Annotated in this window: 42 protein-coding genes and 1 pseudogene (1 of these 43 running past the window's edge); 19 read left to right on the forward strand and 24 right to left on the reverse strand. The window is 71.6% G+C overall.

What is annotated here, in order from left to right:
- Nucleotides 1–72 precede the first annotated feature (72 nt).
- From ACFU97_RS24725 to fdhD, 4 genes are read left to right on the forward strand one after another with little or no spacing between them, the layout of a single operon-like run.
- Nucleotides 73–1992: a molybdopterin oxidoreductase family protein gene (locus tag ACFU97_RS24725; protein WP_384260235.1), complete on the forward strand. Its 1920-nt coding sequence runs from the start codon at nucleotides 73–75 to the stop codon at nucleotides 1990–1992.
- Nucleotides 1993–1996: 4 nt separating this feature from the next.
- On the forward strand, nucleotides 1997–3820 hold the full coding sequence (locus tag ACFU97_RS24730) for an NADH-ubiquinone oxidoreductase-F iron-sulfur binding region domain-containing protein (RefSeq protein ID WP_384260237.1): 1824 nt from the start codon (nucleotides 1997–1999) through the stop codon (nucleotides 3818–3820).
- On the forward strand, nucleotides 3817–4677 hold the full coding sequence (locus ACFU97_RS24735) for a 2Fe-2S iron-sulfur cluster-binding protein (RefSeq protein WP_384260240.1): 861 nt from the start codon (nucleotides 3817–3819) through the stop codon (nucleotides 4675–4677). The genes ACFU97_RS24730 and ACFU97_RS24735 overlap by 4 nt, the downstream gene beginning before the upstream one ends.
- Before the next feature lie 8 nt (nucleotides 4678–4685).
- Entirely contained in the window at nucleotides 4686–5534 is an 849-nt protein-coding gene (gene fdhD, locus ACFU97_RS24740) for a formate dehydrogenase accessory sulfurtransferase FdhD (RefSeq protein ID WP_384260242.1), read from the forward strand.
- Between the two features lie 71 nt (nucleotides 5535–5605).
- On the opposite strand, the gene ACFU97_RS24745 is transcribed toward fdhD, so the two are convergent.
- Entirely contained in the window at nucleotides 5606–6421 is an 816-nt protein-coding gene (locus ACFU97_RS24745) for a LysR family transcriptional regulator (RefSeq protein ID WP_384260245.1), read from the reverse strand.
- Between the two features lie 118 nt (nucleotides 6422–6539).
- Between ACFU97_RS24745 and ACFU97_RS24750 the strand changes: the two genes are divergently transcribed.
- Complete coding sequence (locus tag ACFU97_RS24750) at nucleotides 6540–7259, forward strand: SDR family oxidoreductase (protein WP_384260247.1); 720 nt, start codon at nucleotides 6540–6542, stop codon at nucleotides 7257–7259.
- A 375-nt stretch (nucleotides 7260–7634) separates the two neighbouring features.
- Here ACFU97_RS24750 and ACFU97_RS24755 read toward each other — a convergent pair whose 3' ends face one another.
- Both ACFU97_RS24755 and ACFU97_RS24760 read right to left on the reverse strand, forming a co-directional pair.
- On the reverse strand, nucleotides 7635–8159 hold the full coding sequence (locus ACFU97_RS24755) for an isochorismatase family protein (protein WP_384260249.1): 525 nt from the start codon (nucleotides 8157–8159) through the stop codon (nucleotides 7635–7637).
- A 19-nt stretch (nucleotides 8160–8178) separates the two neighbouring features.
- Nucleotides 8179–8646 carry a MarR family winged helix-turn-helix transcriptional regulator gene (locus tag ACFU97_RS24760; protein ID WP_384260252.1) on the reverse strand — a complete coding sequence of 156 codons (468 nt, stop codon included), beginning with the start codon at nucleotides 8644–8646 and terminating at the stop codon, nucleotides 8179–8181.
- A gap of 113 nt (nucleotides 8647–8759) precedes the next feature.
- Here ACFU97_RS24760 and ACFU97_RS24765 point away from each other — a divergent pair, with 113 nt between their 5' ends.
- From ACFU97_RS24765 to ACFU97_RS24785, 5 genes are all read left to right on the forward strand, one after another.
- The gene (locus ACFU97_RS24765; RefSeq protein ID WP_384260253.1) at nucleotides 8760–9677 is read left to right on the forward strand and encodes a zinc-binding alcohol dehydrogenase family protein; all 918 of its coding nucleotides are present in this window, start codon (nucleotides 8760–8762) and stop codon (nucleotides 9675–9677) included.
- A gap of 176 nt (nucleotides 9678–9853) precedes the next feature.
- Nucleotides 9854–10126, forward strand: a complete 273-nt coding sequence (locus ACFU97_RS24770) for a hypothetical protein (protein WP_384260255.1) — start codon at nucleotides 9854–9856, stop codon at nucleotides 10124–10126.
- On the forward strand, nucleotides 10123–10899 hold the full coding sequence (locus tag ACFU97_RS24775) for a collagen-like protein (RefSeq protein ID WP_384260257.1): 777 nt from the start codon (nucleotides 10123–10125) through the stop codon (nucleotides 10897–10899). The genes ACFU97_RS24770 and ACFU97_RS24775 overlap by 4 nt, the downstream gene beginning before the upstream one ends.
- Before the next feature lie 106 nt (nucleotides 10900–11005).
- Complete coding sequence (locus ACFU97_RS24780) at nucleotides 11006–12871, forward strand: exo-alpha-sialidase (protein WP_384260259.1); 1866 nt, start codon at nucleotides 11006–11008, stop codon at nucleotides 12869–12871.
- A gap of 10 nt (nucleotides 12872–12881) precedes the next feature.
- Nucleotides 12882–14114 (forward strand): DUF4185 domain-containing protein, encoded by a 1233-nt coding sequence (locus ACFU97_RS24785; protein ID WP_384260261.1) that lies wholly within the window; start codon nucleotides 12882–12884, stop codon nucleotides 14112–14114.
- On the opposite strand, the gene ACFU97_RS24790 is transcribed toward ACFU97_RS24785, so the two are convergent.
- A complete protein-coding gene (locus tag ACFU97_RS24790; RefSeq protein WP_384260613.1) occupies nucleotides 14050–15090 on the reverse strand; it encodes a bile acid:sodium symporter family protein in 1041 nt (346 codons plus the stop codon). The two genes, ACFU97_RS24785 and ACFU97_RS24790, sit on opposite strands and share 65 nt — an antisense overlap.
- A 169-nt stretch (nucleotides 15091–15259) precedes the next feature.
- Between ACFU97_RS24790 and ACFU97_RS24795 the strand changes: the two genes are divergently transcribed.
- On the forward strand, nucleotides 15260–16132 hold the full coding sequence (locus ACFU97_RS24795; RefSeq protein ID WP_384260264.1) for a LysR substrate-binding domain-containing protein: 873 nt from the start codon (nucleotides 15260–15262) through the stop codon (nucleotides 16130–16132).
- Here ACFU97_RS24795 and ACFU97_RS24800 read toward each other — a convergent pair.
- Nucleotides 16129–17109 carry an Lrp/AsnC family transcriptional regulator gene (locus ACFU97_RS24800; protein WP_384260266.1) on the reverse strand — a complete coding sequence of 327 codons (981 nt, stop codon included), beginning with the start codon at nucleotides 17107–17109 and terminating at the stop codon, nucleotides 16129–16131. The two genes, ACFU97_RS24795 and ACFU97_RS24800, sit on opposite strands and share 4 nt — an antisense overlap.
- A 133-nt stretch (nucleotides 17110–17242) precedes the next feature.
- Between ACFU97_RS24800 and ACFU97_RS24805 the strand changes: the two genes are divergently transcribed.
- Complete coding sequence (locus tag ACFU97_RS24805; protein ID WP_384260268.1) at nucleotides 17243–18742, forward strand: MFS transporter; 1500 nt, start codon at nucleotides 17243–17245, stop codon at nucleotides 18740–18742.
- A gap of 250 nt (nucleotides 18743–18992) precedes the next feature.
- Complete coding sequence (locus tag ACFU97_RS24810) at nucleotides 18993–20819, forward strand: AMP-dependent synthetase/ligase (RefSeq protein WP_384260616.1); 1827 nt, start codon at nucleotides 18993–18995, stop codon at nucleotides 20817–20819.
- A 7-nt stretch (nucleotides 20820–20826) separates the two neighbouring features.
- Here ACFU97_RS24810 and ACFU97_RS24815 read toward each other — a convergent pair whose 3' ends face one another.
- From ACFU97_RS24815 to ACFU97_RS24850, 8 genes are read right to left on the reverse strand one after another with little or no spacing between them, the layout of a single operon-like run.
- Nucleotides 20827–22860, reverse strand: coding sequence for a PQQ-dependent sugar dehydrogenase (locus ACFU97_RS24815; RefSeq protein ID WP_384260271.1), 2034 nt, complete (start codon nucleotides 22858–22860; stop codon nucleotides 20827–20829).
- 11 nt (nucleotides 22861–22871) lie between these two features.
- Complete coding sequence (locus tag ACFU97_RS24820) at nucleotides 22872–27395, reverse strand: glycosyl hydrolase family 28 protein (protein WP_384260274.1); 4524 nt, start codon at nucleotides 27393–27395, stop codon at nucleotides 22872–22874.
- 11 nt (nucleotides 27396–27406) lie between these two features.
- Nucleotides 27407–28195 carry a Tat pathway signal sequence domain protein gene (locus tag ACFU97_RS24825; RefSeq protein WP_384260276.1) on the reverse strand — a complete coding sequence of 263 codons (789 nt, stop codon included), beginning with the start codon at nucleotides 28193–28195 and terminating at the stop codon, nucleotides 27407–27409.
- A gap of 4 nt (nucleotides 28196–28199) precedes the next feature.
- Nucleotides 28200–29402 (reverse strand): glycoside hydrolase family 105 protein, encoded by a 1203-nt coding sequence (locus tag ACFU97_RS24830; protein ID WP_384260279.1) that lies wholly within the window; start codon nucleotides 29400–29402, stop codon nucleotides 28200–28202.
- Nucleotides 29399–30478 (reverse strand): pyrroloquinoline quinone biosynthesis protein PqqE, encoded by a 1080-nt coding sequence (gene pqqE / locus ACFU97_RS24835; RefSeq protein WP_384260281.1) that lies wholly within the window; start codon nucleotides 30476–30478, stop codon nucleotides 29399–29401. Before pqqE ends, ACFU97_RS24830 begins: the two co-directional genes overlap by 4 nt.
- Complete coding sequence (pqqD, locus tag ACFU97_RS24840; RefSeq protein ID WP_384260283.1) at nucleotides 30475–30729, reverse strand: pyrroloquinoline quinone biosynthesis peptide chaperone PqqD; 255 nt, start codon at nucleotides 30727–30729, stop codon at nucleotides 30475–30477. The genes pqqE and pqqD overlap by 4 nt, the downstream gene beginning before the upstream one ends.
- On the reverse strand, nucleotides 30726–31454 hold the full coding sequence (pqqC, locus tag ACFU97_RS24845) for a pyrroloquinoline-quinone synthase PqqC (protein WP_384260618.1): 729 nt from the start codon (nucleotides 31452–31454) through the stop codon (nucleotides 30726–30728). Before pqqC ends, pqqD begins: the two co-directional genes overlap by 4 nt.
- Before the next feature lie 29 nt (nucleotides 31455–31483).
- On the reverse strand, nucleotides 31484–31633 hold the full coding sequence (locus tag ACFU97_RS24850; protein ID WP_384260286.1) for a pyrroloquinoline quinone precursor peptide PqqA: 150 nt from the start codon (nucleotides 31631–31633) through the stop codon (nucleotides 31484–31486).
- A gap of 301 nt (nucleotides 31634–31934) precedes the next feature.
- Here ACFU97_RS24850 and ACFU97_RS24855 point away from each other — a divergent pair, with 301 nt between their 5' ends.
- On the forward strand, nucleotides 31935–32771 hold the full coding sequence (locus tag ACFU97_RS24855; protein ID WP_384260288.1) for an aldo/keto reductase: 837 nt from the start codon (nucleotides 31935–31937) through the stop codon (nucleotides 32769–32771).
- 81 nt (nucleotides 32772–32852) lie between these two features.
- Here the strand turns inward: ACFU97_RS24855 and ACFU97_RS24860 are convergent, their stop codons facing one another.
- Nucleotides 32853–33464, reverse strand: a complete 612-nt coding sequence (locus ACFU97_RS24860; protein WP_384260290.1) for a hypothetical protein — start codon at nucleotides 33462–33464, stop codon at nucleotides 32853–32855.
- A 251-nt stretch (nucleotides 33465–33715) separates the two neighbouring features.
- On the opposite strand from ACFU97_RS24860, the gene ACFU97_RS24865 reads away from it, so the two are divergent.
- On the forward strand, nucleotides 33716–34411 hold the full coding sequence (locus ACFU97_RS24865) for a glycoside hydrolase family 75 protein (protein WP_384260293.1): 696 nt from the start codon (nucleotides 33716–33718) through the stop codon (nucleotides 34409–34411).
- 48 nt (nucleotides 34412–34459) lie between these two features.
- Here the strand turns inward: ACFU97_RS24865 and ACFU97_RS24870 are convergent, their stop codons facing one another.
- Nucleotides 34460–35191 (reverse strand): SDR family oxidoreductase, encoded by a 732-nt coding sequence (locus tag ACFU97_RS24870; RefSeq protein WP_384260295.1) that lies wholly within the window; start codon nucleotides 35189–35191, stop codon nucleotides 34460–34462.
- Nucleotides 35192–35279: 88 nt separating this feature from the next.
- Nucleotides 35280–38684, reverse strand: coding sequence for a hypothetical protein (locus ACFU97_RS24875; RefSeq protein ID WP_384260297.1), 3405 nt, complete (start codon nucleotides 38682–38684; stop codon nucleotides 35280–35282).
- 112 nt (nucleotides 38685–38796) lie between these two features.
- Between ACFU97_RS24875 and ACFU97_RS24880 the strand changes: the two genes are divergently transcribed.
- Nucleotides 38797–40290 (forward strand): hypothetical protein, encoded by a 1494-nt coding sequence (locus tag ACFU97_RS24880; RefSeq protein WP_384260299.1) that lies wholly within the window; start codon nucleotides 38797–38799, stop codon nucleotides 40288–40290.
- A 15-nt stretch (nucleotides 40291–40305) separates the two neighbouring features.
- On the opposite strand, the gene ACFU97_RS24885 is transcribed toward ACFU97_RS24880, so the two are convergent.
- The gene (locus tag ACFU97_RS24885; RefSeq protein ID WP_384260301.1) at nucleotides 40306–41226 is read right to left on the reverse strand and encodes a class I SAM-dependent methyltransferase; all 921 of its coding nucleotides are present in this window, start codon (nucleotides 41224–41226) and stop codon (nucleotides 40306–40308) included.
- Between the two features lie 137 nt (nucleotides 41227–41363).
- On the opposite strand from ACFU97_RS24885, the gene ACFU97_RS24890 reads away from it, so the two are divergent.
- The gene (locus ACFU97_RS24890; protein WP_384260303.1) at nucleotides 41364–42140 is read left to right on the forward strand and encodes a phytanoyl-CoA dioxygenase family protein; all 777 of its coding nucleotides are present in this window, start codon (nucleotides 41364–41366) and stop codon (nucleotides 42138–42140) included.
- Nucleotides 42141–42222: 82 nt separating this feature from the next.
- Here ACFU97_RS24890 and ACFU97_RS24895 read toward each other — a convergent pair whose 3' ends face one another.
- A complete protein-coding gene (locus ACFU97_RS24895) occupies nucleotides 42223–43941 on the reverse strand; it encodes a glycoside hydrolase family 6 protein (protein WP_384260305.1) in 1719 nt (572 codons plus the stop codon).
- A 28-nt stretch (nucleotides 43942–43969) separates the two neighbouring features.
- A complete protein-coding gene (locus ACFU97_RS24900; protein ID WP_384260307.1) occupies nucleotides 43970–45445 on the reverse strand; it encodes a cellulase family glycosylhydrolase in 1476 nt (491 codons plus the stop codon).
- Between the two features lie 275 nt (nucleotides 45446–45720).
- Between ACFU97_RS24900 and ACFU97_RS24905 the strand changes: the two genes are divergently transcribed.
- On the forward strand, nucleotides 45721–48639 hold the full coding sequence (locus ACFU97_RS24905) for a glycoside hydrolase family 48 protein (protein WP_384260309.1): 2919 nt from the start codon (nucleotides 45721–45723) through the stop codon (nucleotides 48637–48639).
- A 150-nt stretch (nucleotides 48640–48789) separates the two neighbouring features.
- Entirely contained in the window at nucleotides 48790–49422 is a 633-nt protein-coding gene (locus ACFU97_RS24910; RefSeq protein WP_384260312.1) for a GNAT family N-acetyltransferase, read from the forward strand.
- Nucleotides 49423–49446: 24 nt separating this feature from the next.
- On the opposite strand, the gene ACFU97_RS24915 is transcribed toward ACFU97_RS24910, so the two are convergent.
- From ACFU97_RS24915 to ACFU97_RS24935, 5 genes and pseudogenes are all read right to left on the reverse strand, one after another.
- On the reverse strand, nucleotides 49447–51177 hold the full coding sequence (locus ACFU97_RS24915; protein ID WP_384260314.1) for a dolichyl-phosphate-mannose--protein mannosyltransferase: 1731 nt from the start codon (nucleotides 51175–51177) through the stop codon (nucleotides 49447–49449).
- A gap of 72 nt (nucleotides 51178–51249) precedes the next feature.
- Entirely contained in the window at nucleotides 51250–53664 is a 2415-nt protein-coding gene (locus ACFU97_RS24920) for a GH92 family glycosyl hydrolase (protein ID WP_384260316.1), read from the reverse strand.
- 160 nt (nucleotides 53665–53824) lie between these two features.
- Entirely contained in the window at nucleotides 53825–55099 is a 1275-nt protein-coding gene (locus ACFU97_RS24925; RefSeq protein WP_384260320.1) for a ThuA domain-containing protein, read from the reverse strand.
- Nucleotides 55100–55165: 66 nt separating this feature from the next.
- Nucleotides 55166–56935, reverse strand: a complete 1770-nt coding sequence (locus tag ACFU97_RS24930) for a coagulation factor 5/8 type domain-containing protein (protein ID WP_384260322.1) — start codon at nucleotides 56933–56935, stop codon at nucleotides 55166–55168.
- 78 nt (nucleotides 56936–57013) lie between these two features.
- Nucleotides 57014–57671: pseudogene (locus ACFU97_RS24935) on the reverse strand (chitinase); its annotated part runs 218 nt beyond the window's last position; the annotation flags it as partial.

Raw genomic sequence — 57671 nt, forward strand, 5'->3', positions numbered from 1 at the left:
TGCCCACCCTGCGCACCGTGCACGCCATCTCGGACCTGCTCGCGCTGAGGAGCGCCGCATGAGGAGTCCCGTATGAGCAAGCGGCAACCGAAGACCTACGCCCGACTGACCCATCCCCTCGTCCGGGACTCCCGCGACGAGCCGCTGCGGCGGGCCACCTGGGACGAGGCCCTGGACCGGGTCGCGCGGGGCCTGCAGCGCAACCGAGGCGCGTTCGGCATGTTCGCCTGCGCCCGCGCGACCAACGAGATGAACTACGTGGCGCAGAAGTTCGCGCGGGTCGTCATGGGCACCAACAACGTCGACTCCTGCAACCGCACCTGCCACGCACCGAGCGTCGCCGGCCTCTCGGCGGCGTTCGGCTCGGGCGGCGGAACCTCCTCCTACGAGGAGATCGAGCACACGGACGTCATCGTGATGTGGGGCTCCAACGCCCGCTTCGCGCACCCGATCTTCTTCCAGCACGTGCTCAAGGGGATCAGGAACGGCGCCCGGATGTACGCCGTCGACCCGCGCCGCACCTCCACCGCCGAGTGGGCGGAGAGCTGGCTCGGCCTCAACGTCGGCACCGACATCCCGATGGCGCACGCCATCGCCCGCGAGATCATCCACGCGGGCCTGGCCAACGAGGCGTTCATCGAGCGGGCCACCACCGGCTACGAGGAGTACAGGAAGCTCGTCGAACCGTGGACGCTGTCCCTCGCCGAGAAGGTGACGGGCGTACCGGCCAAGGCCATCAAGGAGCTGGCGCACGCCTACGCCCGCGCCGAGCGCGCCCAGTTGTGCTGGACCCTCGGCATCACCGAGCACCACAACGGCACGGACAACGTCCGCGCGCTGATCAACCTCTCCCTGCTGACCGGTCAAGTGGGGCGCTACGGCGCCGGGTTGCAGCCCCTGCGCGGCCAGAACAACGTGCAGGGCGGCGGCGACATGGGCGCGATCCCCAACCGCCTGCCCGGCTTCCAGGACATCCTCGACCCCGACACCCGGCTGAAGTTCGAGTCGGCCTGGGACACCGTCATCCCGCCCCACTACGGGCTGAACCTGACGGAGATGTTCGAGGCCATGGAGGACGGCTCGGTGCGGGGGGTCTACTGCATCGGCGAGAACCCGGCGCAGTCGGAGGCCGACAGCGAGCAGGCGGTACGCCGGATGCGGCAGCTCGACTTCCTCGTCGTCCAGGACATCTTCCTCACGAAGACGGCCGAGCTCGCCGACGTCGTGCTGCCCGCGACCGCGGGCTGGGCGGAGACCGACGGCACCACCACCAGCAGCGAGCGGCGGGTGCAGCGGGTGCGCAAGGCGGTCGACCCGCCCGGCGAGGCCCGCGAGGACGTCGACATCATGTGCGAGATCGCCGCACGTCTTGGCCACGACTGGAAGTACGCCGACTCCGAGGCCGTCTGGAACGAGCTCAGGTCCGTCTCCCCCGACCACTACGGCATGACGTACGACCGGCTGGAGGAACATCAGGGCATCCAGTGGCCCTGCCCGAGCACCGACGCGCTCGAACCGACCTATCTGCACGGCAGGTTGTGGGAGAAGGACCCGCAACGGCGGGGAGCGGCGGCGCCGTTCGGGCTCGTCCAGCACGATCCGCCCGTCGACCTCACGGACGAGGAGTACCCGCTCCGGCTGACCACCGGCCGGCGTCTGGACTCCTACAACACCGGTGTGCAGAGCGGCGGTTTCGCCTCCCCGCTGCGGCGCGGCGAGTACGTCGAGCTGAGCCCCGAGGACGCCGAGCGGTACGGGGTCGTGGTGGGCGAGGAGGTCCAGGTCTCCTCCCGGCGGGGCGCGGTCGTGGCCCCGGTGTGGGTCGATCCGGCGCTGCGGCCCGGACTGGCCTTCATGACCATGCACTTCCCCGACGAGGTGGACACCAACAGCCTGACGATCGAGGCGAACTGCCCGATCGCCGGCACGGCGGAGTTCAAGGCGTCGGCCATCCGGATCGAGAAGCTTCCCGTCGCGACCATCGTGAGGTGACCTGGTGGATCTGCACTTCGGCGACAGCAAGCCGACGGACGAGGAGCGGGCGGCGGTGGACGCACTGCTCGGCCCTCCGGAGTCCTCCTGGGAGGGCGCCGACCGGTCCGACGCCGACCTCAGGTGGGCGCGTGGCGGCCGCGAGGCCCGGGACCGGCGCGACCTGCTGCTGCCGGGGCTGCACGCGATCAACGACCGGGTCGGCTGGATCAGCGAGGGCGCCCTCGACTACCTGTGCCGGCGGCTGACCGTGCCGCCGGCGGAGGCGTACGGCGTGGCCACCTTCTACGCCATGTTCGCGGTGCGGCCGCGCCCGGCCACCGTCCTGCACGTGTGCACCGACCTCGCGTGCGCGGCGGCCGGCGCGTCCGAGCTGTGCGAGGGCGTGCAGGCCCGGCTGGGCCCCGGCAGCGGCGTCCACGTCGAGCGCAGCCCCTGCCTCGGCCTGTGCGAGCGGGCTCCGGCGGCGCTCGCGATCAAGGCCGGGGACCCGGTGCGTACGGCGGTGGCGGCGCCCGCGACGGTCCACGCGGCCGTGCTGGCCGCGAGCTCCCCGGACTCGGCGCCCGAGGAACCCCCGGCGGCGATGGCGGTGCCCCAGGCCAAAAGCCCCGGGCTGACCCTGCTCGGCCGCGTCGGCGTCGTGGACCCGTCGTCGCTGGACGACTACCGCTCCCACGGCGGCTACACCGCCCTGCGCCGGGCCTTCGAGCTCGGTCCCGCCGGAGTCATCCGCGAGGTCACCGACTCCGGCCTGGTCGGGCGCGGCGGCGCCGCCTTCCCCACCGGCCGCAAGTGGCAGGCCACGGCGTCGCAGCCCGACCACCCCCACTACCTGGTGTGCAACGCCGACGAGTCGGAGCCGGGCACCTTCAAGGACCGCGTGATCATGGAGGGTGACCCGTACGCGCTGGTCGAGGCGATGACGATCGCCGCGTACGCGACCGGCGCGCACCAGGGCCACCTGTACCTGCGCGGCGAGTACCCGCGCGCCCTGCGCCGTCTGGAGCACGCGATCGCGCAGGCACGCGCACGGGGCTTCCTCGGCGACGACGTCCTCGGCCAGGGCTACGCCTTCGACATCGAGATCCGGCGCGGCGCGGGCGCCTACATCTGCGGCGAGGAGACGGCCCTGTTCAACTCCATCGAGGGCTACCGGGGCGAACCGCGCTCCAAGCCGCCCTTCCCGGTGGAGAAGGGCCTGTTCGGCAAGCCCACGGTCGAGAACAACGTCGAGACGCTGGTCAACGTCCTGCCGATCCTGACCATGGGCGCGCCGGCCTACGCGGCGATCGGCACGGAGAAGTCAACCGGCCCGAAGCTGTACTGCGTCTCGGGCAGCGTGGACCGGCCCGGCATCTACGAGCTGCCGTTCGGCGCCACGCTGGGTGAGCTGCTGGACCTCGCCGGGGTGCGCCCAGGGCTGCGGGCGGTGCTCCTGGGCGGGGCCGCCGGCGGCTTCGTACGCGCCGACGAACGGGACATCCCGCTCACCTTCGAAGGCACCCGCGAGGCGGGCACCACGCTCGGCTCGGGCGTGGTGCTGGCCTTCGACGACACCGTCCCGCTGCCCCGGCTGCTGCTGCGCATCGCGGAGTTCTTCCGCGACGAGTCCTGCGGGCAGTGCGTGCCCTGCCGGGTCGGGACCGTGCGCCAGGAGGAGGCGCTGCACCGGATCGTGGAGCGCACGGGCGCGGCCGCGGCCGGCGACATCGCCCTGCTCCGGGAGGTCGGCCGCGCGATGCGCGACGCCTCGATCTGCGGTCTGGGGCAGACCGCGTGGAACGCCGTGGAATCCGCCATCGACCGTCTGGGGGCGTACGAATGACCGTGACACCGCTGGGGATCCCGCGCCGGCTGCTGGAGTTCACCATCGACGGGGAGCCGGTCCGCGCTCCCGAGGGCTCGACGATCCTGGACGCCTGCCGGGCCTCCGGGAAGGACATCCCGACCCTGTGCGAGGGCGACACGCTGCGGCCCAAGAACGCCTGCCGCGTCTGCGTGGTCGAGGTGGAGGGCTCCCGGACCCTGGTGCCGGCCTGCTCCCGGCGGGCCGAGCCCGGCATGGAGGTGCGGACCGGCACCGAGCGGGCCCGCCACAGCCGCAAGATCGTCCTCGAACTCCTCGCCTCCTCGGTCGACTTGTCGACGACTCCACAAGTCGCCGAATGGATCAAGGAGTACGAGGCGAAGCCGGACCGCTTCGGCCCGGACGCGGCCCGCCTGAACGAGGAGCCGAAGATCGACAACGATCTGTACGTACGCGACTACGACAAGTGCATCCTCTGCTACAAGTGCGTGGACGCCTGCGGCGACCAGTGGCAGAACACCTTCGCGATCTCCGTCGCCGGCCGCGGCTTCGACGCCCGGATCGCGGTCGAGCAGGACGCCCCGCTGACCGACTCGGCGTGCGTGTACTGCGGCAACTGCATCGAGGTCTGCCCCACGGGGGCGCTGTCGTTCAAGTCGGAGTTCGACATGCGCGCGGCGGGTACGTGGGACGAGTCGGCGCAGACGGAGACGACGACGATCTGCGCGTACTGCGGAGTGGGCTGCAACCTCACCCTGCACGTGCAGGACAATGAGATCGTGAAGGTCACCTCGCCGCACGACAACCCGGTGACCCACGGCAACCTCTGCATCAAGGGCCGCTTCGGCTACCAGCACGTACAGAACCGGGACTGAGACACGACATGGGACGAGTCACGGAACGACGCAAGGTGATCCGCATCCGGGACGGGGCGATCTCCACCCGCCCGGACACGCTCGTCGCCGAGGAACCGCTGGAGATCAGACTGAACGGCAAGCCGCTCGCGATCACCATGCGCACCCCGGGCGACGACTTCGCCCTGGCCGCGGGCTTCCTGGTGAGCGAGGGCGTGCTGGCCGAGCAGGAGGACCTGCAGAACATCGTGTACTGCGCGGGCGCCACGGTGGACGGCTCGAACACGTACAACGTGGTCGACGTGAAGACGACCCCGGGCGTGGCGATCCCCGACATCACGCTCGAGCGGAACGTCTACACGACCTCGTCCTGCGGCCTGTGCGGCAAGGCGAGCCTGGACGCGGTCCGTACGACGGCCCGCTGGCCGATCGAGGACACTCCCCCGGTCCGCGTCGAGCCCGAGCTGCTCGCGAGCCTCCCCGACCGGCTGCGGGCGGCCCAGCGGGTCTTCGACCGGACCGGGGGCCTGCATGCGGCGGCCCTGTTCTCCGAGGACGGCGAGCTGCTGGACGTACGGGAGGACGTGGGCCGGCACAACGCGGTCGACAAGCTGGTGGGCCGCGCCCTGCAGAGCGGGGACCTGCCGCTGTCCCGGGCGATCCTGCTGGTCTCCGGCCGGGCCTCCTTCGAACTGGCCCAGAAGGCCGTGATGGCCGGGATCCCGGTCCTGGCGGCCGTCTCGGCACCGTCCTCGCTGGCCGTCGACCTGGCCGCGGAGACCGGGCTGACCCTGGTGGGATTCCTGCGGGGCAGCTCCATGAACGTGTACGCGGGCGAGGACCGCATCGCCCTGCGGACCGCGGCCGCCCAGGCGTGACCGCCTCTCCGCGACACGGCGGCGGGGCCCCGACCGGCGGGGAGCGCCCCCTGCGCCGCAGGGGCCCCGCCTCAGACCAGGGAGCGCGCCGCCTGCGCGAACGCCGCGACCAGCGGTGAGCGGCGGCTCGTCTCCCAGGCCAGGAAGACCTGGTCGGGCTCGGCGTCCGGCACGGGCACGTAGGTGATGTCGGGGCGGGAGTACTGCTCGGCGATCGACACCGGTACGAGCGTGATGCCCGTGCCCGCCGCCACACGCTCGAACTTCTCCTCGACGGTGCGGATCGGCACGTCGTCGGGGCCGGGGTCGGCGTAGCGCAGCCACGCCTCGCCGTCCAGGTCGGCCAGGGCCAGCTCCTGCTTGCCGGCCAGCCGGTGGTCGCCGGGCAGCATCGCCACCCGCGCCTCGGTGAACAGCGGCAGCAGCCTCAGGCCGCGCTCGTCGATCGGCCTGCGCACGTACGCCAGGTCGACGGTCCCGTCGAGGATCAGCCGCTCCTGGTCGTCCCACTCGACGCGGCGGGCCTGGACGTCGACGTCCGGATGGGCGGCGCCGAACGCGCGCAGCGCGGGCGTGACGACGACTCCCGCGCGAAAGCCCACCACGAGCCTGCGCGGGCCCCGGGCGGTCCGCCGCACCCGGCGCCGGGCCGCGTCGGCGGCGGCGAGCAACGGGTGGGCGTCGTCCAGGAGTTGGTGTCCGGCGGCGGTCAACGTCACGCCGTGGCTGTCGCGTTCGAGGAGCGCGGCGCCGAGGTCCTTCTCCAGTGCCTTGATCTGCCGGCTCAGCACGGGCTGCGCGATGTGCAGCCGCTCGGCCGCCCGGCCGAAGTGCAGCAGCTCGGCGACCGCCACGAAGTAGCGCACTTTCCGCAGGTCGAGGTCCATGGGCGCCCTCCTTCGGCGATGCCCTCAGGGTATCGCCACCGCCGAAAGAGGTCTTGGACGGCGGGGCGCCGGCGAACGCAGGCTGGATGACGCCAAGCAATCGCGTGAGGAGAACGGCATGAGCCTGCGAGGACAGCGGATCGTCGTCATCGGCGGCACGGCGGGGATCGGACGGGCGGTGGCGGAGGGCGCCGCCGCGGAGGGTGCGGAGGTGGTGGTCGCCTCGCGCCGGCAGGAGAGCGTGGACGCGGCGCTGAAGCGGCTGCCGGAGGGTGCCGAGGGGTACGTCCTGGACGCGACCGACGAGGAGGCCGTACGCGCCTTCTTCGCCCGGGTCGGCGGTTTCGACCACCTCGTCTACACGGCCGGCGAGTCCCTGCTGATGGAGAGCCTCGCCGCGTCCGATCTCGGGCGCGCCCGGCGCTTCCTGGACACCCGCCTGTGGGGCGCCTACACGGCCGTCAAGCACGGCGCCCCGTCGATCCGGCACGGCGGCTCGGTGGTGCTGACGACCGGCACGGCGGGGCGCCGCCCGCTGCCGGGCACGACCGTCGGGGCGAGCCTGTGCGGCGCGATGGAGTCGCTCACCCGCGCCCTGGCCCTGGAACTCGCCCCGGTCAGGGTCAACGTCGTCTCCCCCGGCGTGATCCGCACCGAGCTGTGGCGCGACCTGTCCGAAGCGGATCGCGAGGGCCTGTACGCGTCCACCGCGGGCTCCCTCCCGGTGGGCCGGGTCGGCGAACCGGCCGACGTCGCCGAGGCATACCTGTACCTGATGCGCGGCGGCTACAGCACGGGCTCGGTAGTGACGGTGGACGGCGGCGGAACCCTGGTCTGAGACGGAGACGTCTACGGCGGACGCGTCTACGGCAGGCTGGTCTCCGGCGGACGCTCTACGGCAGGCTCGTCTACGGCGGGCGCGTGCGCGCCGGGCGTCCGAAGCCGGCGCCTCCGAGACCGACGCCGGGTCCGCGCGCCGCGCCCGTGCCTCACCCCACGAACCGCACCTCCCCGGCCGCGACCACCGTCCCCAGCCGCGGAAAGTCCAGCCGCACCGACGCGTCGATGACACCGAACACGAAGGTGGTGACGGTGGAGTCCGGCACGACTCCGGTCTGAGGCGGGCTAGTCTGCGGCGGGCGCGTCCGAAGCCGGCGCCTTCGACGCGGGCGCCTCCGAGACCGACGCCGGGTCCGCGCGCCGCGCCCGTGCCTCACCCCACGAACCGCACCTCCCCGGCCGCGACCACCGTCCCCAGCCGCGGAAAGTCCAGCCGCACCGACGCGTCGTGCTCGGCCGCGGTGAACGCCGACATGGCGTCCTCGACGAAGACCAGGTCGTAGCCGAGGTCGCCGGCGGCGCGGGCGGTGGACTCCACGCCGAGGTTGGTGGCGATGCCGCCGAACACCAGGGTGCGTACGCCGTGTTCGCGCAGCCGCTCGTGCAGGTCGGTGCCCTGGAAGCCGCCGATGGTCCGCTTGACGATCTCCAGATCGCCGTCCCGGGCCAGTCCGGCGACCAGCCCGCTGCCGGGCGGCTGCTCGGCGACGCCGGTGCGTTCCACGCGGATCAGCACGACGGGCGCGCCCACGGCACGGAACGCGGCCGCCAACTCCTGGGCGACGGAGAGGACTTCGGTCCCCTTGTGGGGCTCCAGCGGCAGCGCGACGATCCGGTCCATCAGATCGACGAGGACCAGGGCGGTGCGCGCGGGGTCGAGGGCGAGAGGTGCGGTCATGACGGAACGTTATCCGCCGTCAGCCCTCCGTGCCCGAGATCCGGATCAACAAGGCCGTGAACTGGTCACGTTCGGCCGCCGAGAGCGGAGCGAGCAGCTCGTCGTTGGCCGCGCGCGCCGCCCGCTCGCAGCGTTTCAGCAGCCGCGCCCCCTCCCCGGTGAGGGACACCGCGTTCTTGCGGCGGTCCCTGGGGTCCGGCTCGCGCACGACCAGCCCGGCGCCCTGGAGGTCGTTGAGGACGCCGACCAGGTCCTTGGGGTCGAGCCGCACACCGCGGCCGAGGTCGGCCTGGGCGACGGGCGCGAGGTCGCGGACGGCGGAGAGCACCACGTGGTGCCACATCTTCAGCCCCTCGGCCGCGAGCGCCTCGGCCACCAGGGCCCGGCCGCGGGCGGCGGCACGGCCGAGCAGCCAGCTGGGCAGGGAGCGGATAGCGGCGAGGGGGGCTTCGGAGGCGGGCGCTGCGGACCGGGGCGTTTCGGGCATGGCGACAGCGTAGCGAGAAGTCGTTGGACTTCCCAATGAACGATGGATATCGTTGGGCCTCCCAACGATCCCGTCGGGAGTCCCAACGCGTCCCGACGCCCCGTGGAGGTGCCATGCGCCGCGTCCGCTACGAAGCCCCGGGCGGCCCCCTGTTCCTCGAGGACGTCCCCGTCCCCGAACCCGCCCCCGGCGAACTCCTCGTCCGCTGCGAGGCGGTGGGCGTCACGCTCCCCGTCGTCCGCAAGGTCACCGAGGCCGCCGAACCCATCGCCCTGGGCGGCGAGATCGCCGGCGAGGTGGTGGCCGTCGGCGAGGGCGTCACCCGCTTCCGGACCGGCGAGTGCGTGACCGGTCTGAGCTTCGGGCACGGCTACGCCGACTTCGCGCCGCTGCACGAGGCCATGGCCTCACCGGTCCCGGACGGCGCCTCGGCCGTGGACGCGGTCGCCCTCGTGCGAAGCGGCCTGGTCGCCCTCGGCGCCCTCACGGCCGCACGTCCCGAGCCGGGCGAGTCCGCGCTGATCACGGCCGCCGCGAGCGGCGTCGGGCACCTCGCCGTGCAGCTGGCGCGCATCCGGGGCGCGGCCCGGGTGGTGGGCGCCGTGTCCGACCCGGACAAGGCCGACTTCGTCCGCTCCCTCGGCGCCGACGAAGTGGTCGCGTACGGCGACGCGGACTGGGGCGAGCCCGTCGGCTACGCCCTCGACGCCGTGGGCGGCGACCTCCTCACCCCGGCGGTCGCCGCGCTCGCGCCCGGCGGACGGCTGGTGGCGTACAGCTCTGGCGGCGGGACCGTCCAGGCGTACGACCTGCTCGTGGGCGCCAAGTCGGTGATCGGCTTCCAGATGGCGCGGATCGCGCGGGACGAGCCGGAGTTGTACGGGCGATGGCGGCAGGAGCTGTGGCGCCTGTTCGCGGAAGGAGCTCTCCGGCCCGCCGTGCACGGCGAGTTCGCACTGGAGGACGCGGCACGGGCACACGCGGTGATCGAGTCGCGCACCAACCGGGGCAAAGTGGTGCTCCGGCCGTGAAATCTGCATCTATGCGTCCACGTGGGCACCCCCACACCACCCATCCGGCGTAGTCCTCCGGCTTCACACACCCCTGCGGCGCGCGGCTCGTTACTTGTCGATGAGTTATGCGACTTGTGGATGAATTACGCGGGCCGCGCCCGATGCGGCCCGTCGTCCAAGTGGGAGGCAATGACTTGGATGCCGGCACCACCCTGCTCGGCTCGTTACTGGCGGCCGCGGGCGTGCTGGGCGCCGCCGCCGTGGCCTATCTCGGCAAACGTGGGGAGAACGCGCTCAGCGGCTACTCCAGCCTGACGGAGAAACTCCAGTCCGAGCGCGACCGTCTCGAACGCCAGGTGGCCGAACGGGAGACGCGCATCAGCGAGTTGTCCTCGCTGCACGCCGCCGATCAGTCGGAGATCGCGCGGCTCAGACTCGACATCCACCGGCTCGGAGGTGCCCCGTGAGGTCCCGTTTCGAGCGGCTGCTCGCCGCACGCTGGCGCAGCGTCTTCCTGGTGTGCGTACTGGTCGCGTTGTCCGGAGTGGCCGTGATCCTCTGGGCGCGCATCGACGCCGGGAACCGCCGCGCCGACCAGATGCAGGCCGAGGCCGACCGCCGCGGCCAGGCCGTGTCCACGCTGGCCCAGGACGTCCGCGCGCTGCGCGCCCAGGTCCGGGCCGGCGGCGGCACCCCGGCGGCACCCGACCCGTCCGAGGCGGTCGACGGCCTGATCGACCGGATCCGGGTGCCCGCACCCCTGCCCGGCGCCCCCGGACAGAAGGGCGACAAGGGCGACCGGGGCGCGGGCGGCGAGCCCGGCGCCTCCGGCTCGACGGGCCCTCGCGGCGAGCCCGGCCCGTCCGGACCGCCCGGACCCGAAGGGCCCGAGGGCCCCAAGGGGCAGGAGGGACCGGAGGGTTCGCCGGGCCCGACGGGTCCGCCCGGCGACCCCGGAGCACCCGGGGCCGACGGCGCCACCGGACCCGCGGGCAGTTCCGGGACCGACGGCACCCGGGGTGTCCAGGGTCCGCAGGGACCCAGGGGCGACACCGGCCCCAAGGGCGACCCGGGGCCGGCCTGCCCGGACGGCTACACCCTCCAGATCCCCGCCGGCGATCCGGACGCCCTCGTCTGCCGCAGGTCGGGCGCGGCGGGCGGGCCGTCGCCGAGTCCCGGGCCCGCGGCCGTGCTTCCCGTCCTGCCGGCCGTGCTGCGCCGCCGCGAGCACACCGATTAGGCGCACGGTTCTTGTGGGGCCCGGGAGACCACAACTAGCCTCGGTGACACGGACGTTGGACGTGGGATGTCCAGATGTCCAGACCTCTGAAGGGCAGGTTCGCACCATGCCGTCACGTCTTCGCTCACGTCTGAGATCCGTCGTCACCGCGGTCGCCGTCCTGCTGGGGGTGGCCGCGCTCCCGAGCCCCGCGCACGCCCAATCCCCCGCCGGGACGCCCGTGTTCGAGCAGCAGATCATCTTCAAGGCCGCCCAGGACCCCGGCTACGCGTGCTTCCGCATACCGGCGATCGTGCGGACCGACGACGGCACGCTGCTGGCCTTCGCCGAGGGCCGCGTCCTCAACTGCGGGGACGCCGCCGACATCGACATCGTCCTCAAGCGCTCCACGGACGGCGGCCGCACCTGGGGCCCGCTCCAGGTCGTCAGCGACGGCGGCGGCGACACACACGGCAACCCGGCGCCGATCGTCGACCGCGGGACCGGCCGCATCCTGCTCGCCGAGACGTACAACACCGGCCGTACGGACAGCGCCAGTTGCTCGGTCCCGTGCGACCGCACCCCGCATCTGCAGTACAGCGACGACGACGGTGTCACCTGGTCCGCGCCGCGCGACCTCAGCTCCGAGATCCTGCCCGCCGACTGGAACTCCTGGTACGCCACCGGCCCCGTGCACGGCATCCAGCTCACCCGCGGCGAACACGCAGGCCGGCTGGTCTTCGGCGTCAACACCGAGACGTGGAACGGCAGTCGGGTCACCGCCAACCACGCGGCCCTGATCGTCAGCGACGACGGCGGCGACCACTGGCGGATCGGCGCCACCGACTCCTGGCCGATCGCCGACGACGGCACCTTCCGGCAGAAGCCGTCCGAGACGACGCTCACCGAGCGCACCGACGGCTCGATCCTGGTCAGCGGCCGTGAGACGGACGGGACCGACCTGGGCCACCGCACCCAGGCGGTCAGCCGCGACGGCGGCGACAGCTTCACGGCGCCCTTCCGCGACCTCCCGGACCTCTACGCGCCCCAGGTGCAGGGGTCGATGCTCCGCCTCGGCGACCGCATCCTGCTGGCCTGCCCCGGCGACCCCGACCGCCGCCGGACCATGATGATCCGCTCCTCCTACGACGGCGGCCGCACCTGGGACAGCGTGGACCGCGGCACGGTCGTCACCACGGACTGGTCGGGCTACTCGGACATGGCGCGCATCGGCCGGGACACGGTGGGGCTGATGTACGAGGGCGGCGCCGTCGACGCGCGGGACGAGATCCGCTTCGCGCGCTTCGACGAGGACTGGCTGCGGCCGCGCCGCGGCCCGGACCCCACCACCGCCGACCTCGCCCGGCACGCGCGTCCCGCGGCCGTGCTCGGCGGCGCCGCGACGACGGACGGCGTGTTCGGGCAGGCGCTGGAGTTCGACGGTGCCGACGACGCCGTACGCCTGCCGTATCGCGACGAACTCCCGCTGGGAACGAAGGACTTCACCGTGTCGCTGTGGTTCCGCTACATCGCCACGACCGGTGAGCAGCCGCTGCTGTGGATGGGCGGGATCGGCACCACGCAGCCGCAGGTGTGGCTGCGCGGCGAGCCCGCGAGCAACCGCATCCAGGGCCTGATCACCGTGCGCGACGGCGCGGCGGCCCCGCGGTCTGCGTCCGTGCGCACAGACGGTGCCTACAACGACGGGCAGTGGCACCGTCTGACGCTGCGCCGCGGCGGCGGGCGGCTGACCCTGGCGGTCGACGGCGTGCAGACCTCGACCGCGGACGTACCGGGGTCGGTCAGCCGCAACTCGCCGTTCGGCGTGCACATCGGGCAGCGCATGGACAGCCGGGCGTTCTTCACCGGCGCGATCGACGAGGTCCATGTGTGGGACCGGGCCCTGAGCGACGAGGAGCTCGCCGGCCGCGCCGCCTCGCCGAAGGACACCGTGCTGTGGCTGCCCATGGACCGGGTGAGCGGCAGCCACTAACGTCCCGTGCGTGCCCGAGGACGCACGAGCACGACAGCGGACGGGAACCGGGCTCGGCCTGCTGCTGGCCCTGGTTCTCGGGGCCGTGCTGCTCACCGCCCTCCCGGACCACCGGGGCCGGGAGGGCGGCGGCTGCGCGCCGCACAAGGTCGCCTCGTGGTCGGCCGACCGCCGGCTCACCGGCGAGTTCGCCCGCTACGGCGACGACGCCACCCGCACCGACGACTGGACCGGCGGCGACGGCACCCACTCGGTGCGGCTGCCCGACGGCCGGGTGCTGTGGCTGTTCTCGGACACCTATCTCGGCCGGGTGCACGGCCCGCCCAACCCCGTCGGCGAGTCGTACGCCTGGCGGGACCGGACGGCACCGCTGGTGCGCAACTCGGCCGTGGTGATGGACGCCGGGGACCGGCTGAGGACCACGCTGCCCGCCCCGCTCTTCCCGGACCCCGCTCCGGAGCAGTGGCGCTGGCCCGTCGCCGCCCGCGTCGAGCCCCGCTCCCCCGGCTCCGCCGAGAAGGTCGTACGGGTGCTGCTGTGGGTGCGGACGGCGGGCCAGTCGCCGTGGATCTACGGGGTGCCCACCGCCACCGAGGTCGCGACCCTGTCGCTGCCCGGCCTGCGGGTCGAGTCGGTGGTGAAGGTGCTCGACCAGAGCCTGGTCCCCGATCCCTCCCGGCGGGTCCTGTTCGGCACCACGCTGGTCGGGAAGGACGGCTGGACGTACGTGTTCGGCGGCGACGACGGCCAGGCCGCGTCCCGGCCGGCCTCGTCGGCGTACGTGGCGCGGGTGCCCGACGGGCGGCTCGGGGACCCGGCGGCATGGCGGTACTGGACCGGCTCCGGCTGGGGCCTGAGACCGCGGCCCCTGCGCGGCGCGAAGGTGGGCAGCGCCTTCTCGGTGGCACATGTGGACGGCACGTACGTGCTGTTCACCATGGCCTCGGGGACGGCGGCCCTGACCACCGTGACCTCGTACTGGTCCTGCTCCCCCGCCGGGCCGTGGCACGGCCCGGTGAAGGACTTCAGCCCCTCGCTGCCGACGGCGGGGGTCGCCGCGTACAACCCGCAGGTCCACCCCGCTGTATCCGACAGCGCCTCCGGCGCGGGCGGCGAGGGGCGGCTGGTGCTCAGCTACGACGTCAACGCGCTGGCCACGACCGGCGCCTCGGCGAGCATCAATGCGAACGTGACCCTGTACCGACCGCGGTTCGTGACGGTCCGGCTGACGCGCGGGGGCTGACCGGCGCGGGCCTGCCGCCCGTGTCGCCCGTGTCGTCCGCGTCGTGCGCACGGCGCTTGGCGATCACCGCGCACACCATCAGCTGCATCTGGTGGAAGAGCATCAGCGGCAGCACGGCGAGCGAGGCGTGGGCGCCGAACAGGACGCTCGCCATGGGCAGTCCGGAGGCCAGGGACTTCTTGGAGCCGGCGAACTGGATGGCGATGCGGTCCTCGCGGCCGAAGCGCAGCGCCTTCGCGCCGTACCAGGTCAGGGCCAGCATCACGGCGAGCAGCACGGCCTCCACGACCAGCAGGCCGCCGAGCCGGACCGGGCTGACCTGGTGCCAGATGCCCTTGACCATGCCCTCGCTGAACGCGGTGTAGACGACGAGCAGGATGGAGCCGCGGTCGACCAGGCCGAGGACCTTCTTGTGGCGGGCGATGAAGCCGCCGATCCACGGGCGCAGCACCTGCCCCGCGACGAACGGCACCAGCAGCTGGAGCACGATCTGCACCAGCGAGTCGGCGGAGAACCCGCCCGCGCTGCTGCCGAGCACCGCGGCCGCGAGGAGCGGTGTGACGACGATGCCGACGAGGGAGGAGAAGGAGCCCGCGCAGATCGCCGCGGGCACGTTGCCGCGGGCGATCGAGGTGAACGCGATCGACGACTGGATGGTCGACGGCACGAGCGTGAGGAAGAGCAGGCCCTGGTAGAGCGGCTGGGTCAGCAGGACCGGGACGAGGCCGCGGGCGGCCAGGCCCAGCAGCGGGAAGACCAGGAACGTGCAGGCGAGGACCGTGGTGTGCAGCCGCCAGTGCTTGAGCCCGTCCAGCGCCTCACGGGTGGACAGCCGGGCGCCGTACAGGAAGAAGAGGAACGCGATCGCGGCCGTGGAGGCGCCCGAGGCGACGTCCGCCCCCGTCCCGCGCGCCGGCAGCCGGGCCGCGAGCCCCACCGTCCCGAGCAGCAGCAGGATGTACGGGTCGATCGGCATCCAACTCGGCCATTGCAGGCGTTTCACGGTGCTCCACTTGCTGGTCTGTGTCCTCGGTCCCGGGGCCGGAGGGTCCCCGTCCATCGTCCTCCTCCGGCGGCTGATCGGGAATCCGTCATACCGCTCTGACTGTCATTGCGATTCATGATGACCGGCTACGGTGGTCCTCATGTACGACCCCTCCCACCTGCGCACCTTCCTGGCGGTCGCCCAGACCCTGAGCTTCACGCAGGCCGCCCGGCGGCTCGGGCTGCGCCAGTCGACGGTCAGCCAGCACGTACGGCGGCTCGAGGACGCCACCGGGCGCCAGCTGTTCTCCCGCGACACCCACTCCGTGGAGCTCACCGAGGACGGCGAGGCGATGCTCGGGTTCGCCCGGCGCATCCTCGAGGTGCAGGAGCAGGCGGCGGCGTTCTTCACGGGTACCCGGCTGCGCGGCCGGCTGCGCTTCGGCGCCTCGGAGGACTTCGTGCTGACCCGCCTGCCGGAGATCCTGGAGGGCTTCCGCTACGACCACCCCGAGGTGGACCTGGAGCTGACGGTCGAGCTGTCGGGCACGCTCCACGAGCAGCTGGCGGCAGGGAAGCTCGACCTGGTGCTGGCCAAGCGGCGGCCCGAGGACCGGCGCGGCGATCTGGTCTGGCACGACGAGCTGGTGTGGATCGGCGCGGATCGGCTGCGGCTGGAGGCGGACCGCCCGGTGCCGCTGATCGTCTTCCCGCCGCCCGGCATCACGCGGGCGGTCGCCCTGGAGTCCCTGGAGCGCGAGGGCCGGCCCTGGCGCATCGCCTGCACCAGCGGCAGCCTCAGCGCGTTGATCGCGGCGGCCCGCGCGGGCCTCGGCGTCATGGCCCACTCCCGCGGCCTGATCCCGCCGGGCCTGGTCCGCCTGCCCGACCGCCTGGGCCTGCCCGAACTCGGCCGCGTCGACTTCGTCCTGGTCCACGGCCACCGCCACAGCACGGCCCAGGAGGCGGCGGACGCCCTGGCGGCGACGATCCTGGCGGGCGGCGACAGGTTGCAGCGCAGACGCAGCGGTTAGCGGGGCCGGGGCCGGTACGTCAGCTGCTTCACCCGCCGCAGGAAGGGTGTGGCCTCCACGTGCTGGACGCCCTCCAGCCGGCCGAGCGGACCGCTGAGGTAGGCGTACAGCTCCGCGGTGCTGCGCAGCACCGCCGTCGCGGTGAGGTTGGTCGGGCCCGCGGTGGCGGCCGCATGGGCGATCTGGTCGTGCGTGGCGAGCGCCTCCCCCACGGAGTGCAGCGCCGCGGGGGTCGTGGTGAGCCAGAGCGCCGCGGCCACCGGGTAGCCGATGGCCTCGGAGTGGTACTCGACGTCCAGGTAGACCGCGCCGGAGGCGAGCAGGGTGCCGAGGCGGCGCTTGACGGAGGACTCGGAACGGCCGGTGGCGCGCTGCAGTTCGGGATACGTGGCGCGGCCGTCGCGCTCCAGCACCGCGAGCAGGGGCTCGTCCTCCGGGTCGATGCGGGCGGGGCCCGGGTCGGGCACCGGGTCCGGGGTGAGGGCCTCGATCTGGTCCGGGGTGATCGCCTCGAACTTGTGCAGCCAGCCGCTCGGGCCGCCGTAGAAGCGGTGCAGCAGCTGGTGGGCGCGGATCTCCAGGACGCGCGGGGTGCGCGGCAGCTTGCCGAGCAGCAGGTCGTCGCGGTCGCCCGGGCTGCGCGGCCGGGTGCCGAGGACGATCTCGGTGCCGCCGGAGGCGAGCCCGACCCAGTTGGTGTCGGGCCGCTTGGCGAGCGCCTCCGCGATGGTCTGGGCGCTGTCCGGGACGCAGCGCAGCCGCAGCGTCCACTGGTCCTGCCCGAGGGCGTCGGCGTCCCGGACCGCGACGACCCGCAGGCCGCCCTGCGCGCACAGCCGCCGGTAGCGGCGCGCGACGGTCTGGTCGGAGACGCCGAGCACCGCGGCGAGCCGGCTGAAGGAGGCGCGGCCGTTGATCTCCAGCGCGTTCAGCAGTTGCAGGTCGAGTCGGTCGAGGACGTCGGATTCCATCTCCATCACGGCCACTCCCGTCGGATTCCGTCACCGGTCGGCCCCGTACCACTGTGATCGGCCGCTCGGCGCCCATCGTACGGAGACCTGCGCCGCCGGTGCACCACGCACCGGCGGAGATCGACGAGGAGTTGAGGACATGCGTACATGGGGGACGCTCACGGCCGTGTGCCTGGGCACGTTCATGTTGTTGCTGGACGTGACGATCGCGGTGGTCGCGCTGCCGGACATGGCGAGGTCGCTGGGGGCGTCGCTGAGCGATCTGCAGTGGGTGATGGACGGGTACGCGCTGGCGCTGGCCGCCCTGCTGCTCGGCATAGGAGCCGCGGCGGACATCCTGGGCCGGCGGCGGGTGCACGTCGTGGGTGTGGTGGTGTTCGCGGGCGCCTCGCTGCTGTGCGGCCTCGCGAGCGGGCCGGGGATGCTGGTGGCCTCGCGCGCGGTGCAGGGGCTCGGCGCGGCGGCGATGTTCGCGACCACGCTGCCGCTGCTCGGCTCCGTCTACCAGGGCCGGCGGCGGTCGGTCGCGCTCGGCGTGTGGGGCGCGGTCAGCGGCGCCGCCGCGGCGGTGGGCCCGGTGGTCGGCGGACTGCTGACCGACGGGCCGGGCTGGCGGTGGATCTTCTACGTCAACCTGCCGGTGAGCGTGGTCGCGGTGTGGCTGACGCTGAAGGTCGTGCCGGAGTCGCACGGCTCGCGCGAGCGGCGGGTGGACTGGGCGGGCACGGTGACGTTCGCCGCGTTCGCCGGCGCGCTGACGTACGGGGCGGTGCGGGCCGGGCAGCGCGGCTGGGGCGAGTCGGGCACCCTGCTCACCTTCGCGGCGGCCGTCGTGGCGCTGGTGTGCTTCCTCGCGGTCGAGCGGCGCGGCAGCGACCCGCTGCTGGACCCCCGGCTGTTCCTCAGGCCCGCCTTCTCGGGCGTCATGGTGGGCGCGCTCGCCTTCAACGCGGCGGCGTTCAGCCTCATGGCGTACGACTCGATCTGGCTGCAGACGCTGCTCGGGATGAGCCCGGTGCGCGGCGGGCTGGTCTTCCTGTGGCTGTCGCTGTCGTCGTTCGCGGTGGCGGCGGCCGGCGGCCGGCTGCTGCACGGGGTGCCGGCGCGGATCACCGTCGGCGGCGGGCTGCTGCTGATCGGCACGGGCCAGTTCTGCATGACCGGGCTGGACGCGGGCTCGACGGCGTCCGCGCTGGTGCCGGGGCTGATCCTGGTGGGCGTCGGCACGGGACTGGTCTCGCCCGGCATCGCGGGCGCCGCGCTGGCCGCCGTGCCGCCGGAGCGGTCCGGGATGGCGGGCGGCGCGGTGAATACGTTCCGGCAGCTCGGGTACGCACTCGGCATCGCGGTCTACGGCACGGTGGTGACCTCACGGATGAACGACACACTGCCGCACGGCGCGGCCCACGCCCTGGCGGGCGGCGCGGCGGGCGCGCTGCGGGGCTCCTTCCCCGAGCACACGTTGCGGGCGGCGTTCGCGTCGGGTCTGAGCACCGCGGCGGCGGTGGCCGGGCTGACGGCGACGGTCGCCGGGGCACTGGTCGTGACGCTGGTCCGGACGCCCCGCGGCGACCGAACCGGAGTGACGAATTCCGCCCCGCGTACGCTGACTCAGGAGACGGCCCCACCGCGCCGGTGAGGTCGTTGACCAGCGGTCAAGGGCGGTAGTTCAGTCGTACAGATTCGGTGGAGATTACGGAACCGAAACTTACTCAACCGTCAGTTTTCTGTCCGACCCTTCCGGATGTGAGCGCATTTTCCTGCCGCTGACCTGGCTGAGGCTGAGGGTTGTTCGCTTTTGACCCCCCTCCCGCCCTGTCTCAGGGTGGGGTAGCTTTCACGGCGCTTGCCTAGTACTCGATACAGCGCTGAGGGAGCGGGGAGTGGTTTTGCGCGAGTTCACCAGCCCTGCGTTGACGCTGGCACCGACAGTGGGCGGTCTGGCCGACGTGGTGTTCGAGCGTGCCCAGAAGGACCCGCTGCACATCTCGCTCGGCCGCAAGGACGACGCCGGGCGCTGGCGCGACGTGACGTCGGCCGAGTTCCGGGACGAGGTGATGGCCCTCGCCAAGGGGCTGCTCGCCCGGGGCATCCGGTTCGGCGACCGCGTCGCGCTCATGTCCCGCACCCGCTACGAGTGGACCCTGTTCGACTTCGCCCTGTGGACGATCGGCGCCCAGGTGGTGCCGATCTACCCCACGTCGTCGGCCGAGCAGTGCTTCTGGATGCTCTACGACGCCGAGTGCACGGCCGCGATCGTGGAGCACGAGGACCACGCGATGACGATCGCCACCGTCATCGACCGGCTGCCGCAGCTGCACCAGCTGTGGCAGCTCGACAACGATTGCGTGCAGGAGCTCTACGACGCCGGCGCCCACCTCGACGACGACCTCGTGCACCGCCACCGGCAGGCGATCACCCCGGACTCGGTCGCGACGATCATCTACACCTCGGGCACCACGGGCCGCCCCAAGGGTTGTGTGATCACCCACGGCAGCTTCATGTACGAGTCGGACACCGTCATCGAGCGCTGGGAGCCGGTGTTCCACACCAAGCGCGGCGACGAGGCGTCGACCCTGCTCTTCCTGCCGCTCGCCCACGTCTTCGGGCGCATGGTGGAGGTCGCCACCATCCGCGGCGGGGTGCGCCTCGGCCACCAGCCGCAGCTGAACGCGTCCGCCCTGCTGCCCGACCTGCAGGCGTTCCGGCCGACGTTCATCCTCGCGGTGCCGTACATCTTCGAGAAGGTCTTCAACGCCTCGCGCCGCAAGGCCGAGAAGGAAGGCAAGTCCGGGCCCTTCGAGAAGGCCGTGGACATCGCCGTGAAGTACGCGGACGCCGTCGAGGCGAAGGCGTGGGGCATCGGGCCCGGGCCCTCCGCGGGACTGCGCATGCAGCACCAGCTCTTCGACAAGCTCGTCTACTCCAAGGTGCGCGCCGCGATGGGCGGCCGGATCCGCAACGCCATGTCGGGCGGCTCCGGCATGGACCGCAGGCTCGGCCTGTTCTTCGCGGGCGCGGGCGTCCAGATCTACGAGGGCTACGGCCTCACCGAGTCGACGGCGGCCGCGACCGCGAACCCGCCCGAGCGCACCCGCTACGGCACCGTCGGCCAGCCCATCCCCGGTGTCACCGTGCACATCGCGGACGACGGCGAGATCTGGCTGCACGGCCCGAACGTCTTCTCCGGCTACCTCAACAACCCGAAGGCCACCGACGAGACCCTGCACGACGGGTGGCTCGGCACCGGCGACCTCGGTTCCCTGGACGAGGACGGCTACCTCACCATCACCGGCCGCAAGAAGGAGATCCTCGTGACCTCCGGCGGCAAGAGCGTCTCGCCCGGCGTGCTGGAGGAGCGGGTCCGCGACCATCCGCTGGTCAACCAGTGCATCGTCGTCGGCAACGACCGCCCCTACATCGCCGCCCTGGTCACGCTCGACCAGGAGGCCGTCGAGCACTGGCTGCAGATGCGCGGCAAGCCGCAGATGGCCCCCGCCCAGCTGGTGCGCGACGCCGACCTGGAGACGGAGGTGCGGCGTGCGGTGGTCGCCGCCAACACCCTCGTCTCGCAGGCCGAGTCGATCCGCACGTTCCGGATACTGGCCCAGCCGTTCACCGAGGAACACGGTCTGCTGACCCCGTCCCTGAAGCTGAAGCGCAAGGCCATCGAGAACGCCTACGCCAACGAGGTCGAGGCCCTGTACCAGGCCTGACGCCCCGTCAGCTGATGTTCACACGGAAGATCTTGTCCGAGCCGTCGGGCTGGTTGCCGTTGTTGTCGCAGTTGGTGGTCGACAGCCACAGCTGGTCGGCGCCCGGCACCTTGGTCACGGTCCGCAGCCGGCCGTAGGTGCCCACGTAGTACGCGGTCGGTGTGCCCACGCTCTCGTTGTCGCCGTTGATCGGGATGCGCCACAGCCGCTCGCCGCGCAGGGATGCCATGTAGACGACGTTGCGCACGATGGCGATGCCGCTGGGCGAGGCCTCGTTGACGTTCCACGTGGCCTTCGGGTTGGTCATGCCGGAGACGCTGCAGCTGCCCTCGCAGGTGGGCCAGCCGTAGTTGGCGCCCGGCTTGATCAGGTTCAGCTCGTCCTTGGAGCTGTTGCCGAACTCCGCCTCCCACAACCGTCCGTTGCGGTCGAAGGCGAGGCCCTGCGGGTTGCGGTGGCCGAGGCTGTAGACGTAATTGCCGAACGGGTTGCCGGGGGCCGGCTTCCCGTCCGTCGTCATGCGCAGGATCTTGCCGTTGAGGGAGTTCTTGTCCTGGGCCAGGTCCGGCGTCTGGGCCTCGCCGGTGGAGACGTACAGATAGCCGTCGGGGCCGAAGGCGAGGCGGCCGCCGTTGTGGTAGCGGTTCTTCTTGATGCCCTGGAGCAGCACCTTGTAGTCGCCGAGCGTCGTCCCGTCGTACGTCATGCGGACCACGCGGTTTCCCTCGGACGCGGTGTGCATGAAGTACACGTAGTGGTCGGTGTCCCACTTGGGGTCGACGGCGACGCCGAGGAGGCCGCCCTCGCCGTTGGTGGTGACGGCGTTCGGGACGGTGCCGACCTGGGTCCTGGTGCCGTCCTTGGTCACCTTCCAGACCCGGAAGTCGTCGCGCTCGGTGACCAGGGCGGTCTTGCCGTCGGGCATCCAGTAGGTGCCCCAGGGGACGGTCCAGCCGCCGGAGAGGGTGGCGATGGAGGACGGGACGCCGCCGTCCGTCGCGCACGCCTTGGTGGTGAAGTTCACCGTGTTGCTCTCGGGCGAGACGTTGCCCGCGGCGTCGCGGGCGACCACGTTCAGCGCGTACGGGCTGTTGCAGGCGAGCCCGGTGAGCGTGGTGGAGGTACCGCCGGTGACGGTCTTGTAGACGGTGCCGCCGCTGCGCACGTCGTAGGCGACGACCGCCCGGTCGTCCGTGGCGGCGCCCCAGGTCAAGCCGGCGCTGTTCGCCGTCACATCGGCCGCGGAGAGCGTGCCCGGCCTGCTCGGCGGGGTGGTGTCGGAGCTCGGCTTGGTGGTGCAGTCGACGACGGGGCTGGCCGCGGAGGTGTTGCCGGCCGCGTCGCGGGCGATGACGGTCAGGTCGTAGGTGGTGTTCGGGGTGAGGCCGGTGAGTGCCTTGCTCGTCGAACCGCCCGGTGCCTCACCGATCTTGTTGCCGTGCTCGTAGAGGTCGTACGCCGCCACGCCCACGTCGTCCGTCGAGGCGCCCCAGGCCAGGGTGAGCCCGTCCTCGCCGATGTCGGAGCAGCTGGGCTGCCCGGGGCGGGTCGGCGCCTGGGTGTCGCCGCCCGCCGTGCCGACGCTGATGCGGTCGAGGTTGGGCCCGCCGTTGTCGGTGGTGGCGGTCGCGCGAACCGTGTTGGAGCCCGCCTTCAAGGGGAGGTCGACGGTCCTGGTGACCCAGGTGTTCCAGTCGGCGGTGGCCGGGAAGGACACGCCGGAGGCGACGACCGTGCCGCCCACGGAGAGGTCCATGGGCCGGTCGACGGCGGTGCCGTTGGCGTACCGGAAGGTCACCGCGGCGGTGCCCGCGGAGGCCGCGCTCACCGTGAACTCCACATAGGAACCAGTGACGTTGGTGTAGTCGACGAAGCCGGTGCCGGTGTACCCGGTGTGGTTGGTGGCCACGGTGCCCTGGGAGATCCGGGCGCTCTCGGCCTGGTAGTCGGTGGCGGCGAGCGCGGTGCCCTGGTTCAGGCCCACGAGGGGCAGAGCGAGGGCCGCGGCGACGCAGTACGGCAGAACTCTGTTCGGATTCATGGGGGTTCCCCTCAGCCCGCGGAGCGGTGGACGGCCTTGACGGAGGTGGTGGGCGTGACCCTGATCAGCCTGGTCTCCCCCGGGCGCAGGGTCGCGCCGTAGGAGTTCGCGATCACGCCCTTGTGGGATCCGGACCACAGGTCGGTGACGTCGCCGGAGCCGGTGAAGCCGACCTGTGACCAGTTCACGCTCACCGTCGCGCTGCCGGAGGTGCCGGTGTTGAACAGCGCGACCACGTAGTCGCCGCCGCTCTCGCGTTTGCTCCAGACCTGCTTGACGCCGCTGTCCACGATCCGTTTCGCGGCCGCGCCGTCCTGGTCGACGCCGATCAGCCGGTCGTTGGTGAGCATCGCCCTGTCGACGGGGTCGAGGTGGGTGAGGTCGGTGCCGAGCAGCAGCGGCGAGGCGGCCATCGCCCACAGGGTGAAGTGGGAGCGCCGCTGGTCGGCGGTGAGGCCCGCCTGGTCGCCGTTGCCGACCTCCAGCGAGTCCAGGTCGTTCCAGCCACCGGGGCCCGCGTACGGCTGCCAGGAGGCGGCCGAGTCGAACCGCTTGGAGACATGCGACCAGTCGGTGAGCGGATAGCCGCTGCCGCTCGGGCCCGGCCCGCAGTAGCACTCGACGTCGCCCTGGGTACGCCAACTGTTGGCGAGCTTGCGCCAGTTGTCGGCATCGGCGATCGGCAGGTTGTTGGAGAGCGCGAAGTTGATGGGCCGTCCGCTCGCCCGCAGCGCCTTGTCCCAGGCCCGTACGTCGGCGATGTCCTGGCTGCCCACCCCGTCGATCTTCAGGTAGTCGACCCCCCATGAGGCGAACTGCCTCGCCCACGAGTCCACGAACTCCTGCGCGCCCGGCTTGGAGTAGTCGAGGTGGTACATGTTCTTGCAGTTGTAGTTCTTCTCGGTCTTCGAGGTGTCCGCGATGTCCTTCGCATGGTACGAAGTCCCCTCGACCGGCGTGTTCTTGGTGACGGCGTTCTTGGCGATGCCCGGTGTCACATAGAAGCCGAACTTCAGGCCCTTGGAGTGGATGTGGTCGGCGAGGGCCTTGATGCCGCCGGGGAACTTGGCCGGGTCGGCGGCCCAGCGGCCGTAGCGGTCGACGACGAAGCCGTTGGAGTCGCACTTCTGCCAGAAGTCGTCGAGGTTGACGTACACGAAGCCGTGGTCCTTGAGTCCGCTCGAAGCCAGCGCGTCGGCCTGGGCCTCGATCGCCGCCTCGGTCGGGTTGCGGCGCACGAAGCTCCAGCTGCTCCAGCCCATGGCGGGGCGCAGCGACTGGCCGTTGTCCGACATGGGCTCGAAGGCCGCCGCCGGTGTGGCGTACGACGTGCCGATCCACGCCTCGTCGATCCGCAGCCGCTTGTAGCGGGTGGTGTCGGTGGAGGCGGCCCAGGTGGTGTCCACCTCCAGACGGACGTAGCGGGAGTGCGCCGCGGTGAGGTCGATGCCCTGTATTCCACGGCGACTTGGGAGCTGCCCGGTCTTGACCGCACTCCCCCAGGTCGAGCCGTCGTTGCTCAGATAGACCTTGTAGTCCTTGATCCGCGCCGACTGCTCGGTGGCCGAGCGGGCGTAGGCGACGGAGTCCTCCCGCTGGTTGAGCCCGATGTACTGCACCTTCTTGGCCGAGCCGAGGTCGAAGGTGAGGTTCACGGGCAGCGTCTTGCCGTTGTCCCAGTAGGTGAGGTGGTCGCCGTCACCGGCCGCGGCACCCGTGTGTCCGCTCGCGGACGCGCTCGCGCTCACCCTGACGCCGGTGAGGATGCCCTGGCGGCCGGCGGTGACGACCTTGAAGACGGTGTCGTACGGGTCCCAGTCGCCGAGCCCGGTCAGGGTCAGCACACCGCCCGACTGCGACCACGAAACCGCCTTGCCCGTACGGAGGTTAATGACGGAGGCGATGCGGTAACCGTTGTCGCGGATGCGTAGCGTGCCGGTGCTCGGCGGTGTCAGGACGTGGATGTACTGCCGGTTCGGGTCGTCCTTGGCGACGGTCGTCACGCCGTGGGCGCCGTCGTTCCAGAAGCCCGGCTTGAGGCCGCCGTACATGTAGCCGCCGCCCTCGGTGCCGTGCAGGGATTCCCGGATCGGGTCGAGGTAGGAGGCGGCGAAGGTGTTGAAGGCCGCCTGCTGGGACGGGAATCTGCCGTCGACCTGAGCCGTCTCGGCCATCAGGGCCTTCACCGAGGAGCCCGCGTTGGTGACGAGGCGGCCGAGGGTGAGTTTCCTGTCGACGGACGGGTCCGAGCCGTCGTACCACCAGGCACCGGTGGAGGGCAGCTTGAAGTCGGCCTCGGTCAGCCGGGGTTGGGCGGTGTAGACGGCCTGCGGGTAGTCGTAGGCCGGTGTCATCCCGGTCTTCTGCTCGTTGCTGATCATGTCCATGATCGGCGTGTCTTCGTTGTTGTTGCTGAGGGTGTAGTTCGGGCGCTTCTCGTAGATCTGCCGGTAGAGGTCGTGGCTCTCCCAGTACGCGTTGTCGTTGTCGATCCAGAAGCCGCCGAGGTCCGGATAGCGGTCCATGACCTCGAAGAAGTTGTCGTAGCTGAACTGCCCGAAGCCGTCGCGGGTGGTCAGGTCGACGTTCCTGCCCTTGTAGGCGGAGTACGCGGCCGAGTCGAGCCACTCGTGGCCGCCCTCGTCGTGCCACTGGGGGTCGTCGGTCATGTAGAGGACGACCTTCATGCCCTTGGCCTTCGCGGCGTCGATCAGCTCGCCGAGGAAGTCCCGCTTGGTGGAGCAGGAGCCGGGGATCTTCGACGGCCAGGGGCGGGCGTAGCCGAGCCGGCTGTGGAAGGTGGCGAGGACCAGGTACTGGGTGTGCAGCTTCCGGGCCTCGTTCACCCAGTAGTCCGGGGTCCAGCCGCCGTCCGTGGCGTCCTTCTCCCAGGCGGTGCAGCTGGTGTGGGCGGGAGCGGTGCGCAGGCCCCAGTGCAGGAACAGGCCGCCGACGGAGGCACGGAGGAAGTCCTGGCGCGGGTTCTCCAGGTCGAGCGGCCCTACGGCACCGGTGCAGTCCTCGGTGGACCCGCTGCTCGACACCCGCAGCGTCACGCCGGTCAGGCAGTACCCGTCGACGTCCTGGAAGCCCATGTCGTACGGCGAGTTCGAGCCGCGCTGGGCGGTGAAGCCGGTGAAGCGGATGCCGCTCGCCGCGTTGGCGATGACCGCCGGGCGGCCGTCGTTCGCCGCGAACTTCACCGAGCTGTCGGTGAATTGGACGTCGTCGGCATTGTGCAGGTACCAGCCGTAGGCCGGCCTGGTGCCGATGGCCTTCGGGTTGTAGTCCTTCGGGTCGTTGCCCGGCACACCCGTGGACATGGTGCCGTTGCCGCCGGGGACCGTGATGTTGACGTTGTTGAAGGTCACACCGTTGATGCGGTGACCGCTCTCGCCCCACAGGGTCGGGCTGAAGGACGGGCTGCTGCCGGTGGCCGTGATGTTGTCGTACGTGATGTCGCTGATCGATCCGACGCCGGGACTGTTGCCGCACCGCTTGCGGGTGCCGATCTTCTGCATGATCGGCGAGTGGACGTTGGTCATCGTGATGTCGCGGTAGTGGACGTCGGAGATCTTCGCGCCGTCCATGGAGACCATGCCGAGGCCGGATTTGTCGGCGCCCTCGATGCGGATGTTCTCGAACCGGTAGTCCGAGAAGTCGCCGCAGGTCTCCGAGCCGAACATCAGGGCGTTGCAGCAACGGGCGGACAGATAGGAGTCGTTGACCCTGACGTGGCCGTTGGCGAGCTTGGCGCCGAGGGCGTAGTCGCTCTTGAAGACGAGTGCGTCGTCGTTGGCCTTGATGTTCGCGTTGGTCACCGTGACGTTCGTGGTGGAGATGATGTTCCAGCCGTCGCGGTCGCTCGCGGTGTCGATGGTGAGACGGTCCGAGGTGACGTTCGTGCAGCCGTTGACCAGCGCGGCGAAGTGGCCGCCGCGGCGCAACGTGAGGCCGTCGCCGATACGCAGCCCGTCGCAGCGTGTCAGCGAGATGATCTTGTCGGCCTCCCCGGACTTGGGGTTGCCGGTGATCAGGTCGCCCATGCCGTCGATGACGCCCTGGCCGGTGAAGCCGATGTCGGTCAGCCGGTCACCGTAGATCATCGCGTCGTGGAAGTGGCTGTGCCCGTAGTCCTGGTAGGCGTCGTACGGATTGGGCTCGGCCTTGTCGTAGGTGTCCGCGCTCGAGCCCTGGAGCGTGGCGCCTTTGTCGAGCTGGAGCGTCACATGGCTCTTCATGTGGATGGTGTTGCCGGACTTGTAGGCGCCGGCCGGGAAGCGGACGATGCCGCCGCCGTCGGACGAACTCGCCGCGGTGATCGCCTTGTTGACGGCGGAGGTGTCGTTGGCGGAGCCGTCCCCCTTGGCGCCGTAGGCGCGGACGTCGAAGACGGCGGCGGTGTGCCGGGGGCTGGTGGGTGCGCCGGTGCGCGGGGCCGCGAGCGCGGCGGGGTGGGTCAGTCCGAGGACGACGGCGAGGACGAAGAACACGATCGCCGCCGTCCCCGTCCGCTGTGCGGTGGGGGGTCTCATGGGCCGGTCTCTCAGACGAGTTGGTAGCCGCGGAGGTTGGTCAGCAGGAGGTAGGTGTCCTGCAGGGACCCGGAGGTGTCGCCGAGGGAGCGGTAGATGCCCCACTTCGGGCGCACACGGTCGGCCAGGAAGGTGTCGACGCCGGTCTTCGACGCGTCGATCACGGTCGAGCCGCCGGACTTGAGGATCCAGCGGATGGAACCCGCCGAGCCGTTGCCGACCTTGATCTGGAAGTCGACGTCGGTCCACCTGTCGTGCAGCGGGTCCAGGTCGGTACGGCCGACGAGGATGCCGTCGACGGGGAGTTGCAGCTCGATGGTCTGCTTCCCGTTCACCCGGCGCAGCGACTGCACCACGATCGGGGACGAGCCCGCGCCGGGCTGCTTCATCTGCATGATGTGGGTGAAGGTGGTGGTCGCCTTCAGCGAGCTCGGGATGTACATCGAGTACGTGAGCCGCCAGGTCTGGCCCTGCGTCCACTTCAGGTAGTTGCTGCCGCCGCCGTTGCGCAGGCCGGTGACCTCCTGGCGCTGGCGGTCGGTCGACGTGTCGCGGTCAACCATGTGCATGGTGAAGCGCCAGTTGTCGCCCGTCGCGAAGATGTGCGGATGTCCGGCGGGATGCGAGTCGGCGCGGTCGTCCTCGATGGTCTCGAAGGCGCCGAGGCGGTCACTGCTCGCGGACGGGGCCCACTTCTGCTGCCAGGAGGCGGCATGGGCCGTGGTGGCCGGCAGACCGACCGCTGCTCCCGCGGCGCCCGCGAGCGTGGCGCCCAGCAGCGCCCTTCTGGATGTGTTCATGACACTAATCACCTCGCAGCTGTTCGTTCATGATCAGGAAGGCGCCCAGGCCGTGGAAGTCGTTGGTGGCCCGGGTGCGGGCGGCGTAGTACGCGTAGTCGCCGACGTTGGTGCCGATCGAGATGTCGGCGAGCTCGGTCCGGCCGTCGGAACCGACCGACAGCTTCGCCAGGACGCCCTGGTGGCCGCGGCGGGCCACGGCCTCGTAGTGCGGGTCGAGATAGCCCTGCTGGACGCCGCGCGAGAGGGCGTAGGTGAACATGCTGGAGCAGGACGTCTCGGTCCAGTCGTCGCTCCGGGAGCCCTTGTCCATCACCTGGAACCAGCGCCCGGTCGCCGGGTCCTGGTACTTCTCCAGACCGGCCGCCAACTTCCGGAAGGTGGACAGGAGTTGGGGACGACGGGGCTGGTTCGCCGGGATGGCGTCCAGGACGTTGACCATCGCCATGGAGTACCAGCCGACCGCACGGCACCAGTGCTCGGGCGCGAGCCCGGTCCGCGGGTCGGCCCAGCTCACGCTCTTCGACTCGTCGTAGGCGTGCTTGAGCAGCCCGTTCGCGACCTGGAGGTGACTGCCGTAGACGTAGAGCTGCTTCGCCGCCTCGTCGTCGGTGTACGTGCTGTCGCCGAACTCCTTGCCGTACTCGACGAGGAACGGGTTGACCATGTAGACGCCGTCCGCCCAGAGCTGGTGCGCGCGGCTGGAGTTGTCCGCGTGCCAGAAACCGCCGTCGCTCGTGCGCGGGTAGGTGCTCAGGCGGTCGCGGATCTTCTGCGCGGCCTTGCGATAGCGGTCCTGGCCCGTCTCGTGGTGCAGGATCACCAGCAGGCGGCCGGCCTGCATGCTGTCGAGGCTGTTGAAGGACTGGTCGATGGTGCCGTCGCTCTTCACGAAGCGGTCGACGTACTTCTTGATGTAGGCGAGGTAGCGGGCGTCGTGGGTGCGCTCGTACGTGAGGTACTGGCCGTAGAGGTAGAGGCCGACGGGGTAGGACCAGCCGCCGATCGTGCTCGGCGTGTAGCGGGCCATGGTGGAGTCGACGACGGCCACGGACCAGTCGCGGGCGGCCGCCGGACGGTGCCCGGCCGCAGGGGCGGTCGCGTGGGCGGGGGCGGTCGGTGGGGGTGCGGCGGCCGGCAGTGCGGCCAGGGTGGCGGTGACGGCGGCGAGAGCCGTCAGCGCCGTCCGCAGACGTCCCGGTCTCATGTTCCTCCCTCTCGGTAGGCGTACACGGGCTCGTCACGCGGCCCCTGCACGAGATCGCGTACGAGGTGGTGGTCGGGGGCGTGGCGGCAGGCCGGGTCGGTACGGGCGGCGTCGCCGGTGAGCGCGTACGCCTGGCAGCGGCAGCCGCCGTGGTCGGTGGTGTGCAGGGCGCAGCTCCGGCAGGGTTCCGGCATCCACGCCGTGCCGCGGTAGGCGGTGAACGCCGTCGACTCCCGCCAGATCCGGTCGAGTTCGTGCTCGCGCACGTTCGGCGCATCGAGGTCAGGAAGGGCGGCGGCGGCCGGGCACGGCAGGACGGTGCCGTCCGGGGCGACGGTGAGCGAGACCCTGCCCCAGCCGCCCATGCAGGGTTTGGCCATCTGGTCCAGCCAGTCCGGCGAGACCCACACCAACTCCACGGCACCGTCGAGAAGTTGGCGCCAGCGGAGCACCGACGCGCGGGCCCGCTCGACCTGTTCCCGGGTGGGCAGCAGGGCCGCGCGGTTGCGCAGGGCCCAGCCGTGGAACTGCGTGTGCGCCAGCTCGATACGGTCGGCGCCCCATCGCAGCCCGAGGGTGATCAGCTCCTCCAGGGCGTCGAGATTGGCGCGGTGCAGCACGATGTTGAGGCCGAAGGGCAGGCCCGAGTCGCGGACGAGGCGGGCGGCACGCTCCTTGGCCGCGAAGGAGCGGGCGCCCGCGATGCGCTCGGAGGCCCCGGGATCGGCGTGCTGCACCGACAGCTGGACACTGCGCAGTCCGGCCGCGGCCAGTTGCGCGGTCCGCCGCTCGCTCAGGCCGACGCCGCTGGTGACGAGCTGGGTGTAGAGGCCGGCGCCGTCGGCGGCCGCCACGATGCGGTGCAGGTCGCGCCGGAGCAGCGGTTCGCCGCCGGACAGATGCGTCTGGACGACACCGAGGCCGGCGGCCTGCCGGAAGACGTCGGACCACTCCTCCGCGTCCAACTCCTCTGACCGACCGACCAGTTCGACGGGGTTGGAGCAGTACCCGCACCGCAGCGGACAGCCGTGGGTGAGCTCGGCGAGCAGGGCCCAGGGGGCCTGCGCGGTCGTCATGCGAGCCAGCCCTCCTTTCGCAGTGCGGCGAGGAACTCCGGGACGTCGGCGTCGACGGGCGCGCCCGGGTGGCGGCCGCCGAGTTCGGTGACGATGTCCGCCACGGCGTGCGCGCCGTCGCAGAGGCGGACCACCGCGCCGCCGGCGCCGTGCAGGACGACCACCCGCTCGGGGAGCAGCAGCAGGTCGGTGCCGCGCACGCGGTCGTGGCGCAGGACGACGCCGCGGGCGAGGGCGGGACGCCAGCTCACGGGGAGCCCCCGTCCGCCCTGCCCACCGCGTCCACCGCGTCCAGCAGTGACCACAGCACGTCGCACTTGAACTCCAGGGCGGCGACGGCGCGTTGGTGCTCCTCGGGAGCCCTGGCCAGGTCGAGGACCAGGGCGAGGGCCTCGGCGCCGTCGCGGCCGCCCTGGTCGACGCGGGTGCGGAAGTAGGCGAGGCCGTCCGCGTCGATCCAGCGGTAGTGGCGCTCGAAGGCGGCGATGCGGGTGCGCATCAGGCCGGGCGCGGACAGCTCCGTCAGCGAGGCGGCGATCGCGTCCAGGGCCGGACGCAGCCGGCAGAAGTTGACGTAGCCGTCGACCGCGAGACGCACGCCGGGCAGCACCCGGGAGCCGTCCCACAGTTCGTCGCGGCGCAGCCCCGCCGCCTCGCCGAGCCGCAGCCAGCGCTCGATCCCGCCCTCCCGCTCGGCCGTGCCGTCGTGGTCCTGGATGCGGCGCAGCCAGGATCTGCGCAACTCGGGCCGGTCGAGCTTGGCGAGGATGAGGGCGTCCTTGACCGGGATGTGGCGCTGGTAGTGGAAGCGGTTGGCGATCCACAGCCGCAGCTCGGCCGGGGTCAGCTCGCCGCGGTGCATGCGCCGGTTGAAGGGATGGCGGTCGTGGTAGCGCTCCGCGGCGACGGTGTGCAGCCGCTCGGCGAGACGGGCTCTGGCCCGGGCGGCGGCTCCGTCGCCGCGCAGGGGTGTCACGGTCACGGACGGGCTCCCCGTGCGGCCGGTCAGCGGTCGCCGAGGGCGTAGGCGGTCACTTCGAGTGCGGTCTCCACGACCGTGTGGCCCGGGGTTTGCCAGACCTTTTCATCGGATGTCTCGTTCGGTGACTCGACGGGCTCTTCCGTCCACAGGGCGCGCTGAAGCGTCTCGTTCATGGGGGTGTACCTGCTTTCCTGAGAGGTGGGGGATCTCAGAGGCCCAGACAGGCGCGAGATGTTCATATGCATGCACCGAGTTCATGAACTCGTTCGGTGGCGCGATCCAGAGTTGCGGCACAACGGGCCGCGGTCAATGGTCCGGACCGAAGACGTCGGATGCATTTCCGGCCAATCTCGGGTACCCGCCACTGACTCACGGGTCAGTTCCGGTGGATTCTCCGGTCAGGAATGCATCACGGCCCGTGATCGTTGACGATAGGGAGTGACACCTGACGACAACCGTAAGGATCAAGAGCTCGTGAGCAGCAAGGTCCCCCCGATCATCCTCAACAACGGCGTCGAGATGCCCCAGCTGGGCTTCGGCGTCTGGCAGGTGCCGGACGACGAGGCGGAGCAGGCTGTCGCCACCGCGTTGGAGGCCGGGTACCGCAGCATCGACACAGCGGCGATCTACGGCAACGAGGAGGGCACCGGCCGGGCGATCGCGGCCTCCGGCGTCCCCCGCAAGGACATCTTCGTCACCACCAAGCTCTGGAACGGCGACCAGGGGTACGACTCCACCCTGCGCGCCTTCGACACGTCGCTGCAGAAGCTCGGCCTCGAGTACGTCGACCTGTACCTGATCCACTGGCCCGCCCCGGCCCGCGACCGGTACGTCGACACCTACAAGGCGTTCGAGAAGCTGCACGCCGACGGCCGTATCCGCGCGATCGGCGTCTCCAACTTCGAGCCGGAGCACCTGCGCCGGCTGATCGACGAGACCTCGGTCGTCCCGGCGGTCGACCAGATCGAGCTGCACCCGCACCTGCAGCAGCACGCCGCCCGGGAGTTCCACGCCGAGCAGGGCATCGCGACCGAGGCCTGGTCGCCGCTCGGCTCGGGCAAGGGCCTGCTGGAGGTCCCGGCGATCGTCGCCATCGCCCAGAAGCACGGGCGCACCCCGGCCCAGGTGGTGCTGCGCTGGCACCTCCAGCTCGGCAACATCGTGATCCCCAAGTCCGTGACGCCGTCGCGGATCAGGGAGAACATCGAGGTCTTCGACTTCAGCCTGGACACCGAGGACCTGGCGGCCATCAGCGCGCTGAACGAGGAGCGGCGCCTGGGCCCCGACCCGACCACGTTCAACGCCGGCTGACACCGGCCCGGACGAACCTCCGCCCCGCCCCGCGGTCTCCGCGCGGCGGGGCGGACGCGCTGCGGGCGCCGGCCTCCCGTGTCAGTCGGCCCGTACGTCCGTGAAGACGGTCTCGAACTCCTCCAGCCCGGTCACGGCCACATGAGCCTTGGCCGCGCCCTCGTGCCGGACCGCCGCGTGGGCCCCGCGGGACCCGGCGAGGGAGGCGTGGTCGGCGAACAGGGCACCGACCATGCCGCGCCCGCGCTCCCGGTCGACGAGCAGGGACGCCCGGGCCAGCCCCGCCAGCGCCTCCAGCCCGGGGACCACCGAGGCACGGAACGTCTCGGTGAGCAGATCGGTGTCCATGGGGTCGAACTCCAGCCTGGTCAGCCGCAGTCCGCCGCGCGCCTCGGGCTGGCGGATCTGGTGGAAGACCACCGCCTCGTAGTTCTCCACGAGCGTCGTCGCGGCGAACGGCTCCAGCATCGATACGCGCCGCTCCCGCATGACCTCGTCGCTGTTGCGCCGGGCGTCCTCCGTCGTCCACCAGCTGACCGCGAGCAGCTTGCCGAGCGTCCGGTCCACGAAGATGCCCGAGCCCCGGTAGCCGGGACGGTCCTCCAGCAGGTCCCGCCCCTGCGCGTTCAGTGCCCTGACGGCCGAGTCGATCTTCGAGGGGTCGCCGGTCGAGTACACGGTCCGAACAAACATGACGCCTCGCCTCCCAGAGTCGGGCGGTATCCGGATTGTGCGACATGGCCAGTCTTCTCCTGCGGACAGGGCGCTGCAATTGCGCATCTCCGCGAAAGCGGCTCCCCGCGCCGCGAGCTGCCGGTTCACTCTTGTGACCCCAACGGCCGCCGCACACGGCGGTGTTCATGGACTTGACGCGAGCATGCTCCTGGGTCCACCTTGTACCGCAACCCGGTCAGGAAACTTTCCTAACAGAAGGGTCCCCCACAGTGCGCATACGAACACTGACCCTCGCCGCGGCCTCCGGTGCCGCCCTGCTCGCCGCCGGCGTGCTCCCCGCCAACGCCTCCGGCACCGCGGGGCCGGCGTCCACCCAGGAGGGCTCGGTCAGCGCGTCCGACCTGCTCGCCAAGGTGACGTCCTGCTCCCAGATCTCCCACGGCAAGTACAAGACCGACGACGAGACGTCGGCCACGATTCCGGTGTGCGGCAAGAACGGCGCCGTGTTCTGGAAGGCCGACATGGACGTCGACTGCGACGGCCAGCGCACCTCGAAGTGCAACGAGGACACCGACCCCTGGTATCAGGACGACACGGCCTTCCACCAGTCCAACGGCAGCCCGCTGAAGGCGGATTCACTGCCGTACGTCGTCGTGCCGAGCTCCAGCAGCATCTGGAACTACTCCGGTGCCGGCATCAAGGGCGGCGGCGTGGTCGCCGTGATCTACAACAACAAGGTCGAGTACGCCGTCGTCGGCGACACCGGCCCCACGAAGATCATCGGTGAGGCCTCCTACGCCACCGCCAACGCACTCGGCATCAATCCCGACCCCGAGAACGGCGGCGCCGACTCCGGGGTGACCTACATCCTGTTCAAGAACTCGCAGGTCTCCCCCATCGAGAGCCACAGCGCGGCCGTCACGCTGGGCGACAAACTGGCCAAGCAGTTCCTGCAGAACAACTAGAGCCGCCCGGGGAGGGCGCAGGGCAGCCCAGCAGATCCTCGTGCGGGGTCAGTTGGGCTGCCCGACCGGCCGTACGACGACGGTGTTGACGTCCACTCCGGCCGGCCGGCGCAGCGCCCAGACGACGGACTCCGCGATCTGGGCGGCGGTCAGCAGATGACCGGGCGGCAGGCTGCCGTCCCAGAACGGGGTCTCCACCCGGCCGGGCGCGATCAGCGTGACACCGATGCCGAACTCCGTCACCTGACGGCGGGTGTTCTCGGCGAGGCCGGTGACCGCCCACTTGGTCGCCCCGTAGATGTTGCCGGGCGTGTTCACGAACCCGGCGACACTGCCCACCAGCACGATCCGGCCCCGGGTCTCCTTGAGCGCGTCGACCGACGCCCTGATGAGCAGCGCCGGGCCGAGGACGTTGGTCAGCACCATCTCGGTCCAGCCCGCCGGGTCGCCGTCCGCCACCGAGTCGTGGGTGGCGAACCCGGCGTTGGCGACGACCGTGTCCAGCCGCCCGTACGCCTTGAGCGTGGCGTCCACCGCCGCCTGCACGTCCGCGTACTCGGCCGCGTTGCCGGCGACCGTCAACAACCCCTCGGGGTTGCCGAGTTCGTCGGCGAAGGCGCGCAGCCGCTCCTCCCGGCGGCCGGTGACGGTCACCCGCCCGCCGGCGTCCAGCAGCTGCCGCGCGACGGCGGCGCCGATGCCGGTGGCACCGCCGGTGATCAGCGTGACAGGTGATTCCGCGTGGTTCGTGGTGTCCGTGCTGTCCGTGCTGGTGGACATGACTGCCCCCTGTGTCTCGTCCGGCGTGCCTCGGTCCGGCAGGTCGCGGTCCGACCGTCGGAGTAGATCAGTTGGAGCATTCTCGAAGTCAAGCACCGCAGGTGTCGCGGTACGGCACCGACGGCAGGTACTGGTGCCACTCGGCCCGGGTGGCGCCACCCGCGGCCCGTGCGCACACCCGGGCCGCGGCCGCCTCCGGCTCCAGCGGACGGACACGGTCCGGCAGATGGGGTGTGGCCAGGTGCAGCTCCTCGGCCCTGTCCCCCTTCCCCCCGCCGAATCCGAGTGCGAGGACGGGCCCGTCACCGGCCGGTACGGTCGCCGCGGGCAGCCGGGGCCGGTCCGTCTCCCACACCTGCACCGTCCCGTCGGCGGCGCTCGCCGCGAGCAGGGAGCCGTCGGCGGAGAACGCCAGGGCCGACGTCACCAGCGTCGAGCCGGTCGGCCGCAGGACCGCGGTCGTCCGCCAGGTACGCGCGTCCCACAGGGTGAGGCGGCCGACGGAGTCCTCGGCGGCGAGGTGGCGGCCGTCCGGGCTGAAGACGCCCTCGCGGAGCAGGTCCTCGCCCCTCACCCCGCCCGGACGCGCCTCGCCCGTCGCCACGTCCACCAGCCGGCCCTCGGAGGTCAGCGCGGTGCGGCGGGTGGGGTCGGTGCCGACCGTGCTCTCCCGGTGGACGACCGGCGGTGCGTGGACCGGCACGCGGCGCCCCCGCGCGTCGTAGGCGGCACGGACCGCCGCCTTCGCGCGCCAGGCCGTGCCCATGAGGCCGTGCAGCGAGACCGTGTGCACGACACCGGTCCGCCCCTCCTCCAGATAGCTGAGCACGTCCGCCGCCGGGTCCAGCCGGAAGTCGCCGACCGACAGGGCCGGTACCGCACAGGTCAGCAGCGGCGCGCGCGGACTGTCGTTCCCGGGGTCCGGGAGGTCCGTACGCCACAGCGAGACGGAGCCGGGGGTCCAGGCCAGGGCGTACGGGCCGTGGAAGACCACGGCGTCGGCGCCGCCGGCCAGCGGCAGCCGCGGTCGCTCGCGGCCGGTGCGGAAGTCCCAGGTCACGATGCCCACGGAGGTGGCGGCGGCGACGGCGTCGCCGTCCGGGGTGAAGGAGACCTCCTCGCCCTGGCACAGCAGCCGTTCGGTGGAAGGGGCCGGGCGGGTGGCGGCGAGGCGGCCCGTCCCGAGGTCGAGGACGCGCAGCCGGGTGTCGTCCTGCCCGCACCAGGCGAGGTGTCGTCCGTCCGGGCTCGGCAGGGGCAGCGGGCCGTCGTCCTCGCCGTGGTCGTAGCGATGGAGTACGCGCCGCCCGCCGACGTCCCACAGTTCGAGGATCATCCGGTCGCTGCCGGGGTCGTGCGCCTGCCGGCCCACGAGGTAGGTGTGGCCGCCGGGCCCGAACCGGCCGCCGGAGTCGGCCCGTTCGCCGGTCGCCAGCCGCCGCACACCGCCGTCGGCGAGGTCCCGCACGAGCGTGCCGCTGCCGCCGGGTGCCTGCTGGGCGACGTAGCGCCCGTCGTCGCTGACGTCGACCACACCCTGCGACAGACCCGGGACATGCACGGAGCGGATCCGCCGGTGCGTGCGCACGTCCCACTGCACGGCCCGGTCGTGCGCGACCTTGGTCAGCACGCGTCCGTCGGCGCTGAGCCAGGACGGGGCGTTGAGGGCGCGGCCGCCCTCCTCGGGCTCGGTGAACGCGTCCTGCTCGCTCTGCGCGGCGGCGGTGCGCAGCGCCGCGCGCGTCTCCGGCAGGTCGGCGGTCCGCCAGGCGGCCAGCGCGAGGCGCATCGCGGTGCGCGGCTGGGACGGGCGAAGGGTGTCCGCCAGCGCGGCGACCCGGCGGGCCTCGGCCGCATCACGCTGGCGTGCGTTGACCCCGCCCTGCCGCCAGGCCGCCATCCCCGCGACGACGGCCAGGCACAGCAGTACGGCGAGCGCACCGGTGAGGGCCCGCAGGCGCCGCGTCGTCCGGGCCGCGGCCCGCAGGCCCTGCTCCCGGGCGGCCAGGCCGGCGGCCAGGAAGTCGCGCTCGACGCGGTTCAACTCACCTGATTTGTCGGCCAGTTCGCCCTCGAACGCCTCCTGTGCCTCGGTCAGCCGTATCCCCCGGTACAGCGCGCCCGCGTCGCGGCCCAGCTCCTCCCAGGCCGCGGCCGCCTCGGTGAGGCGGCGGTGCAGACGCAGGCGTGCGCGGTCCTCGTCGATCCAGGTACGCAGGCGCGGCCAGGCGCCGAGCAGCGCCTCGTGGGCGAGGTCGACCGTGTCGCCGTCGACGGTCAACAGCCGTGCTCGGACCAGGCGTTCGAGAACACGGGCGGTGACGGGGTCGGTGCCGAGCTCGGCGCGGCCGGTGGGGCGGCGGGTGTCCTGGGTGCCGTCGCCCGGATTCACCAGGCGCAGCAGCAGGGCGCGGACCGCGGCGGCCTCGGCGGGCGTGCACCGGGCGTAGGCGGCCTCCGCCGTGTGCGCGACGGCGCCCTGGATGCCGCCGACGGCCTCGTACGCGGCCAGGGTGAGCGTCTTGCCGGTGCGCCGCCGCCAGACCTCGCGCAGGGCGTGGGCCATCAGCGGCAGCCCGCCCGGTTCGCCGGCGACGTCCGCGACGATCCGGGAGGTCAGCGCGCGTTCGACGACGAGCCGTCGCGCGGCGGCCGGCCGGACCACCGCCTCGCGCAGGCCGCGCGGCGGCATCGGCCCGACCAGCAGCGTGGCGTCCCGCAACGCCTCGGCCAGCGGCCCGTGTTCGGCGCAGCGGCCGTAGAAGTCGGCGCGTACGGCGATCAGGACGCGCAGCCGGGACGCGGGCCGTGCGGCGGTGAGCAGCCGGTCCAGGAAGCGGGCGCGTTCGGCGGGGTCGGCGCAGAGCGTGAAGACCTCCTCGAACTGGTCGACGACGAGGAGGGTGTCGCCGGGCGCGGAGTGCGGGGTGAAGAGGGCTTCGTGGGTGCGGGCGGGGTGCGGGCCCGGGGTGAGGAGGCGGATGGCGGCAGGGCGCGGGGCGGTGCCGGTGCCCTGCCGCAGGGCGGGGATCAGACCCGCGCGCAGCAGCGACGACTTCCCGCTCCCGGAGGCTCCCACCGCCGCCGCGAACCTGGCGCGGCCCGTCAGCGCCAGGAGTTGGGCCGTCAGGTCGTCGCGGCCGTGGAAGTGCGCGCCGTCGCCGGGCTCGAAGCGGGCGAGTCCCGGGTACGGGCTGTCGTCGGCGTCCTCGGCGACCCGGGCCCCGGCGATCTCGGCGGCGGCCTCGCGCAGGCGCTCCGCCCACGACCCGGGGTCGCCGCCGCACGCCGTGACGTAGGCCGCGAGGACCGCCGCGCTGGGCAGCCGTTCACCGGCCGCGGCGGCGGCCAGGGTGGGCGCCGAATAACCGGCGTCGCGGGCCATGTCGCGGTAGGTCGGCGTGCCCGCCTCGTCGCGCAGCTTGCGCAGTTCGTGCGCGAACCGCTGCACGGCCCCCGCGCCCGGATCCAGCGGTTTCTCGCGGCGCCCCATGCGCTTCTCCCCCGTCGCTCGCGGCTCCCGGGTCCATGGACGAGGCCCCGCGGAATTGTTGGGCGGCCCGGAACGGGGCTGCCCAACAACGCCCTGGCCTCTGGACTCGTCGGTGCACACCCATCACGACGCACCGGAGCCCGCCATCGTTGCCCTCGCCCAGGCGCCCCGCCGGACCCGCCCGCCGACAGGTCCGGCGGACCCGCCCGCCGCCCCGCCGGCCCGCACCGTTCTCCTCCCGGCGCTCCTCTCACTGGCGCTCGGCCTGTGGGGCGTACGGCGCGGCGGCAGCATGTGGCGGGACGAGGCGGTGACCTACGACATGGCGCGGCGGCCGCTGCCGGACCTGTGGGCGACGCTGGGCCACGCGGACGCCGTGCACGGTCTCTACTACCTGCTGATGCACGGCCTGTTCGGGATCTGCGGCGGCCGCGACCCGCTGCTCGTGCTCCGTCTGCCCTCGGTGGCGGCGGCCGCCGCGGCGGCCGGGACGGTGGCGCTGCTGGGACACCGTCTGGCCGGCCCGCGCGCCGGCCTGACGGCGGGAGCCGTCTTCGCGTGGCTGCCTCCCGTGCAGCGCTACGCGCAGGAGGGACGCTCGTACGCGCTGGTGTGCGCGCTCGTCGTCTGGGCGACGTATCTGCTCGTGCGCGCGGTCCGCAGCGGTACGCGTGGGGCCTGGACCGCCTACGGCGCCGTGGCGCTGACGGCCTGTGTGCTGCACGAGTTCGCCGTGCTGGCCCTCGTGGCGCACGTCGTCGCGCTGCCGGGACGCACCCGCCGTAGAGGAGCGCGCGTGCTGATCGCGGTCTGCGCCTGCCTGGCCCCGCTCACGGCGCTCAGCATGCGCCAGTCCGACCAGGTGGCATGGATCGGCGGGGTCGGCGCCGGCGCTCTCGCGGGCTTCGGCGGAGTGGCCGCCCTGGGCATCGGCTGCGCGGTGCTGCTCAGGCGCTCGGGCAGCAGGGAGCTGCCCGCCCTGGCGCTTCCCCTCCTCCTGCTCCCCCCGCTGCTGCTTCTGCTGCTCTCCCTGGCCAAGCCGCTCTACGTGGACCGCTACGTCCTCTACGCCCAGGCCGGCACCGCACTGCTGCTGGGTGCGGCGCTCGACCGGCTGCTGCTCGCGGGCGGCCGCATCCGCACGACGGCGGTCCTGGCCGCCGCGGCGTCCCTGCTCGCGCTGCTGCCGGTGACGCTCACCCTGCGCACGCCGGCCGGCCGCACCGACGACGTCACCGCCATCGCCACCGCCGTCCGCACGGCGGGCCACGGCGCGGACGGCGTCCTCTATCTGCCCTCCCGTCGCCGGGTGTGGTCGCTCCCCGACCCGGCGCCCTTCCGCGCCCTGCGCGACCTGGCGCTGGACCGCACCCCGTCCGCCTCCCGCACGCTGTACGGCACGGAGCTCGCGGTCCCGGTGATCCGCGCCCGCCTCCTCGCGTCACGGCGCGTGGTGGCCCTGCGCGACCCGGCGGGGCGGCCCGTGGACCGGACCCCGCAGGAGATCGTCAAGCGGCGCGTCCTGGCGCGCTACTTCGTGGAGTGCGGGACCCGGCAGGTGCTGGGCGCGCGGGTCACGGTGTACGCACGTCGCGGACGCTGTTGAGCCGGTCCCGCCGCCTCACATCGCGTGGACCGCCGTGTGCACCGTGTGCGCCGCCAGCACGAACACGTCGGGGCGGTGGTGGACGCTCGCCCTGTCGTCGGGGTCGAGGAGGCGGTCGAGGGTGGCGCGGTCCGTGGCGTCGAGGTGGTCGCCGAAGCCGTCACGCAGGCGGGTGAGGAAGGCGGCGACGTAGGCGCGGGCCCGGTCCCTGGCCGGGGCGGGCAGGTCGAGCATGAAGGTGCGGGTGCCGGTGGGCTTGAGGCCCGCGGCGGTCATCAGGGCGTCCCAGTCCTCGGTCTCGGCGACCGAGCCGGGCAGGCTCGCGCGCATCTCGGCGAACCACTCCTCCTCCAGGACGTCGAGACGCGCCTGCAGGCCGGGGCGGCCGATGCCGATGTCGCGCGGCAGGAACCGCGAGGGCAGTCCGCCCTCCAGGATCGCGAGGGTGCCGCCGGGTGCGAGCCGGTCGGCGAAGGCGGCGAGCGCGGCCCGCTGGTCGCCGAGGTGGTGCAGGCTGCGGCTGGCCCAGATCAGATCGGCCGGGTAGTCCAACTCTTCCAGTACACCCGGGAGTTCACCGGTGATCGTGTCGAAGCGGTCGCCGACGCCGAGCCGGTCGGCCCGTGCGCGGGCCCGTTCGAGAAGCGGCTCGGAGCTGTCGACCGCGACGACGCGCGCCCCCGGGAACGCCTCGGCGAGCAGACCTGCGACCACACCCGGCCCGCTGCCCGCGTCCACGATCAGCCCCGGCTCGGTCTGCTTGTCGGTGAGCCAGGCCAGCGCCCGCTCGTACAGGGGCGCGAACAGCTCCGCCTGCGACTCCAGCATCGGGGCCATCTCGGCCCAGTCGACGTCGGTGTGGTCGTGGTGATGCCCTCCGGGGGCCCCTTGGCCGCCGTGGCCCTCGTGGTGTCCTTCGTGGTGTCCGTGCGCCATGGTGGTCAGCCTCTCGTCCGCGTCCGGCCAGGGTGCGCCGACGCCCCTGGCGACGGCAAGCACTGTTGCCGCGGCAGCAAAAAGTGGCGCGGGAAAACGGGGTGCGCGACGCCGGGCGGGTCCCCGACGATGACACGATGGACGACACGATGGTGGAGAGGTTCCTTCAGGACGGATTCGTCAAGATCGAGGGGGCGTTCCCGCCGCGCGTCGCCGAGGACTGCGCACGGCTGCTGTGGCAGGAGACGGGATACGACCCCGAGGACTCCGCCACGTGGAAGGACCCGGTGGTCTGGGTCGGCGGCATGGCGCAGGGACCGTTCGCCGCGGCCGCCAACTCCCCCGTCCTGCACGAGGCGTTCGACCTGATCGTCGGCGAGGGCCGCTGGATGCCGCGCTACTCGCTCGGCAGCTTCCCGCTGCGGTTCCCGCACCACGACGAGCCGGACGACGCCGGCTGGCACATCGAGGGCAGCTATCTCCCGGACGGCGTGGAGACCCGCTGGTACCACACCAATCTGCGCTCGCGCGACCGCGCGCTGCTGATGCTCTTCCTCTTCTCGGAGGTGACCGACGAGGACGCGCCCACCCGTATCCGGATCGGCTCGCACCTCGACGTGCCGCCCATCCTGGAGCCGTACGGCGAGGAGGGCGTATCGATGCTGGAGGTCGCCCCGCAGATCGTAGAGGCGTCCGCCGACCGGCCCCTCGCCCACGCCACCGGCCGGCCAGGCGACGTCTACCTGTGCCACCCCTTCCTCGTGCACGCGGCCCAGCCGCATCACGGCAGCCGCCCTCGCTTCATGGCCCAGCCACCGCTGATGCCGGCGGTCCCGTACGAGCTGGAGCGCACCGACGGCGACTACTCGGCGGTGGAGTTCGCGATCCGCCGGGGCCTGGCCCACGAGGGGTGACCCCGGCGTACCTCAGGAGCGCGGGGAACTGCGCGACCAGCCGCAAACGGCCCGCAGTCGCCGTCTCAGCGCAACCGGCGTCCTACAGCGGCGGGTACGCGTTCGTCATCAACTGCTGGAACTGCGCCGAGAACCAGTGCCCCGACAGCGGAGCGTTCGCCAGCGCGCCCGACATGCTGTTGCCGTTGCGGGCGTTGCCCGTGTACGTCGGGTCGCACATCCGGTCGAAGCCCTTGCCCTCGTCGTTGGCGATGGCGGTGCTGGAGCCGTCGGACTCACCCGGCGGCTTCATCCACACGTAGGCGTCGATCCCGGCCGCCGGTGCGGCCTGCGGGCGCTCGCCGAGGCCGGCTCCGGACTGGTTGCACCAGTTGCCGATGTGGATCCGGCGGTCGTAGCGGCCGCCGTCGACATAGGTGTCCACGCTGGTCGTGGCGCCCGGTCCGGTGGGCCGGGCACTGCCGCCCCAGCCGTTCCTGGACGTGTCGATCAGCATGCCGATGGAGGAGTTGAAGCCGGCCGACACCAGTTGGGTGCGGAAGGCCTGCGCGTACGACAGCTCGTCGACGTACCGGTTCCAGTCGACCCACTTGGACTGGCGCACGGTCGTGCCGTTCACCGTGTCGTTGACGGTGAAGTTGTTCTCCTTCAGGGCGCTGTAGTTCGCCGTGTTGGTGATGAAGCCCTGCACGTCGTCGACGGTCGCGCCCTCGCTGGTGGCCGCCTGGTGGAAGAGGGTGGCCGAGGGGGCGAAGTTGTCGTCCCAGCCGAGCCAGCCGTGGTGGCCGGCGTCGATGTAGTTGTAGACGTTGGGGATCGCGCCGAGCTTGGCGAGCGCGTAGCCGACGCCCTTCACGTAGTTGCCGTTGGCGAGCATGGTGTCGCACTGCGGGGTCGCCGTCGCCCGGCCGCCGGTGTTGGTGACCAGGTTGGGCAGCGAGTCGATCTCGATGGTGGTGACGATCCTGAGCGAGCTGTACTTGCTGTCGGACAGGATCGCCGCGATCGGGTCGATGAACTGCGTCTTGTACTTGTCGATCTCCGTCGGGCCGAGTTCGCCGTTGGAGGCGAGGGCCGCGCAGTCACGTCCCGGCAGGTCGTAGACGACCAGCTGGACGACCTCCTCGCCGCTGCCCTTCTGCTGCAGGGCCGCGTCGAGGTGGTCGCGCAGGCCCATGCCGCCGTTCACGCCGTCGATCGCGGCGATGCGGTCGAGCCAGACGCCGGTGGGCTGGTTGGAGACACGGCTGCCGCCCGGCTCGGCGGCGGCCTTCGCGGACCACTCGGGGTTCACGTACACCTTGGCGCCGCTGTAGGGGTTGTCGACCTTGGCGCCCGGTCCGGACGGATCGGTCGGGTCCGTGGGATCGGTCGGATCGGTGGAGTCGACGTTGCAGGTCACGCCGTCGAGCGTGAAGGTGGCCGGCACGGCGTTGGTCCCGCTGTAGCTGCCGTTGAAGCCGAAGCTCACCGAACCGCCCGCGCCCAGCGTGGCGTTGTAGGTCTCGTTGGCCGCGGTGACGGCGGTGCCGCTCTGGGTGATCTTCGCGTTCCAGCCGCTGGTGACCTTCTGGTTTCCGGCGTACGACCACTTCACCGCCCAACTGCTCTTGGCGGAGCTGTTGTTGGTGACCGTCACGGCGGCGGTGAAGCCGGTGTCCCACTGGTTCTGCACCGTGTAGTCCACCGTGCAGGGCGCGGCGGCGAGCGCGGTGTCCGAGGGGACGACGGCCACCGCCGTCCCGGCGGACGCGGCGATCAGCGCCAGACTGGTGAGTAACGCTGTTCTGGTACGGCTCATGAGTGCGGGTTTCCTGTCCTGTAGAGGATCATCCGTTCAGGGCACGCAGGTGGTCGCGCAGCCCGACGCCGTACGACGTGGGGGTTCCGTCGTAACCGGAGATGAGCGAGGGACCGGAGGAGCAGTCCCAGGTGTTCCAGGTCCAGCCGAGGTAGGAGAGACCTCGGTCGTCGAACCACTTCATGACCTGGTCGACGAAGGAGTGCGCGCAGGTGTTCTCCCCGATCTCCCCTGCCACCAGCGGCACTTGGGCCGCGACGGGGGCCAGCGTGGAGTTCCAGCAGTTCTCGTTCGAGCAGGTGTTGAAGTTGTAGACGTGGTAGGCGGCGACGAGATTGCCGGCCGGATCGCTGGGCCGGTACGTCAGCCACTGGCTCAGGTCGTTGGAGTACGCGAGACCGCCGGCCATGACGACGTTCTTCGCGCCGGTGCCGCGCACCGCGTCGACGATGTCCTGCATTCCGGCCACCTCGTAGCCGATGCCGGGGCAGCTGCCGCCGTCCCTCCAGCACTTCCAGGCGTCGGTGGCGCTGGACGTCGCCCGGTCCGGGTACGGCTCGTTGAACAGGTCGAACACGACCGCCTGGTCGGCTTTGAAGGTGTTCGCCACCGACGACCAGAACGACGGCGTGTACTGCGCGTCCGGCATCGGCTTCTGGCAGGTGGCGTGGATGTCGGAGCAGCCCGACGAGTTGCCGGTGTACTGCCCGTAGGTCCAGTGCAGTTCGACGATCGGCGTCATGCCGTGCGCCTCGACGCGGGCCACCAGATCCTTGACCGCGCCGATGTAGCCGGCGCCGCCGTACTGCGACGGGATGTTGGAAAGCCCCAGCCAGCACTCCTCGTTGAGCGGGATGCGGACCACGTTGGCCTTCCAGTCGGCGATCGCCTGGATCGCGGCGTCGTCGACCGGCCCGTCGAAGATGCCGCGGCCCTGGACGCACATGAACTCGCCGCCGGAGCGGTTGACGCCGAGCAGCCGGCGCGTGGCGCCGCCGGCGTCCACGAGCTTGCTGCCCGCGACGTGCAGGGCGGGTGCCGAGGTGCTCGCGGGCGGGTCGGTGGGCGGCGGCGTGGGCTCGGAATCCACGTTGCACGTCGTCCCGTTGAGCTTGAACGACGTCGGTGCGGCGTTGCTCCCCGACCCCGGCCAGGAGGCGAGGAACCCGGCGCTGACGCTCGCGCCGGTGGCGAGCGAGCCGTTGTAGCTCTCGTTCGCCGCGGTCACCGTCGTGCCGGACTGGGACCACTTGGCGTTCCAGCCCTGGGTGACTTTCCGGCCGCCTCCGAAGTCGAAGCTGAGGCTCCAACTGCTCATGGCGGCGGTGTTGTTGGTGACCTTGACGGCACCTTGGAAGCCGGTGTCCCACTGCCCGGTGACGGAGTACTCCACCGAGCAGGCGGGCGCGGCTCCCTGCGCCGTGACGACCGGAATGGTCATGGACCCGACAAGTCCGACCGCTCCGGCGACGGCTAAAAGTACTGAACGCGGGAGGTGTCGCATGAGCGACTCCTTGCAGCTCGGGCGCGCCGTGACGGACGCGTCGACTGATGGAATCGCTCCCACTGGTGCCTTCGAAGCTAGCGCCAAGTGACGGCGAAGGACAGGGGAGTTACGAAAGTTCGCTGACTTTCCCTCAACTCGGCCCTGTCGAATCTTTTCGACTCTTCAAGCACCTTGACCGCTCCCACCCCCTTCCCCACTATGGGAGCGCTCCCACTGGTTCAAGGCTTGTTGCTCCGCCCCCACGTCTCCGAGCCGCAAGGAGGAACCAGCACATGCACCCCAGAAGGAGACGCAGAGCCGTGCGGCGGCTCTGGACCGCTGTCGTGGCGGCCCTGGCACTTCCGCTGACCATGCTCGGCAGCGGTCCGACTCCCGCTCACGCGGCCGCACTCCAGTGCAGTGTCGACTACAGGACGAACGACTGGGGCTCCGGCTTCACCGCGGACCTGACCCTCACCAACCGCGGCACGGACGCCATCGACGGCTGGACGCTGACGTACGCCTACGGCGGCAACCAGAAGCTCACCAACGGCTGGAACGGCACCTGGTCCCAGTCCGGCCAGTCGATCAGCGTGCAGGACGCCGGCTACAACGCGAAGATCGCCGCGGGTGCCGCCGTCTCCACCGGTGCGCAGTTCACCTACAGCGGCGCCAACACCGCCCCGGCATCCTTCGCGGTCAACGGCACCACCTGCGCCGGCGCCCATCAGCCGCCGGTCACCGTGCTGACCAGCCCCACCTCGGGCGCGGTGTACTCGCAGGGCGAGGCGGTGCCGCTCGCGGCCACCGCCGTGGCGGCCGACAACGCCACCGTCAGCAAGGTCGAGTTCTACGACGACACGACCCTGCTGGGCACGGACACCAGCGCGCCGTACACGTTCTCGGCCACCGGCTTGACCGTGGGCGGCCATTCCCTGGTGGCGAAGGCGTACGACAGCCTGGGCGCCTCGGCGGACTCGACGCCGGTGGGCATCACGATCGCCTCGGGTCCCGCGGTGGTCGCCTCGCCCACCCAACTGGGCGTCCAGCAGGGCAGGTCGGGCACGTACGCGGTGAAGCTGTCGACGCAGCCGTCCGCGAACGTGACGGTGACGACGGCCCGCGCGAGCGGTACCACCGGCCTGTCGGTCACCGGCGGCGCGACGCTCACCTTCACACCCGCCAACTGGAGCACCGCGCAGACGGTGACCGTCACCGCGGACTCCTCCGGCACCGGCTCGGCGTCCTTCGAGTCGACGGCGGCGGGCCACAGCAAGGCCACCGTCACCGTGACCGAGCTGGCGGCCTCGAAGGCGTACGACGCCCGCTTCCTGGATCTCTACGGGAAGATCACCGACCCGGCGAACGGCTACTTCTCGCCCGAGGGCATTCCCTACCACTCGGTCGAGACGCTGATCGTGGAGGCCCCGGACCAGGGTCATGAGACCACGTCGGAGGCCTACAGCTACCTTCTCTGGCTGCAGGCCATGTACGGCAAGGTCACCGGTGACTGGTCCAAGTTCAACGGCGCGTGGGCCCTCATGGAGAAGTACATGATCCCCACCCACGCCGACCAGCCGACCAACTCCTTCTACAACGCCTCGAAACCGGCCACCTACGCGCCCGAGCTCGACACCCCGAACGAGTACCCGGCGAAGCTCGACACGTCGGTCTCCGTCGGCCCCGACCCGATCGCGGGCGAGCTGAAGAGCGCGTACGGCACGGACGACGTCTACGGCATGCACTGGCTGCAGGACGTCGACAACGTCTACGGCTACGGCGACTCCCCCGGCGGCACCTGCGAGGGCGGCCCTGCGGCGGACGGCCCGTCGTACATCAACACCTTCCAGCGCGGTGCGCAGGAGTCGGTGTGGGAGACGGTGCCGCAGCCGACCTGCGACGCCTTCAAGTACGGCGGCACGAACGGGTACCTGGACCTGTTCACCGGCGACTCGTCCTACGCCAGGCAGTGGAAGTACACGGATGCCCCGGACGCCGACGCGCGCGCCGTGCAGGCCGCGTACTGGGCCGACGTGTGGGCCAAGCAGCAGGGCAAGGGCGGTGACGTCTCCGCGACCGTCGGCAAGGCCGCGAAGATGGGCGACTACCTGCGCTACGCGATGTACGACAAGTACTTCAAGAAGATCGGCAACTGCGTGGGGCCGTCGGCCTGTGCGGCCGGCACCGGCAAGGACGCCTCGCACTACCTGCTGTCCTGGTACTACGCCTGGGGCGGCGCGACCGACACCGCCGCGGGCTGGGCCTGGCGCATCGGCTCCAGCCACGTCCACGGCGGCTACCAGAACCCGCTCGCCGCGTACGCGCTGAGCTCGTACGCCGATCTGAAGCCCAAGTCCTCGACGGGGGCCTCCGACTGGAGCACCTCGCTCACCCGGCAGCTGGAGTTCTACCGCTGGCTGCAGTCGGACGAGGGCGCCATCGCGGGCGGCGCGACCAACAGCTGGGCGGGCCGCTACGCGACCCCGCCGGCCGGTACGCCGACCTTCTACGGCATGTACTACGACCAGCAGCCCGTCTACCACGACCCGCCGTCCAACCAGTGGTTCGGCTTCCAGGCGTGGTCGATGGAACGGGTCGCCGAGTACTACCAGCAGACGGGGAACGCTGCCGCCAAGGCGATCCTCGACAAGTGGGTCGACTGGGCGCTGTCCAGGACCACGATCAACCCGGACGGCACCTACCTGATCCCCTCCACGCTCCAGTGGTCGGGCCGGCCCGACACCTGGAACGCGTCAAGTCCCGGTGCCAACACCGGACTTCACGTCACCGTCGCCGACTACACCAACGACGTCGGCGTGGCGGCGGCGTACGCCAAGACGCTGACGTACTACGCCGCCAGGTCCGGTGACACACAGGCGAAGACGACCGCCAAGGCGCTGCTGGACGGCATGTGGGACCACTACCAGGACGGCCTGGGGATCGCCGTCCCGGAGACCCGCGCCGACTACAACCGGTTCGACGACGGCGTGTACGTCCCGAGCGGCTTCGGCGGCACGATGCCGAACGGCGACGCGATCAACTCCTCGTCGACGTTCGCCTCGCTCAGGTCCTTCTACAAGAACGACCCGGCCTGGTCGAAGATCCAGGCGTATCTGGCGGGCGGGGCGGCGCCCTCGTTCACGTACCACCGGTTCTGGGCCCAGGCGGACATCGCCCTGGCCATGGGCTCGTACGCGGAGCTTCTGGAATAGCCCCGCCGGCGCTCCGCGTACACGGCCCCGGCACCTGACGTCGGGGCCCACGGCCGGGGGGGCACCCCCCCCCCAAAGGCACCCCCCACCCCCCCCCCTCCCCCCCCACGCTCCTTGTGGGAGCGCTCCCAAGCGAGGCAGGATGCTGCGATGACGACGACTCCCGCCATCCGCCCCTACCGTCCCGACGACCGCGACGCCCTCGATGACATCTGCATCCGCACCGCCCACAACGGCCAGGACAGCCGGCCCTTCTACGCGGACCCCACCATCTTCCCGGTGAACTTCGCGGCGCCGTACGCCCATCTGGAACCGGAGTTGGCCTTCGTGCTGGACGACGGGCAGGGGCAGGCCGTCGGGTACGTCCTCGGGACCGCCGACACGCCCCGCTTCGTCGACGCCTTCCGGGAGAAGTGGCTGCCGCTCGTCGCCGACCGCTACCCCGAGCCGGCCGGCGAGCCACGGACCCCGGACGAGGCGATGATCGCGCTGCTGCACCACCCCGAGCGGATGATCGTCCCCGAGGTGACCGCCTATCCGGCCCATCTGCACATCGACCTGTTGCCCCCCTGGCAGGGGCGCGGGTACGGGCGTGCGCTGATGCGGACCTTCCTCGCGGCCCTGCACGGACAGGGCGTCCCCGCCGTGCACCTGTGCATGGTCACGGCCAACATCCCGGCCCGGGCGTTCTACGACCGGCTGGGCTTCCGGGAGATCGACGTGCCGGACCCCGGCCCGGTCACCTATCTCGGCCGTACCACAGGGGAGTTGGAGACGTTGTGACGGCCGGGCCCGTCAACTCCCGCGTCAGATCCAGGTGTCCAGCCACATCCGCGCGTGCCAGTCGGCGTACGGGATCGTCTGCCCGGTGTAGAGCGGGAAGAAGTAGATGAAGTTCCAGGCGATCAGCAGCACCAGCACGCCCGCGCTCACCGCGCCGACCAGCCGCCGCCGCTCGTCAGCCCCGGGCGGCCCGAGCAGCGCGCCCACCATCATGGCCACGGCGAGGCACAGGAACGGCACGAACACGACGGCGTAGAAGGAGAAGATCGTGCGGTCCTGGTAGTTGAACCAGGGGAGGTATCCCGCGCCGACCGCGCACAGCACGGCGCCCGCGCGCCAGTCGCGGCGCAGTGCCCACCTGAACAGCAGGTAGACGAGCGCGGCGCAGCCCGCCCACCACAGCAGCGGGGTGCCCAGGCCCAGGATCTCCTGCGAGCAGCCGGCGGCGGCGTGGCAGCCCTCCTGCCCGGGCCTCGGCGACTCGTAGTAGAACGCCACGGGCCGCCCCTGGACCAGCCAGCTCCAGGGGTTGGACTGGTAGCGGTGCGGGGTGTGCAGGCCGACGTTGAACTGGTAGACGGCGTGCTCGTAGTGCCACAGGCTGCGCAGCGGTGCCGGGATCCAGGACCAGGTGCCGCCGCGCCCGTCCGCCCAGTGGCGGTCGTAGCCCTTGTCGGACAGGAACCAGCCGGTCCAGGTCGCCAGGTACGTCAGGACGGCCACCGGGACCATGGACAGCACCGACCAGGCGGCGTCCTTGCGCAGCACCGCGCGGTAGGGGCTGTGGGCGCCGGCCACGCGCCGGGAGCCGACGTCCCACAGGACGGTCAGGGCCGTGAAGAAGACGAGGACGTACAGGCCGTTCCACTTGCTCGCGGCGGCCAGCCCGAGCAGGACGCCGGCCGTGAGGCGCCACGGGCGCGGGCCCGTTCCGGCGTGGTCGCCGGTGTGGGCGTCGGGGCGCGCGAAGCCGTCCTCGTCGACGGGCAGGGCGGCCGCCAGCCGGGCCCGTGCCCTGTCCCGGTCGACGAGCAGACAGCCGAACGCCGCCAGCACGAAGAACATGACCACGAGGTCGAGCAGCGCGGTGCGGCTCATCACGAAGTGCAGGCCGTCAACCGCGAGCAGCGCGCCGGCCAGGCAGCCCAGCAGCGTCGAGCGGAACAGGCGGCGCCCTATTCGGCACAGCATGAGCACGGACAGCGTGCCGAGCAGCGCCGTCATGAACCGCCAGCCGAACGGGTCCAGCCCGAACAGGCCCTCTCCCACGGCGATCACCCACTTGCCCATGGGCGGATGCGCGACGAAGCTGCCGGCGTCCGAGAGGGGGATCACCTGAGGGTGCGCCAGGATCTGCGGGTCGGCGACCTTGCGGTCCGGCCAGGTGCCCTCGTAGCCGAGCCGCAGCATCGACCAGGAGTCCTTGGCGTAGAACGTCTCGTCGAAGACGACCGCCCGCGGGCTGCCGAGGTGCCAGAGGCGCAGCGCGCCCGCGATCACGGCGACGAGCAGCGGTCCCAGCCAGCCGGTGGCCCGGGCGAGGCGCCGGGCCGGCCGGGGCCCGAGGCCCAGCCATTCCCACAGTCGCGTGTCCGGTTCGGGGAAGGGCGGGACCAGGCGGGCCCGGGTGTCGGTCCGGGGCGCCGCTGTGCCGCCGAACCGGCGCAGTCGCTGCGCCCAGGGAGCGGGGCCGGGCCGGACCGCCGTGCGGGCGCCCGCGTCGACGCCGGACCGGGTGGGGGTGTCACTCGTCACCGGGTCATCGTAGGGAACGCCCGTACGGGCCGGGCGCGGCCCCGGGCATCGGGGCCGCGCCGGTGGCGTCCGCTACTCGGGCAGCGTGCCGGGGTCGGTCGCCCACCCGGTGTCCGGTTGCTGCGCGAGCCGGATGTCGAGCCGCCCGCCGGAGAGCGTCAGGCCGGGCCCGGTCCACGACTGCTCCAGAGGCCGGCCGTCGAGGCGTACGGCGTCGACGTAGAGGTGCGTGTCGTCGGCGTCCGGCGCGGTGATCACGACGTCCTTGCGGCCGGGCCGGTCGATCACCGCGGACGGGAAGACCGGGGCGCCCAGCAGGAGTCGCGCCGTGCCCGGTGTCTGCGGATAGACGCCGAGCGCGGAGAAGACGTACCAGGCGGACATGGTGCCGAGGTCGTCGTTGCCGGGCAGGCCGGAGGGGCCCGTGCCGTAGACGGTGTCGACGATCTGCCGCACGGTCGCCTGCGTCTTCCAGGGCTGCCCCAGGGCGTTGTAGAGCCAAGGGGCGTGGATTCCGGGCTCGTTGGTGGGGTCGTAGCGCAGTGCGTCGCCGCCGCGCACCGACCAGGAGCCGTCGGGCTTGTGGAAGAAGCCGTCGAGGCGGGTGGCCGCCGCGGCACGGCCGCCCATCGCGTCCGCCAGGCCCTGCACGTCCTGCGGCACCATCCAGGTGTACGTCGCGCTCGTGCCCTGCGCGAAGCCGAGGTCGCTGCCCGGGCTGAACGGTGTCACCCACGAACCGTCGGCCTTGCGTGCCTGGACGTAGCCGGTGCCGGGGTTGAACACGTTGCGCCAGTAGGCGCCCCGCTCGGTGAAGACCTTCGCCTCGGTGTCCCGGCCGAGGAGCTTCGCCCACCGGGCGAGCGCGGAGTCGGCGACGGCGTCCTCCAGGGTCTCGGCGGCCCCGCCCCAGCAGTGGCACACGTCCTGGGCGGCGTAGTGGGAGCTCAAGTACTGGGCGAGGTTGGGCCGTTGGCCGACGCACTGGCCGGGGCAGCCGGCGTCCGAGAGGCCGTCGGGGTGGGGCACGGTGGCCTGGCGGACCAGGGAGTCGAAGGCGCCCCGGTAGTCGAAGTTGCGCACGCCCATGGCGTAGAAGGTGGCCAGCGTCGCCGCCGACGGGTCGCCGGTCATGACGTGGGTGGCGCCGCTGATGTGCACCCAGCGGTCCCACACTCCGCCGTTCTGCCGCGCGAAGTTGTAGAGCGACTGGGCGAAGTCGCCCGCCACCGTGGGCTTCAGCAGGGCGAGCAGCTGGATCTGGGCCCGGTACTGGTCCCAGCCCGAGAAGTTGCTGTACTGGGCGCGCTGCCCGCGCGCGAGGCGGTGGACGGCCTGGTCCATGCCCCAGTAGCGGCCGTCGGTGTCGCTGATCAGGTTCGGCTGCATGAGGGCGTGGTAGAGCGCGGTGTAGAAGGTCTGGCGGCGGGCGGCGCTGCCTCCCCGCACCCGCACCACGTCCAGTTCGCGGTCCCAGGCCCGGGCGCCCGCCTCGGCGACCTGCCCGACGCTCGCGTGCGCGGGGATCTCCTCGCGCAGGTTGGCCTCGGCGCCCTGCCGGCTGACGTAGGAGATGCCGATCCGCATGTGGACATCGTTGTCGGCGCTCGTGTCGAAGCCGACCCAGCCGCCGGAGCCGCGGCCGGCCCGGTCCGCTCCCGTCGCATAGCCCTCGCCGCCGGAGGCGGACGTCGCGCCGGGGGAGACGGTGCCGTCCTTCCAGGTTCCGGTAGAGGAGAAGGCGCGGTCGAAGGAAGCGCTGAAGTACAGCCTGTAGTAGCTCTTGCGGTTGTTGACGCCGCCGTTGGCGCGGCGGCCGCAGAAGGCGCCGGTGAGCACCCAGCCGGTCACCTTGCGGTGCGCGGCGTCGATGTCGACGTGCGCGTCCTCGCTGCCGTTCAGGGAGTTGGAGACGCGGAAGAGCAGATTGGCCGGCCGGTCGCTCGGGAAGGTGAAGTCGGCGGCACCCGCGCGCCTGCTGACGGCGAGGTCGGCCTTCGCGCCCGAGGCGAGGCCCAGGGTGTAGCGGCCGGGTGCCGCCTTCTCGTCGGCGTGCGAGAAGTTCGCCGCGTACACGGCGTCCTTGGTGTCCGCGGACGGCGAGGACGTCACGTCGCCCACGAACGGCATGATCGGTACGTCCCCCGCCGCGCCGGGATTGCAGCCTGCGCCGTTGACGTGGGTCAGGCTCAGACCGCGGATGCGGGTGGCGTTGTACTCGTAGCCGTTGGCCGCTCCGGTGCTCGTCTGGTCGCCGGTGGTGCTGGTCGGCGACCAGGCGATCATCCCGTACGGGAGGGTGGCACCGGGATAGGTGTTGCCGCCGCCCGAGGAGCCGATCAGCGGGTCGACGAGCGAGGAGGGGCGCTCTGCGGCGTCGGCCCCCGCGGACGGGAACGGAACGCTCAGGGCCACGGCCGTGGTCAGGAGCACAGCCGCGGTTCGCGCACCGAATCGTCTTGCTGCGCGCAGCCGTTGAAGGCGCATGCGTGGATCGCCTTTCGATGACGGGACGTCGGCCCGGAGGGAGTTCCGGGCCGGCGCCAGGTTATGAGTCCGTCGGATGAAAGGGGAGCGCCCGTCGGGTCGGTGTGATGAAGGAGGGGTGAACGGTGGTGGTGCCCTGCCGTGCGGCGTCCGGCAGGCGCTAGCTCTCTGCGGTGAGCTGGAAGCTCTGTGCGGCCGAGCCGTCACAGGAGCGCTGGGTGAGCTGGACGCCGTCGGTCGCCGCCGCGGCCGCGGTCAGGCACCTGCCGCTGTGCCGTGCGACGAAGTGGTAGCGGCCGGCCGCCTCCCGCACCGGCTGCCACTGCTGGTTCTGACCGCCCGAGTACGACCAGAGCTGGACCGGCGCGTTGTCCGCCGTGGAGCGGTCGGTGACGTCGAGGACCTGCTGCGCGTTGCCGCGCGCGGAGACGCGGACGTAGCCGCTGTCGGTGGTGCGGAACTGGTACTGCTGCGCGGTGGTGCCGTTGCAGGCGTACTGCTGGATCGCCGTGCCGTTGGCGGTCGCGGCCGCCTTGGCGTCGACACAGGTGCCGTTGCCGGTGTTGCGCACCGTGTACCAGGCGGTCTCCGAGATCGAGTCGGACGGCGGCTGGCCGGTGTCCGCACCGCCCAGCCACTTCAGCCCGTCCAGCAGGAAGCGGTTCTGGGTCGCGCTGGCGAAGGTCGACGACAAGGTGGTGTTGGTGGCGTAGTCCATCGCGTTGTGGCCGAAGTTGGCATACAGCATGCGGTACTTCGTGTTGGTCCACAGGATCGGGTAGTAGCCGCTGTACCAGCTCTGGTTCGGGTCGGTGCCGAGCGGGAAGCTGCTCGGGTCGACGGAGGCGAGGATCTTGATGTCGGGGTTCTTGCGCAGGTCGTTCGACCAGCTGTACCACTCGCTGACGGACGAGGTGAACGTGTCCGGCAGGTTCTTGGTCGCGGAGTTGGTGTGGTCCTCGACCTTCAGGACGGCGGTGGTCGGACCCCAGGTGTTGGAGACGAAGTTGCCGCTGCCGAGAAACTGGTTGTGGTACCAGCTCCAGCTCTGCGCGTCCGTGGTGAAGGCGGAGACGTGGAAGCCCATCCAGGCGCCGCCGCCGCGCATGTAGTTCTCGAATCCGGTGCGTTGCGCGGCGGTCTGCGGCAAGTCGTCCAGGAACAGGACGACTTGGTAGCCGTTGACGCCGCCGTTGGCGAGCAGGTCCCAGTTGTTGCTGGCCGTGTAGGTGAAGCCGTTCTGCGCGGCCTGCTGCGGGAACCACTGGTTGGCCTCGTGGACGAAGCTGATGTGCGCCGCGTCGTAGGTGCCGTTGTAGAGGGCGAGCACCTTGAACGGCTGGGCCGCCGCGTGGGCGCGGGGCACCGACAGCGCCGTCAGCAGGATCGCCAGCAGTGCGAGGATGCGGAGAGTGCCGGATCTTATGGCGTGCATCGCGGGATGCCTCCTCTTGGGGCCAGGTCCGGGTCGGGTCCGGTCAGGGGTGACTGTCGGGTCCGGTCAGGGGTAACTGACGAGGTTCGCCACGTTGGTGGACGCGTTGGACGGTCCACCGCGGTCGTTGACGACGTGGCGGATGGTGCCCGTGCCGCCGAGGGAGACGGTCACCATGTCGCTGAAGCGGACGTTCGGGCTGCCCGGGGCCTCGATGGCGTGCTCGGCCGTCACGCCCGGGTTCGTGCTGAAGTAGCAGTAGCTGCCGAAGCCGTAGACCTGGTGGCTGGTGACGGAGGCGGCGACCTTGTAGGCGGCGTAGCCCTGCGTGGAGCCGTTCGTCCAGGCCGCCTGGTTCGGCGGGTCGTAGGGCATCTCGTTCTGGTAGAAGTACGTGCGCCCACCGTTGCCGTTCCAGACGGTCTGGTACTTCTGGAAGTGCTCGACGAACAGGCCGTACATCGTCACGTCGTCGCCGTTGACGACGAGTCCGGTGTCCGCGGTGTTGGTGTTCCAGCCGACGCCGTCGCCGTGGTCGGCGCGCCAGATCCACAGGTGGTCGCCGATGACGTCGTCGCTGTTGACCGTCAGGCTGGTGGTGGCCTTGCCGACGCCCGCGCCGCCGACGCGGAAGAACACGTCGTGCAGCGAGCTGGGATCGGCGGAGTGGTCCGCCGACGACCCGCTCGGGCCCATCTCCAGCACCTGCTTCGAGTTGGCGGTACCGGCGTCGATGAGCAGGCCGGCGAGCTGGACGCCGCTCACGTCGGCGACCGTCATGGCGGTGATGCCGTGGTCGGGGACGAGCGTGGCGAGCCCGAGGCCAAGAACGACCGTGTCGGGCCGGGTGACCTTCAGGGTCTGGTCGAGGTGGTAGACACCTGGCGTGATCAGCAGGTGCTTGCCCGCCGCGAGCGCGTCGTTCATCTGGGCCGCGGTCGCGCCCGGCTTGACGATGAAGAAGTCGGACAGCGGCAGCGAGGTCCCCGCGGGCGTGCCCGAACTCCAGCTGACACCGGCGGAGTTGGTGCGTGCCGCGGGCACGAACGCCTTCCAGGCGCCGGATCCGTCGACGTACAGGAACGGCTTCTCACGGGTGACGGGGCTCTTGTCGACCGTGGTGTACGGCGGCTTGGGGAAGCTGTTCGCGGGGACGCCCTGGCTGCCGACGAAGACCATGTTCCAGTTGGAACCGGTCCAGCTGCCGAGTTGCGCGTTGCGGGTCAGCCACTGCTGCTGGGAGCCCGACCGGACCTGGCCGTCCACCCTCGTGTCGGCGAGGTAGCCGCCGCTGGACCAACCGCCGTCGTCCAGCGCGAGGTTGCCGCGCAGATGCATACGCCGGTACGGCGCCGCCTGGGAGACCGCCCAGCGGTCCGTGCCGGAGGACGGGGTGACCGAGAGGTTCTCGGCCGAACGCCAGAAGTTCTGCGTGGCGTTGCCCTGGAACCAGTCCGCCTCGGCGTGCACCGCACCCTTGATGTTCACGTCGTCGGGGGACAGGCCGAGGCCCGCGACCTGGGTGTAGAAGCCCACGTTGGCGTCGGCGGCGTAGGTGCCGGGCTTGAAGAGGAACGCCTTGCGGGCGCTGCCGAACTGGTTCTTCTCCTGCTGCTCGAAGGTGCTGTTCAGGCTGTTCTGGATGGTGCCGGCCGGGGTCGACGGGTCGAAGACGGTGACGTTCGGGCCCAGGTCGGGATCGGCCGCCGCGGCATGGGCGCCCTGCGTGAGGTGCGGCAGGACCACGGCGGCACCGGAGCCGGTGGCGGCGAGGACGAGGGCGGCCGGCAGAATCCGCGGACGGCGGATGCCGGCGTGTTTTCCGGTTCGGAACACGGCTGACTCTCTTGGGTGTGGGGGGTGGCAACCGGGGGGGCGTCCCGGCGTGGCAACGCGGGACGCCCGTAGGCGAGTTCAGCCGGTGTACTGCGAGAAGACGCGGGTGTAGTCCCAGTTGGACTGGCCGACGCCGGAGCAGCTGTCGGCGGGGCCTCCGCTGCAGGGGCGGTCGCGGTTGGCGGACCAGAACGTCAGACGGGCCAGGTGGTGCTGCTGGGCGTAGGCGAGGATGGTCTTGAAGTCGTTGACGGTGACGGTCTCGTTGTTGTCGGTGATGCCGTTCATCGACGAGATGCCCATGTCGCGGTAGGCTTGGTCGTCGCTGTAGCCGTAGGCGCTCTTGAGGGCGTTCTTCAGGCCCTCGGCGGCCTGCTTGGTGAGGTTGCCCATGTTCTGGCCGGCGCCGCCGAAGTCGAACGGCATGATGGCCCACGCGTCGACGGTCAGCCCCGAGGAGGCGGCCCGCTTGATCAGGCTGGTGTCCGGGCCGGTCTTGTCGGTGCCGATGGTGACGTAGGTCTTCAGGCCCGGGTTCTTCGACTTGACGGTCTTCAGCGCGTCGACCGTGCGCTGCTGGACGGTGGGGCTGCTGTAGGCGTCGGCCTCGATGTCGATGTCGATGGCCTTCAGCTTGTAGGCGTCGATGACCTTCTGGTACGCGCCCGCGAGCGCGCTCGCGCTGGAGCAGGAGCTCTCCAGCTTGTTCCCGCTGTAGCCGCCGAAGGAGGGGATG

The sequence above is a fragment of the Streptomyces sp. NPDC057616 genome, assembly GCF_042800575.1.
GTDB lineage: Bacteria > Actinomycetota > Actinomycetes > Streptomycetales > Streptomycetaceae > Streptomyces.

Coding starts and splice junctions, on each gene's coding strand:
- ACFU97_RS24765 (WP_384260253.1), top strand. CDS start 8,760: ATGCGCCGCGTCCGCTACGAAGCCCCGGGCGGCCCCCTGTTCCTCGAG.
- ACFU97_RS24885 (WP_384260301.1), bottom strand. CDS start 41,226: ATGGCGCACGGACACCACGAAGGACACCACGAGGGCCACGGCGGCCAA.
- ACFU97_RS24780 (WP_384260259.1), top strand. CDS start 11,006: ATGCCGTCACGTCTTCGCTCACGTCTGAGATCCGTCGTCACCGCGGTC.
- ACFU97_RS24820 (WP_384260274.1), bottom strand. CDS start 27,395: ATGAGACCCCCCACCGCACAGCGGACGGGGACGGCGGCGATCGTGTTC.
- ACFU97_RS24790 (WP_384260613.1), bottom strand. CDS start 15,090: ATGCCGATCGACCCGTACATCCTGCTGCTGCTCGGGACGGTGGGGCTC.
- ACFU97_RS24900 (WP_384260307.1), bottom strand. CDS start 45,445: ATGCGACACCTCCCGCGTTCAGTACTTTTAGCCGTCGCCGGAGCGGTC.
- ACFU97_RS24890 (WP_384260303.1), top strand. CDS start 41,364: ATGGACGACACGATGGTGGAGAGGTTCCTTCAGGACGGATTCGTCAAG.
- ACFU97_RS24755 (WP_384260249.1), bottom strand. CDS start 8,159: ATGACCGCACCTCTCGCCCTCGACCCCGCGCGCACCGCCCTGGTCCTC.
- ACFU97_RS24800 (WP_384260266.1), bottom strand. CDS start 17,109: ATGGAGATGGAATCCGACGTCCTCGACCGACTCGACCTGCAACTGCTG.
- ACFU97_RS24805 (WP_384260268.1), top strand. CDS start 17,243: ATGCGTACATGGGGGACGCTCACGGCCGTGTGCCTGGGCACGTTCATG.
- ACFU97_RS24725 (WP_384260235.1), top strand. CDS start 73: ATGAGCAAGCGGCAACCGAAGACCTACGCCCGACTGACCCATCCCCTC.
- ACFU97_RS24875 (WP_384260297.1), bottom strand. CDS start 38,684: ATGGGGCGCCGCGAGAAACCGCTGGATCCGGGCGCGGGGGCCGTGCAG.
- ACFU97_RS24920 (WP_384260316.1), bottom strand. CDS start 53,664: ATGCGCCTTCAACGGCTGCGCGCAGCAAGACGATTCGGTGCGCGAACC.
- ACFU97_RS24750 (WP_384260247.1), top strand. CDS start 6,540: ATGAGCCTGCGAGGACAGCGGATCGTCGTCATCGGCGGCACGGCGGGG.
- ACFU97_RS24760 (WP_384260252.1), bottom strand. CDS start 8,646: ATGCCCGAAACGCCCCGGTCCGCAGCGCCCGCCTCCGAAGCCCCCCTC.
- ACFU97_RS24825 (WP_384260276.1), bottom strand. CDS start 28,195: ATGAACACATCCAGAAGGGCGCTGCTGGGCGCCACGCTCGCGGGCGCC.
- ACFU97_RS24895 (WP_384260305.1), bottom strand. CDS start 43,941: ATGAGCCGTACCAGAACAGCGTTACTCACCAGTCTGGCGCTGATCGCC.
- ACFU97_RS24870 (WP_384260295.1), bottom strand. CDS start 35,191: ATGTCCACCAGCACGGACAGCACGGACACCACGAACCACGCGGAATCA.
- ACFU97_RS24905 (WP_384260309.1), top strand. CDS start 45,721: ATGCACCCCAGAAGGAGACGCAGAGCCGTGCGGCGGCTCTGGACCGCT.
- ACFU97_RS24745 (WP_384260245.1), bottom strand. CDS start 6,421: ATGGACCTCGACCTGCGGAAAGTGCGCTACTTCGTGGCGGTCGCCGAG.
- ACFU97_RS24815 (WP_384260271.1), bottom strand. CDS start 22,860: ATGAATCCGAACAGAGTTCTGCCGTACTGCGTCGCCGCGGCCCTCGCT.
- pqqE (WP_384260281.1), bottom strand. CDS start 30,478: ATGACGACCGCGCAGGCCCCCTGGGCCCTGCTCGCCGAGCTCACCCAC.
- ACFU97_RS24830 (WP_384260279.1), bottom strand. CDS start 29,402: ATGAGACCGGGACGTCTGCGGACGGCGCTGACGGCTCTCGCCGCCGTC.
- ACFU97_RS24795 (WP_384260264.1), top strand. CDS start 15,260: ATGTACGACCCCTCCCACCTGCGCACCTTCCTGGCGGTCGCCCAGACC.
- ACFU97_RS24925 (WP_384260320.1), bottom strand. CDS start 55,099: ATGCACGCCATAAGATCCGGCACTCTCCGCATCCTCGCACTGCTGGCG.
- ACFU97_RS24735 (WP_384260240.1), top strand. CDS start 3,817: ATGACCGTGACACCGCTGGGGATCCCGCGCCGGCTGCTGGAGTTCACC.
- ACFU97_RS24850 (WP_384260286.1), bottom strand. CDS start 31,633: ATGAACGAGACGCTTCAGCGCGCCCTGTGGACGGAAGAGCCCGTCGAG.
- ACFU97_RS24910 (WP_384260312.1), top strand. CDS start 48,790: ATGACGACGACTCCCGCCATCCGCCCCTACCGTCCCGACGACCGCGAC.
- fdhD (WP_384260242.1), top strand. CDS start 4,686: ATGGGACGAGTCACGGAACGACGCAAGGTGATCCGCATCCGGGACGGG.
- ACFU97_RS24860 (WP_384260290.1), bottom strand. CDS start 33,464: ATGTTTGTTCGGACCGTGTACTCGACCGGCGACCCCTCGAAGATCGAC.